Source organism: Streptomyces sp. Ag109_O5-1 (genome assembly GCF_003814875.1).
GTDB lineage: Bacteria > Actinomycetota > Actinomycetes > Streptomycetales > Streptomycetaceae > Streptomyces > Streptomyces sasae.
Genome location: NZ_RKQF01000001.1, coordinates 7,066,392 through 7,124,062 on the forward strand (window position 1 = coordinate 7,066,392; position 57,671 = coordinate 7,124,062).

Here is a 57,671-nt window from a genome sequence, read left to right on the forward strand (position 1 = left end):
CGACCATCATCGCCACCGCCAGACACAGGAACGGCACGAAGACGACGGCGTAGAAGAGGAAGATCGTGCGCTCCTGGTACATGAACCAGGGCAGGTAACCGGCCGCGATGCCGCAGGCGATGGCGCCCGCCCGCCAGTCACGGCGGAAGGCCCACCGCCACAGGACGTAGACGATCGCGAAGCAGGCCGCCCACCACAGCAGCGGTGTGCCGATCGCCAGCACCTCACGCGCGCACTTCTCGCCGGCGTTCGCCGGGCAGCCGTCCGTACCGGGGGAGGGCGACTCGTAGAAGTACGACACCGGGCGGCCCAGGACGATCCAGGACCAGGGGTTCGACATGTACGTGTGCGGCGACGACAGGCCGACGTGGAACAGGTAGACCTCGTGCTCGTAGTGCCACAGGCTGCGCAGCCAGTCCGGCAGGAACGTCCAGTTGCCGCCCTTGCCGTCGGTGGCCGCCCAGTTGCGGAAGTAGCCGCCGGTGCCGTCGGTCGGGGACAGGATCCACGCGGTCCAGGAGGCCAGGTAGACGGCGATCGCCACCGGCACCGTCGCCAGGAACGTGATCCCCGTGTCGTACTTCAGGACCGCCTTGTACGGGTGCAGGGCGCCCGCCACCTTGCGGGCGCCGACGTCCCACAACAGCGCCATCAGGCAGAACGCGGCCAGGATGTAGAGGCCGTTCCACTTGGTGCCGATCGCGAGGCCCAGCAGCAGGCCCGCGGCCCACCGCCAGGGGCGCCAGCCGAAACGGAAACTGTCGGCCACGCGCGCGTCGGGGCGGATCCGGCCGTCCGCGTCCGGCTGGAGCGCGGCGGCGAGTTTCTCCCGTGACCGGTCCCGGTCGATGATCAGACACCCGAACGCCGCCAGTACGAAGAACATCAGCACACCGTCGAGCAGCGAGGTGCGGCTCATCACGAAGTGCAGGCCGTCCACCGCCATCAGCGCGCCGGCCAGGCAGCCAAGGAAGGTGGAACGGAACATCCGGCGCCCGATCCGGCACAGCAGCAGCACGCTCAGCGTGCCCAGCAGCGCCGTCATGAAGCGCCAGCCGAACGGGTCGAAGCCGAAGATCAGCTCCCCGAGCCCGATGACGTACTTGCCGACGGGCGGGTGCACGACATACGCCGCGTCCGCCGGGATCGTCAGATGGCCGTTCGACTGCAGGACCAGATCGTTGGCGTTCTTGTCCCAGTTGACCTCGAAGCCGCGGTGGACCAGCGCCCACGCGTCCTTCGCGTAGTACGTCTCGTCGAATATCACCGCCCTCGGGCTGCCCAGGTTCCAGAACCGCAGCAGACCCGCCATCAGCGTCACGAGCAGCGGACCGCCCCAGCCCGACCAGCGCGTGATCCGCTCGGCGAGCACCGGGGGCACACCCAGCCCGAGCCACAGCCGGGGGTTGGGCTCGGCGTACGGCGGCACCAGACGGTCGACGACGTCGGCGTGCGCGCCGGCGTCCGCGGCGCTTCTGCCGCCGGTGGTGTGCGCCGCCTGCGCCGGACTCGCCGTGTAGCCGAATCGGCGCAGCCGCTGCTGCCACGTCGGCCGCTCGTCGAGCACTGCCTGGCCCTGCCGGGTGTCCGTGGAGGACGCGGTACTGGTCACCGCGCCATCGTAGGGAACCGTTCTGTGTGAGTCCCGTGCAATGGGGCTTAGAGATGGGTTCCTTTGCGATCGCCGCCCGGTTCCGGGGAGGGGCTGTCGGTGGCTGCTGCGAGGATGGGGAGGTGACTGGAACCCTTGTCCTCGCAGGCACCCCCATCGGCGACGTCGCGGACGCACCGCCCCGGCTCGCGGCCGAGCTGACCGGCGCCGACGTGATCGCGGCCGAGGACACCCGGCGGCTGCGGTGGCTCACGCAGGCGCTGGGTGTGACGCCCAAGGGCCGTGTGGTGTCGTACTTCGAGGGCAACGAGGCCGCCCGCACCCCCGAACTCGTCGAGGAGCTCCTCGGCGGCGCGCGCGTGCTGCTCGTCACCGACGCCGGAATGCCCTCCGTCTCCGACCCCGGCTACCGGCTGGTCGCGGCCGCCGTGGAGAAGGAGATCCACGTCACAGCCGTCCCGGGGCCGTCCGCCGTCCTCACCGCGCTCGCGCTGTCCGGGCTGCCCGTCGACCGGTTCTGCTTCGAGGGCTTCCTGCCGCGCAAGGCGGGCGAACGGCTCGGCCGACTCCGCGAGGTCGCCGAGGAACGCCGAACCCTCGTCTACTTCGAGGCCCCGCACCGCCTCGACGACACCCTTGCCGCGATGGCCGAGGTCTTCGGCGGAGAGCGGCGGGCCGCCGTATGCCGTGAGCTGACCAAGACGTACGAGGAGGTACGGCGCGGTCCGCTGGCCGAGCTGGCCGTGTGGGCCGCCGAGGGAGTGCGCGGTGAGATCACCGTCGTCGTCGAGGGCGCGCCCGAGCGCGGACCCGAGGAACTCGGTGCGGAGGAGTTGGTGCGGAGGGTGCGGGTGCGGGAGGAGGCCGGGGAGCGGCGCAAGGAGGCGATCGCGGCGGTGGCCGTGGAGGCGGGGATTCCTAAGCGGGTCGTGTTCGACGCGGTGGTTGCCGCGAAGCGTGTTGATGGGTGAGGTCGGTTCGGCCGCGCTGTCGTGGTTGCTTTTGTGCAGTCGGCTGCGGGGCGGCGGGGGCTGGTCGCGCAGTTCCCCGCGCCCCTTTCGGGGCGCCCCGGCGACTGGCCTTCCAAGGGGGCGCTCCCTGATCTTTGAGCGCGCTGCTTCTCCCTTGAGCATGCGCCCCTGACCTGCGGAGATGCTTCCTCTGAGCGAGGAGCTTCTCGCCTGAGCGCGCGCCCCACGGGACGGTAAAGCGAGGGCGGGAAAGGCAAAGCCAACCCCCCTGTCGCAAGGCCTGTTCGGCAAGTGAAGTCCAAATCGCCTCCAACAGTCGACAGGCCTGATGCATTCGCGCCGGTGAAGGCGTCCACTGGTCAGCAGGGACAGCACCCGTCCCTCACCCCCAACGGGATTCCGGGGGGAATCCCCGCGCCGGGGGTGCTTGTCCAGCGGACAAGAGGAGCTGGCATGAGTGAGATCGCAGGGCAGACCGGCCTCCGCGGTACGGCCACAGCCGTCGTCCACGAGTCGTATTCCTTCGCCTGCATGCGTTGCGGGCACGGCTGGGAGCAGTCGTACCAGATAGAGCACCACACGGACGCCGACAACCACGAGTTCGTCATGTATGTGGCGAACGGTCAGGTCGTCCCGTCCCCGCTGAGCCGGCCCGCGTGCCTGAACTGCGACGGCCATGTCGTCCGGATCATGCGTGCGGGGCAGGTCTCGTCGGTGCGGAACGCGGCGCAGCGTTCGCATCAGCGGCCGGTGCAGGGCCTTCCGGACGGAGGGGCCGGAGAGGAGGCGACCGAGGCGGCGGCGGCCGAGGCGGCGGCGACGGAGGCCACCGCACAGGTCAGGGAGCCACACCACTGGCATCTGTCCGATCTCCTGCATCCGTTCCAGCGCAAGGCGAGCTGACCCGGGCGCGAGGCCGGCACGGCATGCCCCTTTCGTAGGATCGGGGCATGCCTTCGAACGCCTCCGGTACCGGCACCTCCGGTACGGCCGACAAGAACGCGGCACCGCCGCTCCCGGAACCCCTCCGGGTGCCGGTCGCCGACTCCCACACCCACCTCGACATGCAGTCCGGCACCGTCGAGCAGGGCCTCAGGAAGGCCGCGTCGGTGGGGGTGACGACCGTCGTCCAGGTCGGCTGCGACATCAAGGGCTCCCGGTGGGCGGCCGAGACCGCCGCCGCGCACGAGAACGTCCACGCGACCGTCGCCCTGCACCCCAACGAAGCCCCGCGCATCGTCCACGGCGACCCCGACGGCTGGTCCCGGCAGGGCGCCCGCACGGCGGGCGGCGACACCGCGCTGGACGACGCCCTCGCCGAGATAGACCGGCTGGCGGGGCTGCCCCAGGTCAGGGGTGTCGGTGAGACCGGTCTCGACTACTTCCGCACCGGGCCCGAGGGCAAGGCCGCCCAGGAGCGCTCCTTCCGTGCCCATATCGAGATCGCCAAGCGGCACGGCAAGGCCCTCGTCATCCACGACCGGGACGCCCACGCCGACGTGCTGCGCGTCCTCAAGGAGGAGGGCGCCCCCGAGCGGACCGTGTTCCACTGCTACTCCGGGGACGCCGAGATGGCCGAGGAGTGCGCCCGCGAGGGTTACTTCATGTCCTTCGCCGGCAACGTCACCTTCAAGAACGCCCAGAACCTGCGGGACGCCCTCGCCGTCGCCCCGCTCGAACTGGTCCTCGTGGAGACCGACGCACCCTTCCTGACCCCGGCGCCGTACCGCGGACGGCCCAACGCGCCGTATCTCATTCCGATCACGGTGCGCGCGATGGCCGCCGTGCGCGGTATCGACGAGGACGCGCTGGCGACGGCCCTGGGCGCGAACACGGCCCGTGCCTTCGATTACTGAGAGTGCACATAACGTAACCGGTTTATAACGCTCGCGAGGGCTCCCTCGGAGCTGGGTCGCGACTGTGAGTAGTCGTGCCGCTTTGGAGAGTGACTGGCACTCCGCTAGGTTCTGGGGCCCGATCCGGACCCCTCTGGCCCCCTGGAGCGTGTCGGCGTGAGCACATCGCAGTACGAGACGTTTGGCGCGTACGACCCCTATGGTGCGCCCGGCGTGCGCGGGCAGTACGGCGCGCATGGGCATGGCGTGCCGGGCATGCCTGGAGTTCATGGTGTGCCCGGTGCTCACGGTGCGCCGGGCGCGAGGGGTGCGTACGGGGAGCAAGGCGGGTATCACGCACCCGGAGCGAACGGCGCACCTGTCGTGAACGGCATGAACGGCATGAACGGCGTGAACGGCGTGAACGGCGTGCACGACTCCGCGACGCTGGGATATGGCGCGGTCTACGGGAGCGGCGATACGTACCGTCCGGCGTACGAGGTCTCGGCGGGAGCGGGAGGTGCGTCGGCGGCGGCGCGCGCTCACGTGAGTGAGCCGGTGCTTCCACGGCAGGGCGAGCGCGTGCCGGAAGGCAGGGCGCGTGCGGCGGAGGCGCGCGCTGTCGTGGGACGGCGGGCCGCGCGCCGGCGGAAGGCGCGGTACACCCAGCGCCCGGAGTCCGCCGTACGCCGGCTGCTGCCGCAGGCCCTGGTCGTCGCGTTCCTCGCCGGCGGCACCACCGCGTTCCTCGCCAAGGACAAGGCGATCGAGCTGACCGTCGACGGCAGGCCGCGCACCCTGCACACGTTCGCCGACGACGTGACCGGCCTGCTGGCCGAGGAGGGTGTGCGGGTGGGGGCGCACGACGCGGTGGTGCCCGCCCGCGGCGCGGCCCTGGCCAGCGGGGACGAGGTCGCGGTGCGCTACGGCCGCCCGGTCCGGCTCACCCTGGACGGCCGGCGGCGCGAGGTGTGGACGACGGCGAGCACGGTGGAGGGGGCGCTCCGACAGCTGGGGGTGCGTGCCGAGGGCGCATACCTGTCGACCTCGCGCTCCCAGAACATCGGTCGCGCCGGGCTGGCGCTCGACGTGCGCACCGAGCGCACCGTCACGATCCTGGCGGACGGCCGGACCCGCACCATCCGCACCAACGCGGCGACCGTCGGCGAGGCCGTCGAGGAGGCCGGGATCACCCTGCACGGTCAGGACACCACCTCCGTCCCGCCGGGCGACTTCCCGCGCGACGGGCAGACGGTGACCGTGCTGCGCGTCAAGGGCAGCAGGGAGGTCCGCGAGGAGGTGATCCCCTTCGAGGTGCGGCGGACGCAGGACCCCACGCTGTTCAAGGGGACCGAGGTGGTCGAGCAGCTCGGCCGGCCCGGGCTGCGCCGGGTCACGTACTACCTGCGGTCCGTCAACGGCGTCCGGCAGAAGCCGCACCGCGAGACGTCCGAGCTGGTGCGCGAGCCGCGCGCGCAGCTGGTGAAGGTCGGCACCAAGCCGCACCCGGACTCCGTGAAGGGAGCCGACGGCCTGAACTGGCACGGTCTCGCCGTCTGCGAGTCCGGCGGCCGCCCGCACGCGGTGGACTCCTCCGGGACGTACGGCGGGCTCTACCAGTTCGACACGCGCACCTGGCACAGCCTCGGCGGCAGCGGGCGCCCGCAGGACGCGCCGGCCGGGGAGCAGACGTTCCGTGCGAAGAAGCTCTACGTGAGCCGCGGGGCCACCCCCTGGCCGCACTGCGGGGCGCGACTGCACGGGTGACCGGCGGAGGGGTCCGCCACGGCCCGTACCCTTGTCCCGTGAGCAGCCCCACCCCCGACGCCCTCCTCGGCCCCGCCGACATCCGCGAGCTCGCGGCAGCGCTCGGTGTACGCCCCACCAAACAGCGCGGCCAGAACTTCGTGATCGACGCCAACACGGTCCGCCGTATCGTCCGCACCGCCGGGGTCCGCCCGGACGACGTCGTCGTCGAGGTCGGCCCGGGACTCGGGTCCCTCACCCTCGCGCTGCTGGAGGTCGCCGACCGGGTCACCGCCGTCGAGATCGACGACGTCCTCGCGGGCGCCCTGCCCGCGACGATCACGGCGCGCATGCCGGCGCGCGCGGACCGGTTCGCGCTGGTCCACTCCGACGCGATGCACGTCACCGAGCTGCCCGGCCCGGCGCCGACCGCGCTCGTCGCGAACCTGCCGTACAACGTCGCCGTCCCCGTCCTCCTCCACATGCTCGACACCTTCCCGAGCATCGAGCGGACGCTGGTGATGGTGCAGTCCGAGGTCGCCGACCGGCTCGCCGCCGCACCCGGCAACAAGGTGTACGGCGTGCCCTCCGTCAAGGCCAACTGGTACGCCGAGGTGAAGCGCGCCGGTGCCATCGGCCGCAACGTCTTCTGGCCCGCCCCGAACGTCGACAGCGGACTGGTCTCCCTCGTCCGGCGCACCGAACCGGTCAAGACGACGGCCTCCAAGCGGGAGGTCTTCACGGTCGTCGACGCGGCGTTCGCCCAGCGGCGCAAGACCCTGCGGGCCGCGCTCGCCGGATGGGCCGGGTCCGCGGCGGCCGCGGAGGCGGCGCTGGTGGCGGCCGGTGTCTCGCCGCAGGCGCGCGGGGAGTCGCTGACCGTGGAGGAGTTCGCGAGGATCGCCGAGCACAAGGAGTCCGGTAAGTGAGCGTCACGGTACGCGTCCCCGCCAAGGTCAACGTCCAGCTCGCGGTGGGCGCCGCCCGCCCCGACGGCTTCCACGACCTCGCCAACGTCTTCCTCGCCGTCGGCCTCTACGACGAGGTCACGGTCACGCCCGCCGACGAGCTGCGCATCACCTGCGAGGGTCCGGACGCCGACCAGGTCCCCCTGGACCGCACCAACCTCGCCGCACGCGCCGCCATCGCGCTCGCCGGGCGCCGGGGCATCGAACCGGCCGTGCACATCCACATCGCCAAGGACATTCCGGTGGCCGGCGGCATGGCCGGGGGGAGCGCGGACGGGGCGGGCGCGCTGCTCGCCTGCAACGAGCTCTGGCGCGCGGGCGCCTCCCGCGCCGAACTCCTCGCCATCTGCGCCGACCTGGGCAGCGATGTGCCCTTCAGCCTGGTCGGCGGCGCCGCCCTCGGCACCGGGCGCGGCGAACGGCTCAGCGTCCTCGACGTCGGCGGCACCTTCCACTGGGTCTTCGCGATGGCGGAGCGCGGGCTGTCCACCCCGGCCGTCTTCCGTGAGTTCGACCGGCTCGCCGAGGGCCTCGACATCCCCGAGCCCGTCGCCTCCCCCGACCTCCTCGACGCGCTCGCCAAGGGCGACGCCGACGCGCTCGCCGCGGCCGTCTCCAACGACCTCCAGCCCGCCGCGCTCTCCCTCTTCCCGGAACTCGCGGACACGCTCGCCGCGGGCCGCGCGGCCGGCGCCCTCACCGCCCTGGTCTCCGGCTCCGGCCCCACGACCGCGTTCCTGGTCCGCGACCCGGAATCGGCGACCAAGGTCTCCGAGGCGCTCCTGGCCTCCGGCACCTGCCGCACGGCCCGTACGGCAACGGCCCCCGCACCGGGCGCGCAGGTCCTGCCGCCGACGCCGGACACCGCCGCCCGCGCTGACGTGTGACAGCGGGGCCCATGCCGGTGTGTGACAGCGGGACTCACGGCGATACGGACACCGGCGCCCATGCCGACGCGTGACACCAGCGTCCCCGCCGACGCGTGAGCGGCGAGCTAACGCCGTTGTGTGAGTGAGCGCATACGCCGGGCGGGATGGAGGGCGTGTGCGCCGGGTGGACGGAGAGACCGCGCGCCAGGCTGCGACCGAGCTCGCGCAGGGCGCCCGATGCCTCGCGCCTGCCTACCACGCCCGGCCTCCCCGCTCCGGCGTGCATCCGCCGCCGCACGCCCCGCGTAAACCACCTGCCCTGCGCCCCTTCCCGCCACTAAGCTCCCCCGGCCGGCCCCGGACCAGGGACGGCGACACGGCGGCCGACGGCTCGGCAGGGCCGGCCGGTCCGGCCACGGGAGCGGGGGGCGCTCACGCATGACCATCCATGAGCTCGTCGTCGCCGTACGGAACGGGGACGCGGACGGTGTCCGGCGGTTGCTGGACGACGACGTCGACGCGGACATGCTCGACCCGGACGCCGGGGTGCCGCTGCTCTGTGTGGCCGTGGCGGCGTACGACGAGGACGTCGTCGACGCGCTGATCGACGCGGGGGCCGACTCGCTGGCCGTGCTGCCCGACGGGAGTACGCCGGTACGGCGCGCGGTGGACGGCGGGTCGATCGAGATGGTGTCGGCGCTCACCCGGGACCCGGTGCGGTTCCCGGAGGGCGTGCGGCACGAACTGCTGGAGCTGGCTCGGCGGTGGGCCGGGGCGGGCGTGGCGGCAGAGCTCCGGCGCCGGAGCGGTGACCGCGGGCCGGTGGCGCGGGTGGTGGTCGGGGACCGCGACGGGGACGAGGTGTACGAGCAGTTCAGCGTGGGTGGGCTCACCGCGCGGGACGGGCACGACGGGATTCTCACGGCGCTGGAGGCGAGTTTCGGGGTGCGGGCGCCGTTCGAGGAGGTGCTGACGAGGGCGCTGGTGCGCCGGAACCGGGACCATGCCGTGTGGTTCCAGGCCGCCCACACCCTCAGCAGACGGCTGGACGAGGAGACCTGGGCGGCGGCCGTGGCACTCGGCCGCAGTGAGGACCGCCTCCGGCGGCTGTTCGCGGCGGAGTTGCTGCTGTTCCTCGGGCTGGGCTCCTGCATCTCGTCGTACGCGCCCTTCGAAGAGCGCGGCACGGAGGTCCTGCTGCCCTGGGCGCGTGAGGAGCGGGACCCGGAGGTGCTGCGCGCCGTCCTCAACGCGCTGACCGAGAACTGGAGCCCGGAGATCGAGGAGCTGGGGCGGTCGTATCTGACGCATCCCGATGCCGGGGTGCGCTGCATGCTGCCGCACACGCTGGAGCTGGGGGAGAGCCGGCTGGTGGTGCGCCCCGAGAGCCTGAAGACGGTGTTCGCGCTGGCGCGGGATCCCGAGCCCCGCGTGCGGTCGGCGGCGTGCACCTGGCTGGCGGAGTATCCGGGGCACGACCCCGGCATCGCGGACGCGCTGGCCCGACTGGTGCACGAGGAGGACCAGGTCACCCGGATCTACGCCGTGTTCGGACTCGCTCATCAGGACGACCCGCGCTGTGTGGACGCCGAACGGCACATCGGTCCGGTGGATCCGGAGACGTGGTCGGACACCTGGATGCTGTGTGCGGTGGACAGATACCGACAGCGTGTGGCGAAGCAGGCGGCCGGCTCCGGGTGACGCGGTCACCCCGGAGGATGACCAAGGACGTCACCAAGGACGTCACCAGGACGTCACCAAGGTCTCCGGCCGCCGCGACCGGCCGCGGGGCGACCGCCCGGGCCGGACGGCGTACGACCGCCTCGACGAGGCACGCGCGCGGGCGGGCCGAAAGCGGCTCGCGGCCGGACGGCCTCCCCGTGCGCATTACGCTGGGAGGCTGACCGTCCCCGTGCGCAGGAGTGAAATGGCCGTCAACCTGGTCAATGTCGAGAACGTCAGCAAGGTCTACGGCACCCGTGCCCTGCTGGACGGCGTCTCGCTCGGCGTGTCGGAGGGCGACCGCATCGGCGTGGTGGGCCGCAACGGCGACGGCAAGACCACCCTCATCAGGATGCTCGCCAGGCTGGAGGAAGCCGACACCGGCCGCGTCACGCACTCGGGCGGACTGCGCAGCGGAGTCCTCACCCAGCACGACTCCCTCGACCCGGCCGCCACCGTCCGGCACGAGGTCATCGGCGACATGGCCGACCACGAGTGGGCCGGCAACGCCAAGGTCAGGGACGTTCTCACGGGCCTCTTCGGCGGCCTGGACCTGCCGGGCTTCCCCAAGGGCCTGGACACCGTCATCGGCCCGCTCTCGGGTGGTGAGCGGCGGCGCATCGCGCTCGCCAAGCTGCTCATCGAGGAGCAGGACCTGCTGGTCCTGGACGAGCCCACCAACCACCTCGACGTCGAGGGCATCGCCTGGCTGGCCCGGCACCTGCGCGAGCGCCGCTCGGCCCTCGTCTGCGTCACCCACGACCGGTGGTTCCTGGACCAGGTCTGCACCCGTATGTGGGACGTCCAGCGCGGCGCCGTCTACGAGTACGAGGGCGGCTACTCCGACTACGTCTTCGCCCGCGCGGAGCGCGAGCGGATCGCGGCCACCGAGGAGACCAAGCGGCAGAACCTGGTCCGCAAGGAGCTGGCCTGGCTGCGCCGCGGCGCCCCCGCCCGTACCTCCAAGCCGCGCTTCCGGGTCGAGGCCGCCAACGAGCTGATCAAGGACGTGCCGCCGCCGCGCGACACCTCCGAGCTGATGAAGTTCGCCTCCTCCCGGCTCGGCAAGACCGTCTTCGACCTGGAGGACGTGACCGTCCAGGCCGGGCCCAAGGTGCTGCTCAAGCACGTCACCTGGCAGCTCGGCCCCGGCGACCGCATCGGCCTGGTCGGCGTCAACGGCGCCGGCAAGACCTCGCTGCTGCGGGCCATGGCCGAGGCCGCCCGGACCGAGGGCGAGGCCCAGCCGGCGGCCGGCCGGGTCGTCGTCGGCAAGACCGTCAAGCTCGCCTACCTCTCCCAGGAGGTCGCCGAGCTGAACCCTGCCACCCGGGTCCTGGAAGCCGTCCAGCAGGTCCGCGAGCGCGTCGACCTCGGCAAGGGGCGCGAGATGACCGCCGGGCAGCTGTGCGAGACGTTCGGCTTCAGCAAGGAGAAGCAGTGGACGCCGGTCGGCGACCTGTCCGGCGGTGAGCGCCGCCGCCTCCAGCTGCTGCGCCTCCTCATGGACGAGCCGAACGTCCTCTTCCTCGACGAGCCCACCAACGACCTCGACATCGAGACCCTCACCCAGCTGGAGGACGTCCTCGACGGCTGGCCCGGCTCGATGATCGTCATCTCCCACGACCGGTTCTTCGTCGAGCGGACCACGGACCGGGTCTTCGCCCTCCTCGGCGACGCCACCCTGCGGATGCTGCCGCGCGGCATCGACGAGTACCTGGAGCGACGGCAGCGCATGGAGGAGACGGTCGCCGCCACCGCCGTCGCCCCCAAGGCCCCCACGGCCGAGCGCAGCGCCGCCGACCAGCGCGCCGCCAAGAAGGAGCTCCAGAAGATCGAGCGTCAGCTGGACCGCGTCTCCGAGAAGGAGACCAAGCTGCACGACCAGATCGCCGCCAACGCCACGGACTTCGCCAAGGTCGCCGAACTCGACGCGCAGCTGCGTGACCTGGCGGGGGAGCGCGAGGAACTGGAGATGCGCTGGCTGGAGCTGGCGGAGGACGCGTAGCGCTCCGCTGGGGGCGCCGTGACGGGGCGTCGGTCGGGTGCGGGTGAGTTGTGGCTGGTCGCGCAGTTCCCCGCGCCCCTTTGGGGCGCTGCCCTGACGGGGCTCGCATGCGCCGGTCAGGCGACCTGGCCGCCGACGCCCGAGCGTCCCTCGGGGACGGACAGCAGGCCGACGATCGTCTGGTCGCGGACCTCTTCGCCGAGTACGGCGGCCACCGCGTCGGTGATCGCCGCGATCAGGCGTGCGGGGGCGTCCGGGACCTGCGGATGCTGGTAGGCCGCCTCGCGCAGGCTGAGTGTGATGTTCGGGGCGGCCTGGCCGGTCACGGCCCCGCCCGTACCGCGCCGGTGCGGCGGAATGCCGACCGACCGGCGGCGCCGGATAGTGGCCATCGCGCCGACCGGCACGCGGCGATCGCCGGCTGGCTCGCCCCCGGCGCGGCCGCCTGGCGCCGCGTGCTCACCCCGCTGACCCCGGCGCAGCGCGACCTGTTCGTCGAGACCCTGCGCGCGTACGAGGCCGCGGTGGCGGAGGAACGCGGGCGCTGACCGCCGAGGGCGGTACGCACCGGCGTGAATCAGCCGTGCGCAATCCCCTTGCGCACACCCGGTGATGGGGCCGTGAAGACGCGTAACGGCGGTATCACGGGGCGGTTCTCCCTCGGGAACAGCGGCAGATGTGGGCCCGTGGCCTGTCGGTGCCGGGTGGTAGAAAGGTCCGTCTGAGAACTGTCTGAGAACGGCCTCGGGGCCGTCACGAGCCTCAGGCGTGGCTAAAAATCAGTGAACGAGGGGGAAGAACGCTGATGACTCAGCCGCCCGACCAGCCGCCGCAGGGCGGTTTCGGAGCACCGCAGGACCAGCCGCCGCCGGCCGGTGGCTTCGGTGCCCCGCAACAGCCGCCCGCGCAGGGAGGTTTCGGCGCGCCTCCGCCTCTTCCTCCCCAGCCGCCCTACGGATCCCCGGTCCCGCCCCAGCAGCCGCACCCCGGATACGGCTACCCGCAGCAGCCCGGACCCTACGCGCAACCGGGCCCGTACGGGCCGCAGCCGGGGTACGGGTACCCCCAGCAACCGCCGTACCCCGGTGGGCCGGTGACGACCCCGCCGCCCGGCAGCGGCGCGGGCGGCGGCGGGCCCTTCAGGGGCAGGCCCGCACTGGTCGTCGCGGCGGCGGTGGCGGGGCTGCTGGTCGTCGGCGGCACGGTGTACGCCGTGACCGGCGGCGGGGGCGGTGGCAAGAAGCCGGTCGCCCGGCAGTCGGACGACCCCAAGGCCTCCGGCACCCCGGTCAACCCCGGTGACGGCAGCGGAAACGGCGGCAAGGACCCGGAGAACCTCAACACGGGCCGCAAGCCCGGCGAGGCCAAGGTGCTCTGGTACAAGTCGGCGCCCGACGCGCCCGCGAACGGCGCCGACGCCCCCGGCATGTGGATCACCGGGAAGACGGCGGTGAAGGCGGCGTACAAGCAGGTCTTCGCCTACAACGTGGGCAACGGCAACCCGACCTGGGCCCCGATCACGTTCCCGCAGAAGATCTGCGCGGTCACCGCACACAAGTCGGCGGACGACAAGGTCGTCGTGGCCTACATGAACGGCACCAGCGACCAGGCCAAGTGCAACCAGTTGCAGGAGATCGATCTCAACACGGGCAACAAGGGCTGGACCGCGACCGTCGCGGACGGCGGGCTGTTCGACAGCGCGCTCAGCATCGCTCTGACGATCAGTGGAAAGACACTGATGGTCGGCCGTTCCGAGTCGGGCACGGCCTACGACCTCGGCAGCGGCGACAAGTTGTACGACAAGAAGAAGTACGGCACGGCCTGTTTCCCGACGGCGTTCGCGGGCGGCACGGACCGGCTGATCGAGGTGGCATCCTGCGATGCCGGCGGCAGCGACGAACACGACGAGATCTCGCAGCTCGACCCGGCCACCGGCAGGGTCGAGTGGACCCAGCCGGTCAAGAAGGGCTGGCAGGTCCAGCGGACCTACTCCGTCGACCCGCTCGTGGTCTACATGACCAACGAGGACAAGAAGGCCTGGAACATCTCGACGCTGGACGGCAAGGGCACGTTCCGTTCCGAGGTCAAGGTCGACGAGAAGTTCGCGCCCCAGTGCGGCTGGGCGCTCCTCACCCGTGACCTGCAGGGCTGCCAGGGCGTGGCCGCCGACGCCGACACCCTCTACCTGCCGACCGATGTGAGCGGCGGCGCCAACGAGATCGTCGCGATCAGCCTCGCCGACGGCAGGGCGAAGTGGCGTGTGAAGTCCCCGACGGACGAGTCGATGTACCCGGTCAAGGCCGAGGGCGGCAAGCTCGTCGCGTACGTACGGCCGTCGTACGACGCGGGCGGCCAGGTCGTGTCGGTCCCGACCGCCGGCGCGAGCCACGAGACCACCAGGCTGCTGCAGAACCCGCAGCACACCGCCGACATCGAGGACAGCTTCTACGACGGCGCCGTCGACTGGGTCGACGGTCGCTTCTACGTCTCCTCCACGCGGCTGACCGGCAGCGACCAAGCGAAGGAGAAGCTGATGATGGCCTTCGGCAACTGAGCGCGGCCCGTCCCGCGCCGTCCGCAGTCCGTCACCCCGTGCCGTCCGCAACCGTCTCGCGCGCCGTCCTCCGAGGTACCCCGTCATGACCCAGCCGCCCCCTCCGCCGCCCAACCAGCCCCCACAGCAGCCCGGGTTCGGGCCTGCGCAGCAGCCCCGGCCCCCGGCCCCCCAGCCGGGCTACGGCTACCCCCAGCAGCCGCCCCAGCCCGCGCAGCCCGGCTACGGCTACCCGGCCCAGCCCCCCACGGGCCCCAACCCCTATGCCCAGCAGTCCGGTTACGGCTACCCGGGGTACCCGGGCGGCCCCACCGCGCCCACCATGCCGATCCCGTCCAAGCCGAAGAACAACGCCGCGCTGTTCATCGTCATCGCGGCGGTCGTCGCGATCGCGCTGATCGTCGGCGGCGGTATCTGGTACGCCCACTCCTCCGGCGGCGACGGGAAGAAGGACGACACCGCGAGTTCCGGCGGCGGCACCGGTGGAAAGGACACCGGCAAGGACGGTGAGGGCGGCAAGGGCACCGAGAAGGTGCCCGCGAACACCACCTCCAAGGTCCTCTTCCAGGTCCCGCTGCCCACGACGAAGGACACGACGGTCACCGCCGGTTCCTGGCTCACCGACAAGGTGTACGCGAAGAGCGGCGTCGGCGAGATCGTCGGCTACGACCCCGACTCGGGCGCCAAGCTGTGGACGGTCCCGCTGCCCGGCCCGGTCTGCTACGCCAGCGGGCGCGTCAGCGCGGACGGCAGGACGGCGGTCGTCTTCCAGCCGAGGACACCCCCCAAGGGCTCCTCGGCGGGCTGCAGCCAGGTCGCCGCGATCGACCTGAACGCCGGCAAACGGCTGTGGACCAAGTCGATCAAGTCCGGTGACATAGCGGTCGACTTCAACAATGTGACGGTGGCCCAGCAGACGGTCGCGGTCGGCGGCACCAGCGGCGGCGCCGCCTTCGACCTCTCCTCCGGCACGGTCCGGTGGCAGCCGAAGCCGGGCGACGGCTGCTACGACGCCGGTTACGGCGGCGGCACCAAGCTGGTTGCGGTCCGCAGGTGCGGCAGCGGCGACACCGGACAGCTGCACATCCAGACCCTCGACCCGGCCTCCGGCAAGGTGATCTCCGAGTACACGATGACGTCGGGCATCGACTACGCCAGCGTCGTGTCGACCGACCCGCTGGTGGTGGCCGCCGACGTCAACGACAGCGCGGGCGACGGCAGCGGCTTCTCGGACGTCTTCTCCATCGACAACAGGACCGGCAAGCTGCGCACCCGTATCTCCACCCCGGGCAGCTCGTACGCGGTCCGCTGCGACGGCATCTACGAGGTGGAGAAGTGCAAGGGCGTGACGGTCGGCAACGACCGGCTGTACCTGGCCACCGAGGAGCACGACGGCAGCGGGGACGGCACGAGGACCAACGAGATCGTCGCCTTCGACCTGGCCACCGGAGAGCAGACCGGCCAGCGCGCCGACGCCGGGAACGGCTACACGATCACGCCCCTGCGCATGGACGGTCCGAACGTGATCGCGTACAAGAACGCGCCGTACGACAAGGGCGGTCAGATCGTCAGTATCGACGGCGGTTCGTTCAAGGAGACCAAACTGCTGGAGAACCCGGTGACCGTGGCGGTCAAGGCGATCGAGACCAGCCTGTCGCCCGAGTACGCTGAGGTCCTCTACTCCCAGGGGCACCTGTACATGTCGGCCGTGTACGCCCGTACCGCGAGTTCGTCGTCGGCGGGCAAGGAGTACCTGGTCGCCGCGTTCGGTACGGGTGGCTGACACCTCGTCAGACGGCCGCACCCGGCATCACCCGGTACGCGCTCTTCACCCGCGAATACCAGAAAAGCAAGAGATTCCTCCGATCCGGGGCACTTCTCATCGGTAGGGGCAGCGCAACGTCGAACAAGCGTGTAGCTTCCGGGGGCATGAAGGACGAGGTGCCGGGGGGCCCTCTGTCCATGCGGACCAGTGGGCATCCATAGTGGGGCATCCATTGGGGGGACTGGGGGGTTGCTCTATGGGAGTGCGGCTCATGGTGGTCGACGACCACCGTCTGCTCGCCGAGGCGCTGGCCTCGGCGCTGAAACTGCGTGGCCACCGGGTGCTCGCGGCGGCCGCCCCGGCGGCGGGCGCGGCGGAGCTGGTGATCACACGGGCGCCCGAGGTGTGCCTGCTCGGTACGGCGACACCGGCCGAGCCGGGGATCTTCGACCCGGTGGTGCGGATCAAGAAGGAACGCCCGCAGGTCGCGGTACTGGTACTGGGCCCGGTGCCGTCCCCGCGGGGCATCGCGGCGGCGTTCGCCGCGGGTGCGTCCGGCTATGTACGGCACGACGAGCGGATAGAGGGCGTCGAGCGGGCGATCATGAAGGCGCGGGCGGGTGAGGCGGCCGTCGCGCCCGCCCTCCTCCAGAGCGCGTTCAGCGAACTCCTCAACCCCGCCGCCCAGCCGGACGACGAGGGCCAGCGGCTCCTCCAGATACTCACCCCGAGGGAGGTCGAGGTCCTGGTGCGCGTCGCCGACGGCGAGGACACGAGGCTGATCGCCGCCGGCATGGGCATCGCCCCGAGCACGGCCCGCACCCATGTGCAGAGGGTCCTGATGAAACTGGGCGTGGGATCGAGACTGGAGGCAGCGGCACTGGCGGCACGAACAGGGCTGCTGGACCGGGCGGGACCTCTGAACGGCGGGAGCGAGATTCCCTAGGGGCGCGAGGCTGTATCAATGTGCGGCTCCGCCGCGCGGGCGCGACCAGCCCCCACACACCCGCAGCCGAACAACCACCGGCAGCTAGTTCTCGGCCTCCTCCACCGGAGGCACCGGTGGAGGGGTCGGCCGAAGCCACAGCCACACCAGGAAGAACACCCCGAGCAGCAGCATCCCGATGCCCGTCCACAGGTTGATGTTGATCCCCTGCGCCTTGTCGATCTCGGCCTGCGAGTCCGTGATCCCGGCGATCGTGACGATGATCCCGTACAGCACGAACAGCCCACCGATGATCCGCCGCAGGTCGAAGATCCGCGCGGCGGTCGTGGACCTGCTCTCCAGCTCGGTGACCTCGCGCTGGACGTCCTGCTCGGAGTAGTGGAACCCGGAGTGCTCCGGGCGCCCGGAGTCGTCGTTCATGGTGCTTCCATTCTTCAGCGGCGGCGATCAGATCGAGAACGGGATGTAGCAGAGGGCCGCGAGGACCACCGCCCCCCAGCCCAGCAGCGCCGGCCTGCGATACCACGCCTCGTCGCCGGGCGCGGGCGCCTCGGTCATGCCGGGGGAGCGCGTGCCGTAGACCAGGCCCGCGAGCTCGGCCTCCGGCTTGGGCGCGGTGAACAGGGACACGATCACCATCACCACCGCGCCGGCGACGAAGCCGGCGATCGCGGAGACGAAGTTGGCGCCCTGGTCGGTGGGGATGTCGATGATGTGCCGCTTGTAGAGGACGAAGTAGTTGACCATCGCGGTCACCGTCCCCGCGAGCAGCCCCCAGAAGCCGGATTTCGCCGAGGCCCGCTTCCAGAACATGCCGACGATGAAGACGACGAACATCGGCACGTTGAAGAAGGAGAACAGTGTCTGGAGGTAGCTCATGATGTTCGAGAACGACGACGCGAGGAACGCCGTACCGACGGACGCGCAGACGCCGATCACGGTGATGAGGCGTCCGAAGCGCACGTAGTACGCGTCCTCCTCGCCCCTGACCACGTACTTCGCCCAGATGTCCGTCGTGAAGACGGTGTTGAAGGACGACACGTTGGCCGCCATGCCGGCCATGAAGGCCGCCAGCAGACCGGTGACCGCGATGCCGAGGACGCCGTTGGGGAGCAGCTGCGACATCAGGTACGGGATCGCGTCGTTGTACTGGAGGCCGGACCCGGACCTGCCGATGTTCGGCACCAGCGCGGCGGCGACCAGGCCCGGGATCATCACCAGGAAGACGATGAAGATCTTCGGGTACGCGGCGATCAGCGGGGTGCGCTGGGCGGCGGAGAGGTTCTTCGCCGACAGGGCGCGCTGGACCTCGGCGAAGTTCGTCGTCCAGTAGCCGAAGGAGAGCACGAAGCCGAGGCCGAGGACGATCGTCAGCCAGTTCGCGCCGAGCGGGTTGACGGAGCCGATGCCGGTGCCGCCCCAGGCGGTCGTGAAGTTGTGGCCGTGGGTGGCGGTGAGCTTGTCGACCAGGCCGTCCCAGCCGCCGGCCTTCTTCAGGCCGAGCACGGACAGCGGGATCAGGGCGGCCAGGATCACGAAGAACTGCAGCACCTCGTTGTAGATGGCCGAGGAGAGACCGCCGAGGGTGATGTACGCCAGCACGAACGCGCCCGCCACCACGATCGCCACCCACTGCGGCCAGCCCAGCAGCGCCTCGACGACGATCGCGAGGGCGTACAGGTTGACGCCCGCGATGAGGATGGCGGCGAAGGCGAACAGGATCGAACTGAGCAGGTGTGCGGCTCTGTCGAAGCGGAGCAGCAGCATCTCGGGGACCGAGCGGACCTTGCTGCCGTAGTAGAAGGGCATCATCACCAGGCCGAGGAAGACCATGGCCGGAATCGCGCCGATCCAGTACCAGTGCACGGTGTACGCGCCGTACTGCGCGCTGTTCGCGGCCATGCCGAGGATCTCGGTGGCGGCCAGGTTCGCCGAGATGAAGGCGAGGCCGGTGATCCAGGCGGGCAGCGACCGCCCGGAGAGGAAGAAGTCGAGGCTCGTCTTCACCGAGCGGCGGGCGGCGAAGCCGATGCCCAGGACGACCACGAAGTAGATCGCGAGGATCGCGTAGTCCAGGCCGTTGGTGGGGAGCCGCAGCTCCGCCGCGAGGTCCGCCGCGAGGCGTGTGGGGTTTTCATGGGCATTTGTGGGGTTCTGCACCCAGTAATTCAACACTTTCGTTGTCTCACCTTGATTGATTGCGATGTTGACTGTCGTGGTGAGTTGTGTTTTGGTGTGTTCGGTTCTGTTTGATGGTTGGCCGACTCGAACAACGCTCGATATTCGGGAGTCCGCAGTGAAGAAGACCTCGACCCGGTTGGCCGACGGTCGCGAGCTCATCTACTACGACCTGCGCGACGACACCGTGCGGGACGCGGTGGACCGGCGTCCCCTGGAGCGGACGCACACCACCTCCGAGATCCGCCGCGATGTGCTGCTCGGCGACCAGGTCGCCATCGCCTCGCACCGGCAGGGCCGCACCTACCACCCGCCGGCCGACCAGTGCCCGCTGTGCCCGACCAAGGGTGACCGGCTGAGCGAGATCCCGGACTCGTCGTACGACGTGGTGGTCTTCGAGAACCGGTTCCCCTCGCTGGCCGGCGATTCCGGGCGGTGCGAGGTGGTCTGCTTCACCTCGGACCACGACGCGTCCTTCGCGAGCCTCACCGAGGAGCAGGCGCGCCTGGTCCTGGACGCGTGGACCGACCGGACGTCGGAGCTGTCGCATCTCCCCTCCGTCGAGCAGGTGTTCTGCTTCGAGAACCGCGGCGAGGAGATCGGCGTGACGCTCGGTCACCCGCACGGCCAGATCTACGCCTACCCGTTCACCACCCCGCGCACCGCCCTGATGCTGCGTTCACTCGCGGCCCACAAGGAGGCCACCGGCGGCGAGAACCTCTTCGACGCCGTCCTGGAGCGGGAACTGGGCGACGAGCGGGTCGTCCTTGAGGGTGAACACTGGGTCGCGTTCGTGCCGTACGCGGCACACTGGCCCTACGAGGTCCACCTGTACCCCAAGCGCCGGGTCCCGGACCTGCTCGCACTCGACGAGGCGGCACGCTCAGAGTTCCCCCAGGTTTATCTGGAACTCTTGAGGCGCTTCGACCGTATCTTCGGTGAGGGTGAACCTCCCACGCCCTACATCGCCGCCTGGCACCAGGCGCCGTTCGGGACGCTGGAGGAGTTCGAGGGTGTCACGCGCGACGACTTCGCGCTCCACCTCGAGCTTTTCACCATCCGCCGAACGTCCGGCAAGCTGAAGTTTCTCGCGGGTTCCGAATCCGGCATGAGTGTGTTCATCAACGACGTGCCGCCGGAGCGCGCGGCCGAGCGACTGCGAGAGGTAGCGAGTTGATGAAGTACCTGGTGACGGGCGGGGCGGGATACGTCGGCAGCGTGGTCGCCCAGCACCTGCTGGAGGCGGGCCACGAGGTCACCGTCCTGGACAACCTCTCCACCGGCTTCCGCGAGGGCGTCCCGGCGGGCGCCGCCTTCGTCGAGGGCGACATCCGCGACGCCGCCAAGTGGCTCGACTCCTCCTACGAGGCGGTGCTGCACTTCGCCGCGTTCTCCCAGGTCGGCGAGTCGGTCGTGAAGCCCGAGAAGTACTGGGACAACAACGTCGGCGGCACCATGGCGCTGCTCGGCGCGATGCGCGAGGCCGGCGTCCGCAAGCTCGTCTTCTCCTCCACGGCGGCCACCTACGGCGAGCCCGAGCAGGTCCCGATCGTCGAGACCGCGCCGACGCAGCCCACCAACCCGTACGGCGCCACCAAGCTCGCCGTCGACCACATGATCACCGGCGAGGCCGCCGCCCACGGCCTGGGCGCGGTCTCCCTGCGCTACTTCAACGTGGCCGGCGCCTACGGCGCGCAGGGCGAGCGGCACAACCCCGAGTCGCACCTGATCCCCCTGGTCCTCCAGGTCGCCCAGGGCCGCCGCGAGGCCATCTCGGTCTTCGGCGACGACTACCCGACGCCCGACGGCACCTGCATCCGCGACTACATCCACGTCGCCGACCTCGCCGACGCCCACCTGCTGGCCCTCACGGCCGCACAGCCCGGCGAGCACCTGATCTGCAACCTCGGCAACGGCGAGGGCTTCTCGGTCCGCGAGGTCATCGAGACGGTCCGGCAGGTCACCGGCCACCCGATCCCCGAGGTCGTGGCCCCCCGCCGGGGCGGCGACCCGGCGGTCCTGGTCGCCTCGGCGGCCACCGCCCGCGAGAAGCTGGGCTGGAACCCGACCCGCGCGGACCTCGCGGGGATCGTCGCGGACGCCTGGGAGTTCGCGCAGCACATCAGCGCAGCAAGGGAGCAGTAAGTGGGGGCACAGCAGGTGCACGACGGTTTCGTGGAGCTCTACGGAACCGCGCCCGACGGCGTCTGGTCGGCGCCCGGCCGGGTCAACCTGATCGGCGAGCACACCGACTACAACGACGGCTTCGTGATGCCGTTCGCGCTGCCGCACGTGACAACGGCCGCGGTCGCCCGCCGCACCGACGGCGTGCTGCGCCTGCACTCCTCGGACATCGAGGGCGGGGTCGTCGAACTCGCCCTGCACGCCCTGGAGCCCGGCACCGACCAGGAGTGGACGGCGTACCCGGCGGGCGTGGTCTGGGCGCTGCGCGAGGCCGGCCACCCGGTCACCGGCGCCGACGTCCACCTCGCCTCCACGGTCCCGACCGGTGCGGGCCTGTCCTCCTCCGCGGCCCTGGAGGTGGTGATCGCCCTCGCGCTGAACGACCTGTACGAACTGGGCCTGCAGCGCTGGCAGCTGGCGCGTCTGTGCCAGCGCGCGGAGAACGTCTACGTCGGGGCGCCGACCGGCATCATGGACCAGACCGCGTCCGCCTGCTGCGAGGCCGGCCACGCCCTGTTCCTGGACACCCGCGACCTCTCGCAGAAGCAGATCCCCTTCGACCTCGCGGCCGAGGGCATGCGGCTGCTGGTCGTCGACACCCAGGTCAAGCACGCCCACAGCGGCGGCGAGTACGGCAAGCGCCGCGCGGGCTGCGAGAAGGGCGCCGCCCTGCTCGGGGTGGACGCGCTGCGGGACATCCCCTACGACGAGCTGGACTCCGCCCTCGACCGCCTCGGTGACGAGGAGGAGGTACGGCGCCTGGTCCGCCACGTCGTCACCGAGGACCAGCGGGTGGAGCAGGTGGTGGCCCTCCTGGAGGCGGGCGACACCCGCGCCATCGGCCCGGTCCTCACCGCGGGCCACGCCTCGCTGCGCGACGACTTCCGGATCTCCTGCCCGGAGCTGGACCTGGTCGTCGACACCGCCCTCGCCTCCGGCGCCCTGGGCGCCCGGATGACCGGCGGCGGCTTCGGCGGCTCGGCGATCGTCCTCGCGGAGGCGGCCGACGTCGACACCATCACCAAGGCGGTCGAGGAGGCCTTCGCGGCGGGCGGCTTCAAGGCACCGCGGACGTTCGAGGCGGTGCCTTCGGCGGGGGCGCGGCGGGAGGTCTGAGCGTCAGCCCAGCCGCTTCACGAGGGTGTACTCGGTGATCCCGGGCGGATAGTCCGGGATCACGCACACCACGTCGTAGCCCTGCTTCTTGTAGAACTCCGGGGCCTGGAAGTCCCAGGTCTCCAGTCGGGCGCCGGTGCAGCCGCGGTCCCTCCCCGCGATGCGTTCCGCCTCGGCCAGCAGCCGGCCGCCCAGGCCCGCGCCGCGGTGCCGGCCGTCCACCCACAGGTAGGTGACATGCAGCCAGGTCGTCCAGGTGTGGCCGACCAGACCGCCGGCCAGTTCGCCCGAGCGTTCGTCCATCGCCCACACGTGCAAAGGCGCTTCGCGTTCGCCGGGGGTGCCGCGCAGGGCGGCGAGGACCGGGGACGCCGCCGTATTGGTGTCCCGCAGCCTGGTGCGGAGCAGATCCCGCCGTTCCCTGTCGACTTCCGCCTCAATACGAAACATGCGGCACACCATAAACGCGTCGGCCGGGCAGTTCTGCAAATTGCCTTCCGCTCCCGGCCCCCGGCCGTACTCTGAGGAGCGGTACCGGTGGGGGCCGGTGCTGATCAGGGGGCGAGACAAGTCGGGTACGACGCCCGCGCTGGGGGTAGCAGTTCAGGCACGGCGGCGGCCGTGCGGTTACACCCTCCCGCGGGTGTCGTGTCCGCATGGTTCGTCGTTCTCCGGACCTTGAGGTATCCCCTGCTCGTGAAGAGCCTGGGGAAGGGGGTTTCGTGGTTCGCATCCGAGTTCTGGTCGTCGACGACCACCGCATCTTCGCCGAGTCGCTGGCCGCCGCACTGGCCGCCGAGCCCGACGTCGACGTGTCCGCGGCCGGCAGCGGTCCGGCGGCACTGCGCTGCCTGGAGCGCGCGGTCGCCGAGGGCCGCCGCTACGACGTGCTGCTCGTCGACGCCGATCTGGGCGGTCAACTGCCCGGCGGCCGCCCGGCCGTGCCGGTGCAGGTGGGCAACGAGGAGGGGCTGGTCGACGGGATATCGCTGGTCACGGGCGTCCGCTCGGCCCAGCCCGCCGTCCGCGTCGTCGTCCTCGCCGAGAAGGACGACCCCAGACGGGCGGCCCTGGCCCTGCAGGCCGGCGCCTCCGGCTGGGTCGCCAAGGACTGCTCGCTGTCCCGGCTGCTGAACGTCATCCGGGGCGTGCTGCGCGACGAGACGCATCTGCCGCCCGCCCTGCTCACGGGCGTCCTGCGGGAGCTGACGGCCGCGCGCAAGCACCGCACCGAGAGCGAACGGCTGGTGGAGTCCCTCACGCCGAGGGAGCGGGAAGTGCTCCGGTGCATGGTGGCGGGCCTGGGGCGCAAGGCGGTCGCGGAGCGCCTGTTCCTGTCCCCGCACACCGTCCGCACCCATATGCAGAACGTCCTCGGCAAACTGGGCGTCCACAGCACACTGGCCGCGGTCGCACTCGCCCGCCGGGCCGGGGTGGGGCCGGTGGACCTGGGGCCTGCCGGGCGGATCATGTCGGAGGAAAGCAGCAGCGCCTGACCGGCGCCCCGAAGGGGCGCCGTGGGTACCCCCGGCCGAAAGCCGGGGGAGGAACTGCGTGACCAGCCACGACGGCACCGCGGCCGACCGACGGCCTGCCGCGGCACGTCCAGCGGAGCGTCTAGCCGGGGATGTTGTCGAACGGGGCGGTCAACTGGCGTAGCAGACCGGCGAGTTCGGATCGCTGTGTGCGGGAGAGCTCGGCCAGGATCGCGCGTTCCTGGGCGAGGAGGCCGGCCAGGGCCTGGTCCGCGCGGTCCTGGCCCTCCTCGGTCAGCCGCACCAGCACGCCCCGCCGGTCGCTCGGGTCCGGCAGTCGCTCCACCAGGCCTTTCTTGGCCAGCCGGTCGATCCGGTTGGTCATCGTGCCCGAGGTGACCAGGGTCTGCGTCAGCAGCTGCCCGGGTGAGAGCTGGTACGGATTCCCCGCGCGCCTCAGCGCGGTCAGCACGTCGAACTCCCAGGGCTCCAGGCTGTGCTCCGCGAAGGCCAGCCGACGTGCCCGGTCCAGGTGCCGGGCCAGTCGGCTCACCCGGCTGAGCACCTCAAGCGGCTCCACGTCGAGGTCCGGGCGCTCCCGGCGCCACGCAGCCACCAGCCGATCGACCTCGTCCTCCATGGCGATCAGTGTAGTGGTTGTGTCGATGTGAAGTCTCTTGATGTCGAGTCTCTTGACATCAAGAGACCGAAGGCGGGAACGTGTCGTACATGACCTCTCCCACCTGGGACCCCGCCCAGTACCTCCGGCACGCCGACCACCGCGCCCGCCCCTTCGTCGACCTCCTCGCCCGCGTTCCCGGCCTGCCCGGAAAGCCCCCGGTCGTCGCCGACCTCGGCTGCGGCCCCGGCAACATGACCGCCCTGCTCGCCGAACGCTGGCCCACCGCGCACATCACCGGCTACGACAACTCGCCGGAGATGCTCGACAAGGCGCTCGTGGAGTACGCGGGGCCCACCGCGGGCGGCGGCCGCCTCGACTTCGCCCACGCCGACGTCCGCAGCTGGGCGCCCGACACCTCGTACGACCTGATCGTCAGCAACGCCACGCTCCAGTGGGTCCCCGGGCACGCCGACCGCTTCGCCGACTGGATCGCCGCCCTCGCCCCCGGCGGCACCTTCGCCTTCCAGGTCCCCGGCAACTTCGCCGCCCCCAGCCACCGGCTGATGCGCACCCTCGCCCACTCCGCCCGCTGGCACGACCGGCTCGCCGAGATCCTCCGCCACGACGACGCCGTCCTCGAACCCGGGACCTACCTGGAGCACCTGACCGCGCTCGGCTGTACCGCAGACGTCTGGGAGACGACGTACGTCCACCTCCTCACCGGCGAGGACCCGGTCCTGGACTGGGTGAAGGGCACCGGTCTGCGGCCCGTCCTCACCGCCCTCGCCGACGACCCCGGGGCCCGGGACGCGTTCCTCGCCGAGTACCGGGCCGCCCTGCGCGAGGCCTACCCGGCCGGCCCGCACGGCACCCCGTTCCCGTTCCGCCGCATCTTCGCCGTCGCCCGCAAGGCGGAGGGCTGATGCTCACCGCCGTCGACCACGTCCAGCTGGCCGCGCCCCCGGGCCGCGAGCACCTCCTGCGCGCCTTCTACACCGACGTGCTCGGTATGACGGAGATCCCCAAGCCGCCCGCGCTCGCGGCCCGCGGCGGCTGCTGGTTCCGGGCGGGGGCCGTGCACCTGCACCTGGGCATCGAGGACGGCTTCCGCCCGGCGCGGAAGGCCCACCCCGGGCTGCGCGTGACGGACATCCAGGCATACGCCGACCGGCTCGCCGCCGGCGGTGCCACCGTCACCTGGGACGACGACCTCCCCGGCCACCGCCGCTTCTACTCGCAGGACCCGGTCGGCAACCGCCTGGAGTTCCTGGAGCCGATGCCCCAAGCCGCCGTTTGCCCCGGCCCGATCACGGTTACCCGGCGTTCTGACCAGGAAGTCCGACCCGGTCAGGAGGTATCGACGGTGTCAGGACACCAGAAGGCAAAGGCCAAGAAGGAACAGATCAAGGGCAAGGCCAAGGAGATCGGCGGACGCGCGACGCACGACCTGCCCGCGGAGGCCGAAGGACGCCTCGAACAGTCGAAGGGCGACGCCCGCCAGGCCAAGGAGAAGACCAAGGACATCTTCAAGCACTGACCAGCACTGACGCCCGCGAAGGCGCTCACGCCTTCCGGTGCCCTATCAGCCGCGGCTTCTGCTCCAGCCCGTCCAGGCCGTGCCAGGACAGGTTCACCAGATGGGCGGCGACCTCCGCCTTCTTCGGGCGGCGCACGTCCAGCCACCACTGGCCGGTCAGCGCGACCATCCCCACCAGCGCCTGCGCGTACAGCGGGGCCAGCTTGGGGTCGAAGCCGCGGGACTTGAACTCGCGGCCCAGGATGTCCTCCACCTGGGTGGCGATGTCCGAGATCAGGGAGGCGAAGGAACCGGTCGACTGGGGAATGGGGGAGTCCCGGACCAGGATCCGGAAGCCGTCCGTGTACTCCTCGATGTAGTCCAGGAGCGCGAACGCGGCCTGCTCCAGCAGCTCCCGCGGATGCCCGGCCGTGAGGGAACTGGTCACCATGTCCAGCAGCCGGCGCATCTCACGGTCCACCACGACCGCGTACAGCCCCTCCTTGCCGCCGAAGTGCTCGTACACCACCGGCTTGGAGACCCCGGCCTTCGCCGCGATCTCCTCCACCGACGTGCCCTCGAAGCCCTTCGCCGCGAAAAGCGTGCGACCGATCTCCAACAGCTGCTGGCGGCGCTCCGCACCCGTCATACGGGTACGACGCGCCCGCCGCTGCTTTTCGGGACTGGGGGTGCTGGAGTCGGTCGCCACGCCGTCAATCATGCCGCCTCGACGGCCTCCGCCCCCTGTCGAGAGCCGCCTTCCCCGGTGTTACGGCGCGAATCGATACGCGAGCGTGACGGCCAGCGCACGTCGTACGCCCACCCGAGCTGCTCGCACCAGCGGATGATCCGCGCCGACGAGTCCAGCTGGCCCCGCTCCACCCCGTGCCGTGCCGAGGTCGGGTCGGCATGGTGCAGGTTGTGCCAGGACTCGCCGCAGGACAGCACCGCCAGCCACCACACGTTCCCGGAGCGGTCGCGCGACTTGAACGGCCGCTTGCCCACCGCGTGGCAGATCGAGTTGATCGACCACGTCACATGGTGGAGCAACGCCACCCGTACGAGGGAACCCCAGAAGAACGCGGTGAACGCGCCCCACCAGGACATCGTCACCAGCCCGCCGATCAGCGGCGGCAGTCCCAGCGACAGCATCGTCCAGTAGATGAACTGCCGGGAGATCGTCCGGATCGCCGGGTCCTTGACCAGGTCGGGCGCGTACTTGTCCTGCGGGGTCCGCTCCTCGTCGAACATCCAGGCGATGTGTGCCCACCACAGGCCCTTGATCAGCGCCGGCACGGTCTCCCCGTACCGCCACGGAGAGTGCGGGTCGCCCTCGGCGTCGGAGAACTTGTGGTGCTTGCGATGGTCGGCCACCCAGCGCACCAGCGGCCCCTCCACCGCCATCGAGCCCGCGATGGCCAGCGCGATCCTGAGCGGCCGCTTCGCCTTGAACGAACCATGCGTGAAATAACGGTGGAAACCGATCGTCACACCATGACAGCCCAGGTAGTAGAAGAACACCAGCAGGCCCAGATCGAGCCAGCTCACGCCTCCCCAGCCCCAGGCCAGCGGCACCGCCGCCAGCAGCGCGAGGAACGGCACGACGATGAACAGCAACAGGGTGATCTGCTCGATCGAACCCTTCCGCTCGCCGCCCAGAGTGGCGGAGGAAAGCGAGGTGCCGGCGGGCTTCTGGGCGTCTTCGATCACATCGGAACCAGACGAGGTCATGCGCGTCCCCTGTGGGGTCGAGGGTTGAGACAGGTGCCGATCCGCGGCCACCGCACGGGACTCTAGAACTCATTCCCTACGGTTCCGTAACCTACGGCGACGTAAGTATGGCAGCGAGGCGTCTCGCAGCAAGAGCCCGAGAGCCTGCGCGTCCTCATGGACACCTATCCTTGGAGTCGGTCGGACAGCGCGGTCCGCTCTGTTTCCTTCCCGGATGTCCGGCCCGTATGCGACCAATGCGCCGCGCGGCTGACGGACGGGTCCCCTCCAGACGAGCTTCAACACTGCAAGGAGCCGCACCTGTGAGCAGTGCCGACGACCAGACCACCACGACCAATAGTGAGCTGCGCGCCGACATCCGGCGACTGGGTGACCTCCTCGGCGAGACCCTCGTCCGGCAGGAGGGCCCCGAGCTGCTGGAGCTCGTCGAGAGGGTCCGCCGTCTCACCCGCGAGGACGGCGAGGCCGCCGCCGAACTGCTGCGTGGCACGGAACTGGAGACCGCCGCCAAGCTGGTCCGCGCCTTCTCCACCTACTTCCACCTCGCCAACGTCACCGAGCAGGTCCACCGCGGCCGCGAGCTGCGCACCCGCCGCGCCGCCGAGGGCGGTCTCCTCGCCCGCACCGCCGACCGGCTCAAGGACGCCGACGCCGACCACCTGCGCCAGACCGTCCAGAACCTCAACGTCCGCCCGGTCTTCACGGCACACCCCACCGAGGCCGCACGCCGTTCAGTCCTCAACAAGCTCCGGCGCATCGCCGCGCTCCTGGACACCCCGGTCATCGAGTCCGACCGCCGCCGCACCGACATCCGCCTCGCCGAGAACATCGACCTGGTGTGGCAGACGGACGAACTGCGCGTCGTACGCCCCGAACCGGCCGACGAGGCCCGCAACGCCGTCTACTACCTCGACGAGCTGCACGCAGACGCGGTCGGAGACGTCCTGGAGGACCTCACCGCCGAGCTGGAGCGGGTCGGCGTCAAGCTCCCCGACGACACCCGCCCGCTCACCTTCGGCACCTGGATCGGCGGCGACCGCGACGGCAACCCCAACGTCACCCCCCAGGTCACCTGGGACGTCCTGATCCTCCAGCACGAGCACGGCATCAACGACGCCCTGGAGATGATCGACGAACTCCGCGGCTTCCTCTCCAACTCCATCCGCTACACCGGCGCCACCGAGGAACTCCTGGAGTCCCTGAGGGCCGACCTCGACCGGCTCCCGGAGATCAGCCCCCGCTACAAGCGCCTCAACGCCGAGGAGCCCTACCGGCTCAAGGCCACCTGCATCCGGCAGAAGCTGGAGAACACCAAGCGACGCCTGGCCACCGGCACCCCGCACGAGCCCGGCGCGGACTACCTCGGCACCGCCGAACTCCTCGCCGACCTGCGCATCATCCAGACCTCCCTGCGCGCCCACCGCGGCGGCCTGTTCGCCGACGGCCGGCTGGCCCGGACGATCCGCACGCTCGCCGCGTTCGGCCTCCAGCTCGCCACCATGGACGTCCGCGAGCACGCCGACGCCCACCACCACGCCCTCGGCCAGCTCTTCGACCGCCTCGGCGAGGAGTCCTGGCGCTACTCCGACATGCCCCGCGAGTACCGCGGCAAGCTCCTCGCCAAGGAACTCCGCTCCCGCAGGCCGCTCGCCCCGACCCCGGCGCCCGTCGACGCGGCCGGCGAGAAGACCCTCGGCGTCTTCCAGACCGTGAAGAAGGCCCTGGAGGTCTTCGGACCCGAGGTCATCGAGTCGTACATCATCTCCATGTGCCAGGGCGCCGACGACGTCTTCGCGGCAGCGGTCCTCGCCCGCGAGGCCGGACTCATCGACCTGCACGGCGGCTGGGCGAAGGTCGGCATCGTCCCCCTCCTGGAGACCACCGACGAACTCAAGGCCGCCGACACCATCCTGGAGGACATGCTCTCCGACCCCTCCTACCGCCGTCTGGTGGCACTGCGCGGGGACGTCCAGGAGGTCATGCTCGGCTACTCCGACTCCTCCAAGTTCGGCGGCATCACCACCTCCCAGTGGGAGATCCACCGCGCCCAGCGCCGGCTGCGCGACGTCGCCCACCGCTACGGCGTCCGGCTGCGCCTCTTCCACGGCCGCGGCGGCACCGTCGGGCGCGGCGGCGGCCCCTCGCACGACGCGATCCTCGCCCAGCCCTGGGGCACCCTGGAGGGCGAGATCAAGGTCACCGAACAGGGCGAGGTCATCTCCGACAAGTACCTGATCCCGTCCCTGGCCAGGGAGAACCTGGAACTGACGGTCGCCGCCACCCTCCAGGCCTCGGCCCTGCACACCTCCCCCCGCCAGTCGGTGGAGGCCCTGGCCCGCTGGGACGCGGCCATGGACGTGGTCTCGGACGCGGCCCACGGCGCCTACCGCCGCCTGGTGGAGGACCCGGACCTGCCGACATACTTCCTCGCGTCGACGCCGGTGGACCAGCTCGCCGACCTGCACCTGGGCTCCCGGCCCTCCCGCCGCCCCGGCTCCGGCGTCTCGCTCGACGGACTGCGGGCCATCCCCTGGGTGTTCGGCTGGACCCAGTCCCGGCAGATCGTCCCCGGCTGGTTCGGCGTCGGCTCCGGCCTGAAGGCGCTGCGCGAGGCGGGCCTGGACACCGTCCTGGACGAGATGCACGAACAGTGGCACTTCTTCCGCAACTTCATCTCCAACGTCGAGATGACCCTCGCCAAGACCGACCTGCGGATCGCCCAGCACTACGTCGACACCCTCGTCCCCGACGAGCTCAAGCACGTCTTCGACACCATCAGGGCCGAGCACGAGCTGACCGTCGCCGAGGTCCTGAAGATCACCGGCGAGGCCGACCTGCTGGACGCCACCCCGGTCCTCAAGCAGACCTTCACCATCCGCGACGCCTACCTGGACCCGATCTCCTACCTCCAGGTGGCCCTGCTCAAGCGCCAGCGCGACGCGGCCGCGGCGGGCGAGCCGGCCGACCCGCTGCTCTCCCGCGCCCTGCTCCTCACGGTCAACGGCGTGGCGGCGGGCCTGCGCAACACCGGCTGACCGCCACCTTCGGACATGACTGTGCCCCCGGGGTCGTACACCCGGGGGCACAGCCGTATGTGTCGACTGCACCGCTGTGTCTACTGCACCGCGAAGAACGCCGCCGTCAGCAGCGCGATCCCCGAACCGCCCAGCACCCACCCCACCCGCGTCAGCCGCAGCCCCCCGGCCACCACCACCGACGCCAGCAGCAGCGCACCGCCCAGCGGCACCCACGAGTACAGGACCCCGGCGGGACCCGACCGGACCACGTCATCGGTGCCGGGCTTCACGATCACGTCGTACGTCTGCCCCTTGCGCACCGCCACCGACTTGTCGATCACCACACCGGAGCGTGCCGACGCCCCCGCCGAGACGGGCGTGAACGGCCCCGAGCAGGTGTCCGCACCGCACGCGGCCACCTTGATCGTGCCCCGCTCCTTGCCCTTCGTCAGCATCACGTGCTGCGCGGTGCCCCAGGAGCCCCACACACCGGCGATCAGGATCAGCACGGCGACCGCCCCCATCGACACGACACGCAGCGCGTCGACCGGAGCCGTACGGGAGGAGGCGGCTGAGGCAGCAGGCATGGCCGGGATCATTGGCCATTTCCCTACGGTCGGTCAACTTCCGTAGGGGGCAAGCGGGGAACAAACAGGGGACAAGTCAGGAGTTGTACGTGCTTTGCGCCCGCTCCAGCCCCTCGGTCACCAGCGCCTCCACCGCGTCGGCCGCCCGGTCCACGAAGTAGTCCAGTTCCTTGCGCTCGGCCGAGGAGAAGTCCTTCAGCACGAAGTCGGCGACCTGCATACGACCCGGAGGGCGCCCGATCCCGAACCGCACCCGGTGGTAGTCCGCCCCCATCGCCTTCGTCATCGACTTCAGCCCGTTGTGGCCGTTGTCCCCGCCGCCCAGCTTCAGACGGAGCACGCCGTAGTCGATGTCCAGCTCGTCGTGGACCGCGACGACATTGGCGAGCGGCACCTTGTAGAAGTCCCGCAACGCGTTCACCGGCCCGCCGGACAGGTTCATGAACGACATCGGCTTGGCCAGGATCACCCGCCGGTTCGCCGGCCCCGGCGCCCCGATCCGCCCCTCCACGACCTGCGCCTGCGCCTTCCCGGCCCGCTTGAACTTCCCCCCGATCCGCCCGGCGAGCAGATCCGCCACCATGAAACCGACGTTGTGCCGGTTCGCCGCGTACTCGGGACCCGGGTTCCCGAGCCCGACGATCAGCCAGGGGGCGTTGGCGGGCGAGGCGCCTGCGGGGGTGGTCACGTGCATGTCTCCTTGATACGCGCCAGCCGCCGCTCCCGGAAGGAAGCAGCGGCTGACGAACGATGGAACGAAGGTGAGGATCAGGCCTCGGCGGCCTCTTCGCCCGCGGCCTCTTCGCCCGCGGGGGCCTCCTCCGCCTGCGCGGCCAGAACCTGGAGGACGACCGCGTCCTCCTCGACGGCCAGCGTCACGCCGGACGGCAGGACGATGTCCTTGGCGAGGACGGAGGCACCGGCCTCCAGGCCCTCGACGGAGACGGTGACGGCCTCGGGGATGTGGGTGGCCTCGGCCTCGACCGGCAGCGCGTTCAGGACGTGCTCCAGCAGGTTGCCGCCGGCGGCCAGCTCACCCTCGGTGTGGACCGGGATCTCGACCGTGACCTTCTCGCCACGCTTGACCAGCAGCAGGTCGACGTGCTCCAGGAAGCCCTTGATCGGGTCGCGCTGCACGGACTTCGGGATCGCCAGCTCGTTGGTCTTGCCGTCGATGTCCAGGGAGATCAGGACGTTCGGCGTACGCAGCGCGAGCAGCAGGTCGTGGCCCGGAAGGGTCAGGTGGATCGGGTCCGAACCGTGGCCGTACAGCACACCGGGAACCTTGGCGTCACGACGGATACGACGCGCGGCACCCTTGCCGAACTCGGTGCGCGTCTGGGCGGCGAGCTTCACCTCGGACATGTGGATCACTCCTCGTAGAGGTAGATACGGACGTGGTCACCCGGCCACGAACGGCCTGCTACGAAGAGCGCGTCGATAACGGAGGCGTGGCCTCCCTCGCCGAGCAACTTCAGAAGTCTACTCGGCGCGAGAGGCCACAGGAAAATCGATCATCAGCGCCCTCCGGGCGCGGGCGATCATGCAGAAGCGTTTTTACAGCTCACTGCTCGCTGTTCACTGCTCGTCGAACAGGCTCGTCACCGAACCGTCCTCGAACACCTCACGCACCGCACTCGCGATCGTCGGCGCGATCGACAGCACCGTGATCTTGTCCAGATCCCGGCTCAGCTCACCCGGCGTCGGCAGCGTGTTCGTCAGCACGAACTCGCTCACCCGCGAGTTCTTCAACCGGTCCGCCGCAGGACCGGAGAGAACGCCGTGCGTGGCGGTCACGATGACATCCTCCGCACCGTGCGCGAACAGCGCGTCCGCGGCCGCACAGATGGTCCCACCCGTGTCGATCATGTCGTCGACCAGGACACACACCCGGCCCTCGACCTCACCCACGACCTCGTGGACGGTCACCTGGTTCGCCACGTCCTTGTCACGCCGCTTGTGCACGATGGCGAGCGGCGCACCCAGCCGGTCGCACCAGCGGTCCGCCACCCGCACCCGGCCGGCGTCCGGGGACACGATCGTCAGCTTGTCCTTCTCCACCTTCGAGCCCACGTAGTCCGCCAGCAGCGGAAGCGCGAACAGGTGGTCCACCGGACCGTCGAAGAACCCCTGGATCTGGTCCGTGTGCAGGTCCACCGTCAGAATCCGGTCCGCACCCGCCGTCTTCATCAGATCGGCGATGAGCCGCGCCGAGATCGGTTCACGGCCCCGGTGCTTCTTGTCCTGCCGCGCGTAACCGTAGAACGGCACAATCACCGTGATGGAACGCGCCGACGCACGCTTCAACGCGTCGATCATGATCAACTGCTCCATGATCCACTGGTTGATCGGAGCCGTGTGGCTCTGGATCACGAAGCAGTCGGCACCACGCGCCGACTCCTGATAGCGGACGTAGATCTCACCGTTCGCGAAGTCGAAGGCCTTCGTCGGGACGACCCCGACACCCAGCTGGTGGGCGACCTCCTCGGCAAGCTCGGGGTGGGCGCGGCCGGAGAAGAACATCATCTTCTTCTCGCCGGTCGTCTTGATCCCGGTCACAGCACTGTCTCCTCAGAGGTGTCTCAGCCGTACAGCTGGATCTCCAGCGCCCTGTGTGCCGGGCGCGGGAGGCCGAATCAGCTGGTTAGGTGCGGGTGTGCACTTATCACGGTACGACGTCTTCGGCGCACCTGTTTCCGGTCAGTCCTCGCTCGCGCCCTGCCGGGAAGCCGCCTCGGCAGCCTTCGCCGCCGCGCTGCCCGGCCGCTTCCGGGCCACCCAACCCTCGATATTCCGCTGCTGACCGCGGGCCACGGCCAGCGAACCGGGCGGCACATCCTTCGTGATCACAGAGCCGGCAGCGGTGTACGCACCGTCCCCGACCGTGACAGGAGCCACAAACATGTTGTCCGAACCCGTCTTGCAGTGCGACCCGACCGTCGTGTGGTGCTTGCTCTCCCCGTCGTAGTTCACGAACACGCTCGCCGCACCGATGTTCGAGTACTCGCCGATCGTCGCGTCACCCACATACGAGAGATGCGGAACCTTCGTCCCCTCCCCGATCGACGCGTTCTTCGTCTCCACGTACGTACCGATCTTGCCCTTCGCCCCCAGCCGGGTCCCCGGCCGCAGGTAGGCATACGGTCCCACGGACGCGTCCGCACCGATATGAGCGGAATCGGACACCGTGTTGTCCACCCGCGCCCCCGCACCGACCCTGGTGTCCTTCAGCCGGCTGTTCGGCCCGACCTCCGCACCCTGCCCCACATGCGTGTCACCCTGCAGCAGGGTGTTGGGGTTGACCACCGCATCCTGCTCGAACGTCACCGTCACATCCACCCACGTCGTGGCCGGATCCACCACCGTCACACCCGCGAGCATCGCCCGCTCCAGCAACCGGTCGTTGAGAATCCGCCGCGCCTCCGCCAGCTGCACCCGGTTGTTGATCCCGGCGATCTCCCGGTGATCCCCGGCCACCGAGGCCCCCACCCGATGCCCGGCCTCCCGCAGGATCCCCAGCACATCGGTCAGGTACTCCTCACCCTGACTGTTGTCCGTCCGCACCTTCCCCAGCGCGTCCGCCAGCAACTGCCCGTCGAACGCGAACACACCCGAGTTGATCTCCCGGATCGCCCGCTGCGCGTCGGAGGCGTCCTTGTGCTCCACGATGGCCGTCACGGCCCCGGAGACCTCGTCGCGCACGATACGGCCGTAACCGGTCGCGTCCGGAACCTCCGCCGTCAGCACGGTCACGGCGTTGCCGTCGGCGTGGTGGGTCCCGGCGAGCGCCGTCAGCGTCTCCCCGGTCAGCAACGGGGTGTCCCCGCAGACCACGACCACGGTCCCGTCGACCGCTCCGCCCAGCTCCTCCAGCGCCATCCGCACGGCGTGCCCGGTGCCGTTCTGCTGCTCCTGCACGGCGGTGCGGACGGCGGCGTCGACCTCGCCGAGATGCGCGGCGACCTGCTCACGCGCGTGCCCCACGACGACGACCAGGTTCTCGGGGTCCAACTCACGGGAGGCGGCGAGCACATGACCCACCAGGGAACGGCCACAGAGCTGATGCAGGACCTTGGGTGTGGCCGACTTCATACGGGTGCCCTCACCCGCTGCGAGAACGACGACGGCTGCCGGGCGAATGGCGCTCACGGATGTGCCCTTCGGCTTTTGGACGGGTGGGGACATCCGCAGGATACCGGGGCGTTTCACGGGGGACATGGGAGCGGGCCCTGACGGTGCTGTCAGGGCCCGAACCGAGCATGGCTCCCCCGCCAGGACTCGAACCCGGACAGATGGCACCAAAAGCCACAGTGCTGCCAATTACACCACGGGGGAATATTCTCGACCAAACCGGACATTCAGTCAGGTCGCCGAGTGGCGCCTCCTACTATGCCGTACCAGGCGCCTTCCATGCGACGGTACAAGTCGGCGCTCTGGCGGACGTAGATCACGAGGCATCCGTGATAGGAGTCGCCGGTGTTCTTCCGGACCGTCCTGGGGTTGTGCTTCTTCAGAGTTGCCTTGCTGAACGCGGATACCTCGACGTCCGCGACGTCTGCCCAGAACTCCTCGGCGGCCCGCACGTCCGCCGTCTCGTGAATGCTGACCCGGAGGGTCAGGCGGTCCCGCGTCACCTCGAGTAGGTCGAGCCACCGGAGGAAGAGCTTGATCACGTTGGGGTCGCTGTTGATGAACTGCAAGACCTCGGTGCGCCGGTACGGCTTGTCCTTGGAGCCTTCGGCCCAGTAGAGGGTGACCCCTGCGACGAATAGCTCCCGGTCCGACAGCTCTCCGATGGACGCTGCGGCTTCCCGCTTCGTTGCTGCGCGTTCGAGGTCTCGCGAGGCGTGGAGTCGCGCCAGTCCCGCGTTCATGCGCGCTCGCTGCTCCTCGGGTGTGCATGTGGGTTCTGGATGCGGCAGATCTCGCACCCAGAGCGAGACCGAGCTCTTTGAGCACCCCAACTCGGCTTGGATCTGGTTGTACGTCCAACCCTGGAGCCGTAGCTCCCGCGCCCTGGCCCTCAGGTCGTCCTTCGCGTTCGGTCGCTTCGTCCAGTCCGGCGGTGGCTCGCCCTCCAGGAGGCGGTTGAGGATGTCGTTGTTGTCGACGTGGAGGCGGTCGCGGATCTGGCGTCGGCTGAGTCCTGCGCGCCGCAGCGCGACCGCCTGCTCCCGCAGTCCCTCGAAGTTCTGGTACTTGCCTTGTGGATGTGCCATGGGCATACCGTCCGGGCGGAATGCGTCATTCCGGGTTCGAACGGGTGTGGTTCAGCAGTTCGAGGGATTCCGGAGGGTTTCGGTGCTGTTCGGTTACGGAGTGTGGTGTAGGGCAGTAGACGAAACTCACCGGAAAAGCCCACCCTCGCGCCCGTAGGCTGGACGCATGACCACGACGGGGGCAGACCACGCGACGGCCTTGACCGGGCCGTGGTGGTGGTCGCGGTGGCGTAGTGCGGTTCTGGACGGGGCGCTCGCCCTGGTGTCGGCGCTGGAGTGCGGCGCCGAGGGGATTCCGTTCGCGCGGGACGCGGGCGTCCCGCTGTCGGCGGGGATCGTGTTCGGTTTACTGGCCGGTTCCGTGCTGCTGCTGCGCCGGAAGTGGCCGATAGCCGTCGTGCTGGTGTCGATCGCGATCACGCCGGCCCAGATGGGCTTCCTGATGGGGATCGTCGGCCTGTACACCCTGGCCGCGGCGGAGCTGCCGCGGCGGATCATCGTGGCGCTGGCGGGGATGTCGCTGGTGGGCACGATGATCGTGACGTTCGTGCGGGTGAAGCAGGACATGGCGCGGGGCGATCTGACGCTGGGGGACTGGTTCGTGCCGTTCGCGGCGGTCACGACGTCGCTCGGGCTGACCGCTCCGCCGTTGCTGCTGGGGTTGTACGTGGGTGCGCGGCGGCGGCTGATGGAGAGTCTGCGGGAGCGGGCGGACAGTCTGGAGCGGGAGCTGCAGTTGCTCGCGGAGCGGGCGGAGGAGCGTGCGGAGTGGGCGCGGGGTGAGGAGCGGACGCGGATTGCGCGGGAGATGCATGACGTGGTCGCGCATCGGGTGAGCCTGATGGTGGTGCATGCGGCGGCGTTGCAGGCGGTGGCGCGGAAGGATCCGGAGAAGGCGGTGCGTAACGCTGCGCTGGTGGGGGACATGGGGCGGCAGGCGTTGACGGAGTTGCGGGAGATGTTGGGGGTGTTGCGTTCGGGGGAGAGTGTGCGGCGTCGTGCGGCGTCGTCGGCGTCTTCCGCGGCGGTGCCGTTGGCCGCGGTGGGGGTGGCGGCGGCGGTGGCGGCTTCGCGGGTGGCGGAGGAGGAGGGGCCGTGGCTGTCGGAGCTGGAGGAGTTGATCGGGCAGTCGGCGGCGGCCGGGATGGCGGTGGATCTGTCGGTGGAGGGGGAGGTGCGGTCGTATGCGGTGCAGATCGAGCAGACGGCGTACCGGGTGGTGCAGGAGGCGTTGACGAACGTCCACAAGCATGCGGCGGGTGCGAAGACGCATGTGCGGCTCGCGCATCGGGGGGTGGAGATCGCGATGCAGGTGGAGAACGAGCCGCCGCCGGAGCCGGCGTCGGCGGCGTCGGTGGGGCTGCCGTCGGGTGGGAACGGTCTGGTGGGGATGCGTGAGCGGGTGCTGGGGCTGGGCGGGGTGTTTGTGTCGGGGCCGACGGATGCCGGGGGTTTTCGGGTGTCGGCGGTGATTCCGGCGGTCTGAGCGTTCGTCCGGTCAGGTGTGGGTGGTGAGCCGGACGGGTTCGACGCCTGCGATGAGTGTGGTGAGGGCGTGGTCGATGTCGGGGCCGACGTACCAGTCGCCGGTGTGGTCGAGGGTGTAGATGCGGCCGTCGGCGTCGATGGCGAGGAGGGAGTGGGTGTCGGTTTCGGCGCCGAGGGGGCAGACCTCGGTGTCGAGGGCGCGGCCGAGGTCGCCGAGGGTGCGGGCGAGGTGGAGGCCGTGGAGGGGGTCGAGGTGGAGGGTGGCGGGGGCGATCTGGCGGCCGGGGCCGGTGGGGGTGATGTGCAGGCCGCCGAATTCGGCCCAGGCTTCGACGGCGGCGGGGAAGACGGTGTGCCGGTGTCCGGCGGGTGAGGTGTGCTCGCGGAGGGTGTCGGCCCAGAACTCGGCTTGTTTTATGTCCCAGCGTCCGGGTTGCCAGCCGGCGGTGCGCAGGGCGGTGTCGACGGGCGCGGAGAAGCGGGTGGGGTGCATCTGCCCTTCGTTCGTGTGTGGTGCGGGTGCGGGTGCGGGTGCGTTCGCGGGTGTGTGCTGTGGGGGCGTGGGTGCGGGCGTCAGTCGCCGGTGGCGGGGTCGACGACGTGGACGCCGAAGTGGGCGGTGAGGGCGGTGCAGGCCCGGCAGGGGGCGGCGAAGCTGCCGTGCAGGGGGTCGCCGTCCTCGCGTATCCGGCGGGCGGTGAGTTTGGCCTGCTTGAGGGCTCTGCGGGCTTCGCCGTTGGTCATGGGTTTGCGGAGGGCGCGTTTGCTGCGGGCTGCGTCGGCGGAGCTGATGTGCCGTGAGATGAGGATGGCTTCGGCGCAGCGGCCGGTGAAGCGGTCGCGTTGTCCGCTGGGGAGGGTGTCGAGGAATTCCTGGACCAGCGGGTGGAGCGGGGGCGGCTGGTCGCCGCGGGCGGCGGTGCCGGTGAGGGTGGCGCCGCGGACGGAGAGGGCGGCGGCGACGGTGGGCAGGATGCCGTCGCGGCGGTGCTGGAGGATGGGGGTGGGGGGTGTTTCGGTGCTGCTCCAGCCGATGCGGGGGTCGCCGTGGGCGGCGCTGTGGCCGGCGCCGGACATGGCGGTGTGTGGTCCCGTCTGTGTTGCGTTCATGATCGTCTTCCCCTCCCGGGGATCCCCCCGAAAATCACAGACTGCCAAATCCCGTGGCGGGTGCGGTAGCTGGGGCGGTGCGACACGCCCGGGTTTGGGCAGGCTGTCACGGCGGGGTGACGGCTGGTCACGGAAGTGGAGGGCCGGTGACCGGGGTTCGTGTACCGCATAGGCTGTCGCCACCGCGATGGGCGCGGTCGACGCGTCTGGGACGTGGGAGAGACAGCCGGATACGGGCCGTGGCGCGCCTTGGGGTGCGGTTTCGGTTCGTACGAGTGCCGCAGGGGGCATCCGTCATGACGACAGGTCGGCTCGGGCTGGGGGCACCGCTCAGCGGCCAGGCCGGGGGACAGGCCGCGCCGCCTAACGCGGCCTATGCCGGGCAGGTCGTGCACTTCCCGGATCCGGTCCGGGCGGCACGTCACCCGAGAGGGGTACGTGTTGACGAGCGTGGCTACCCCGATTTCTCGCCCTACGCGCGTGCGGCCGCGGAGATCGCGGATCCGCCGGAGGGTTTCGGTGTCGACGAGTTGCGGCTGACGGACTTCGTGTCCGCGAACGCGGTGTTGTCGGCTTCCGGGCACGAGTTGTGGGACACGGTGCCGGCGGTGGCGACGCCGCACGGGTGGACCTGGCATCACGTGGTGGGTTCGCGGCGGCTGGAGTTGGTGCCGGTCGAGGTGAAGGCGTTGCTGCGGCATCACGGTGGGCTGGTGACGACGCGGGTGGACCAGGGCAAGCGCGGTACCCGTCCGTTGCAGGAGACACGGCCGGCGCACTTCGGGTTGCCGAAGTCGGGTGTGGCGGTGTCGGAGCAGCAGGTGCAGGGGGTCGAGGAGGACCTGGGGTACCGGCTGCCGGGTGCGTACCGGTCCTTCCTGAAGGCGGCGGGCGGGTGTGCGCCGGTGGGTACGGCGCTGAGCGCGGAGCTCGGACTGCTGCTGGACCAGCCGTTCTTCACGGTTCGCGACGAGGCCGCGGTCAACGACCTCGTGTACGTCAACAAGTGCCTGCGTGACCATCTGACCAAGGACTACCTGGGCGTCGGTTTCGTGCAGGGCGGTCTGCTGGCGGTGAAGGTGAAGGGCGACCGGCTGGGTTCGGTGTGGTTCTGCGCGTACGACGATGTGCGCGACGTGGATCCGTCGTGGTCGTCGGCGGAGCGCGTGGAGCGGCTGTTGCTGCCGTGCGGTGAGGACTTCGACGTGTTTCTGTCGCGACTGGCGGGTTCTCCGCCGGAGTTGGAGACGGTGGCGAACCTGATGGTCGACGGTGGTTTCGCGCGTGCCGTCCCGGTCTCTTCTGTTGGCTCGGGGGAGTGAGTCTCGGCATGGTGACGTTCGCGCAGGCGCAGGAGCGCGCGGAGGAGTGGATCAACGGGGACGTGCCGGCGTACCAGCATCGTGAGGTGCGGGTCCGGGAGTTCGGCCTCGGGTTCGTGGTGTGGGGCGAGGACCGTGCGGAGGGTCCGCGTTCGGACGCGGGTGGGCAGCGGTTGGTCATCGCCCGGGACAGCGGTGAGGCCACGCTGTGGCCGGCGTTGCCGGTGGGCGAGGTGATCCGCCGGTACGAGGAGGAGTACGGCCGTGAGGCGGAGGTCGCCGACGCGGTGCCGGCGGCGGCCCGGGTGGACCTGAACCAGACGTCGTTCCTGTTGAGCCCGCCGGAGTGGCTCCAGGAGGCGGCGGACAAGCTGGGGATCCCGGATCGCCGGTCCGGGGGCGACGGGGCGTCGGCCGGTGCCGGTTCCGGCACCGGTGGGCTTGCGGAGACGCAGGCCGGGGTGCCTGCGGCCGGTTCGGCGGGGAGCGGTGGTGCTTCCTGGCCGGCGGCCGGTGCGGGTGCGGGTTCGGGTGGTGTCGGAGCGCGTGGGGGCGCGGGCGCGCCCGCCGGGGCGCAGGGGGCGTCGAGTGCGCCGGGTGCGCCCGAGGTGCCCGCCGGCGCGACTCCTTGGGCCGGTACGGACACGAACGCCGATGCTGGTGAGGACCGTTCCGTCCCGCTGCCCGCGACCGTGTTCGCGCCGCCGCTGAGCGACGCCGACGACGGTGCCCTGGGCGATGCGGAGACGGCGCTGATGGCGGGGGGCAGCCAGCTGCCGCGCACGACGGAGGCTCCGGCGCTCGACCGCCCGGGTGTGCCCGGAGCGCACGGTAGGGCTGGCGTGCCCGGTGCGCCGCAGGACAGCACGCCTCCGCCGCCTCCGCCGGGTGTCCCGTCGTACGGCTACCCGCAGGGACCGGCGGCTCCGGCCGCACCTCCGCAGGCTCCCGCGGCTCCGCCCGCGCCGTCTTCCTACGGCTATCCGCAGGCTCCTGCCGCCCCGGGCTACGGCTACCCGCAGGCGCCGGCCGGTGTGTCCGACGCGCCCCGGCCTCCGGCGGGTCCGGCCGCTTCGGGCCGGTCGCTCGCACCGAACGCCAGTGACATAGCCGACGCCGCGACGAGCAAGGCCGCGCCTCCTCCGCGCAGGGCGCGCGGTGCGGCGGGCGCGCCTCCTCCACCGCCGGGCGTTCCGGGAACGCCGGGTGCCCGCCCTGGGGGCACGCCTCAGCCGTCGGCGCCGGGTGCGCCTGGCGCGCCGGGCGCACCGGTCAGCGGGTATGCGCCGACGCAGCTGGTGTCATCGTTGGGTCCCGGGGGACCCGCGGGGCCGACGGGTTGGGGTGCGGGGCAGGCGCCGGGCGCGCAGACTCCGCCGGGTGCCCCCGACTCGCCCCGTGCGCCGGGTGCTCCGGGCGGTCCGCCCCCCGGCGTTGATCACGCGGCCACGATGCTGGCCGGCCCGGGCGGGGGCGCGCAGCAGCCTCCAGGCGCCCCTGGCGTACCCCCCGCGCCGGGCGTACCCCCCGCGCCGGGCGCACCGCAGCCCCCGAGCGCCCCAGGCGCACCTTTCGCCTCCGGTGCACCGCAAGCCCCTGGCGCCCCGGGCGCACCGCGGCCGTCCGGCGCCCCTGGTGCCCCTGGCATGCCTCCCGTGCCCGGCGCGCAGGGCCCTGCCGGTGGCGCGGGTGGCGCGGGTGGCGCGGTTCACCACGCGCAGACCGTGCTGGCCGGGCCTCCGGTGGGTCCCCCGGGCGCCGCCCCCGGTATGCCGCCGGGCGCTCCGCAGATGCCGCCGCCGATGCCGGCCGGTGCGATGCCGCCGCCCCCTGCCCCCGGCCAGCAGCAGCCGGCGTACGGCTACCCGCAGCAGGGGCAGCCGACCGTGGGCCCGGGCTATCAGGCGGTGCTGCGCTACCGCGCGCAGGACGGTTCGGAGCAGCAGCTGATCCGGCGTTCGGCGCCGGGGACGCCGCATCCGGAGTGGCAGATCTTCCATGAGCTGCGGGCGATGAACGTGCCGCCGGACCAGGTGCTGGAGCTCCACACGGAGCTGGAGTCGTGCGAGCTGCCGGGTGCCTACTGTGCCCGGATGATCCGGGAGCAGTGGCCCCAGGCGCGGCTCGCGAGCATCGCGCCGTACGGGACGGACCACGCGAGCCGGCAGCAGGGGATGCGGCAGTTGCTGGCGCACCAGGGGGAGTTGCACCAGGTGGCGGCGGGTCCCGCGCGGCCCGCGCCGGTGCGGGCGCCGTTGCCGCAGGTGCAGGCCGCGCCGCCGATCCCGCCGGAGGCGATCGCGCAGGAGCTGGCGGCGGCGTTCGGGCCGGGCGTGTTCCGGTTCGAGCAGGTGGCGGTGGAGCGGCAGGGTGTGCCGCCGATCGTGGCGCACACGCTGGTCGTGGCGGGGCTGCCGCTGGACATGGGACCGTTCTTCTGGGCGCAGGCCCAGCCGGGCCGTCCGGTGCCGACGCTGGCGGAACTGGCGCAGGAGCGCGGGGTGCAGCCGGCGCCGGACGCGGGGTCGTACCTCGTCATGGGCACCGACTTCGGCAAGGCGGTCTGTGTGCAGTACGGGACCGCGAACATCGTGGCCGTGCCGGTGGAGGCGGGGCCGGGCGGGGCGTCCGTGCCGCCGCAGTTCGTCAACACCGGGCTGCCGGAGTTCGTGCGCTGTCTGGCGCTGCTGGGCCGGATGTGGCGGCTCAGGTTCGGCCTGAATCAGGAGCAGGCGGGCCGCTGGACCGTCGACTTCCAGGCCCAGTTGGCCTCCCTGGACCCGGCGGCGCTCGGTTCGCCGGAGAGCTGGTGGTCGGTGCTGCTGGAGCAGATGTGGGACGGGCTGCTGTAGCGCGGCGGTAGGACGACCGGTGGGGCCGGTCCGGGCGGGTGTCCGGGCCGGCCCCACGCGCGCGTGCACGTTTTCGCCACCCGTTGTGCGTGGTGCGCGGGCATGATGGGCGGGTGGACTTCGAGCCGTACCGGGGCGAGTTGGTGGCGTACTGCTATCGGATGCTGGGCTCGTTCCACGAGGCCGAGGATCTGGTGCAGGAGACCATGCTGCGCGCCTGGAAGGCCCGTGACCGCTACGACCCGGCGCGGGCGTCGGTGCGGACGTGGCTGTACCGGATCGCGACGAACGTGTGCCTGACGGCCCTTCAGGGGCGTGCGCGAAGGCCGTTGCCGTCGGGGCTCGGGGCGCCCGGCACGGATCCGGAGGCGCCGCTGACGCCCGCGCTCGACGTGCCGTGGCTGGAGCCGTTCCCCGACGCGCGCCTCGATGTGGAGGTGCGCACGGATCTGCGGCTCGCACTGGTGACGGCGCTGCAGGTACTGCCCGCGCGGCAGCGCGCCGTGCTGGTGCTGCGCGAGGTGCTGGAGTTCAGTGCCGCCGAGGTCGCCGCCCAGTTGGAGACGTCGGTGCCGGCCGTGAACAGCGCGCTGCAGCGGGCGCGTGCCGCTCTCGCGGGCATGGGTGCGGCGGACGAGGTGACCGAGCCGGACGATCCCGGGGTGCGGGAGGCCGTCCGGCGGTATGCGCGGGCGTTCGAGGCGGCCGATGTGCCCGCGCTCGTACGGCTGCTCACCGACGACGCGGTCCTGGAGATGCCGCCGCTGGCGCTGTGGTACCGGGGCCGCGACGACTACGGCCGGTTCATGGAGCGCGTGTTCCGGATGCGCGGCACCGGCTGGCGTACGCGCCTGCTGACCGCCAACGCACAGCCCGCGCTCGCCGCGTACGCCCCGGAGCCCGGCGGCGGCCACCGCCTGCACAGCGTGCAGGTCCTCGAGGTCACCGGCGACGGCCGGATCGCGCGCAACACGGTGTTCACGGACCCACGCGCGCTGACGACGCTGGCACCGCAAGAAGCTCCCTGAAGAAGTTCGCGAAGAAGCCCCGCGAAGAAGTTCCGTCCACGCCGATGGGTCCGCGCCGTGCCGCCGGTATGTACCGGTGACCATCGAGCGAAGGGACAACCGTCATGAGCGTTGTCGTCATCCAATTCACCACCCTGGACGGGATCGTGTCCGACCCGGACGGTTCCGAGGGCACCCCGTACGGCGGCTGGCTGTTCCGGTTCGGCCGGGAGGAGATCGCCGGGGACAGGTTCCGTCTGGGCGGCGTCCTGGACGAGGGGGTCGTACTGCTGGGGCGGTCCACCTGGGAGGCGTTCTCGCGGCTGTGGCCGGGCCGCGACGACCCGTTCTCCGCGCGCCTGAACGCCGCGCCCAAGCTGGTCGCCTCCCGCACGTTGTCCGACGTGTCCGCGTGGGCCAACTCCCGTCTCGTCGAAGCTGATCTCCTGGAGGCCGTCAAGGCCGAGCAGCGGGACGTGGTCGTCATGGGCAGCATCGGTGTCGTCCACGCGCTGGCGGCCGCCGACCTGGTCGACGAGTACCGGCTGGTGACCTTCCCGACGGTGCTGGGCACCGGCCGGCCGCTCTTCCCCGCCGGCAGTCCGTCGGTCGAACTGGAGTGCGTGTCGGCGGAGCGGTCGGGCGCGACGGTGCTGACCCGCTATCTGAGGGCGCGCGACTGAGCGTTCGCGCCCCCTGGTGCGCCCACATCCCCAGGAACAACGTGCAGTGCTTCGACCGTGACGTATCTGCGGAGTGTCGCGTTATGAACAGTTAAGCCCGATCCATCAAGATGTGCGCGAAATAATCATTTCGTGCGGGTCCGGTGGAGAGGGGTTCCCAGGGTGAGCAGCACATCGATGTCGCCGTACTGCTTCGTGACCGTCCGGGGGCGTGGCTACCGCCCCGAGCAGGTCGACACGTTCATGGCGGCTCTGTCGGAGGACCGGGACGCCGCGTGGGAACGTGCCGCGCGGCTCACCGTCCTCGCCAAGGACATGGAGAAGGAGGTCGAGCGGCTGCAGGCCGTCGTCGCGGAACTCCCGCCGCAGACGTACGAGTCGCTCGGAGACCGTGCGCAACGTGTGTACCGGCTCGTGCTGGAGGAAGCAGCGGCCCTGCGCGACAAGGCCCGGCGCGCGCTGACGGACGACGTCGCGGAGGCCTCGGAGCGTGCCGAGAACACCCGCAGTACGGCGCAGGAACAGGCCGATGCGCTCCGCGCGGACACCGAGGAGCGCACCCGCCAGCTGCTTCTCGCCGCACGCGCCGAGGCCGACGACATCCGCATCGGCGCCCGGCTGGAGGTGAAGGAGCAGCGCGGTGAGGCCCTCGGGGCGGTGCGCGAGGTACGGCAGCGCACCACGGCGATGCTGGCCGAACAGGCCAAGGAGCACGCCGAACGCTGGGCCGAGGCGGAGCGCGAGGAGGTCGCGAGCGCCGCCGCCGTCGACGCGCACAACGCCGAACGCATCGCCCGTGCCGAGGCGGCCCTGTCCGAGGCGAAGTGCGCCCTCGGTGAGGCGGAGGAGTCCTCGCGCCGTGCCGAGGAGGCGGCGCAGACGCGTGCCGCGGAGATCCTGGCGGAGGCGCGGGCCCGGGAGGACCGCATCGCCCGGGACACCGAGCGGGTGCTGCGCGAGCACGGGGAGACCTGGGACGGCGTGCAGGCGCACATGGACCACATGCGCAACAGCCTCATGTCCCTGACGGGGCGCGCGACGGCGGAATAGCGCCCCCGGCCATGGGCCGCGCTCCTGCGTACGCCAGGTTCGACTCCCTTTCCGTACGCGTCGGCTCAGTGCCCCCGCCGTTCCGCCCCCGCCAGGATCCACCCTTCCACCGCTTCGTACTGCCGCCGCTGTTCGGCGGCCCCGCGCCGGCCGGAGACCACCGTCCCCAGCCACCCCAGGAAGAAACCGGCGGGGATGGAGACGATGCCGGTGGTGGTGAAGGGGAACCAGTTGAAGTCGGCGTGCGGGAAGACGGCACCCGGCGATCCGGAGACCAGGTTCGTGCCCGGCATCAGGAGCAGCACGGTGAGGGTGCCGCCGAGGAGCGTGCACATCAGGCCGGTGCGGGTGTAGCGGCGCCAGAAGAGGCCGTAGACCAGGGCGGGAGCGAGGGCGGAGGCGCCGAGGCAGAAGGAGAGGGTGACCAGGGGCTGCAGGTTATGGTGCTGGACGAGGACCGCCAGGAGGATCGTGGGCACTCCGGTGGCGAGCGCGCAGACGCGGGCCAGGTTCATCTCGCGGCGGGCCGGCATCTCCTGGACGCGGGTCGCGAAGACGTCGTGGGCGAGGGAGTTGGCGCAGGCGAGGATCATGCCGGCGACGGAGGCGAGCAGGGTCAGGAAGATCGCCGTGGTGACGGTGGTGAAGAGCAGGGTCTCCGCCGTCGACACGTCGGTCCCGAACGCCGCGCGGGAGCCCAGCAGATACGCGGTGTTGCCCTGCGGGTCGGCGGCGCTGATGGCGGCACGGCCGATCAGGGCGGTGGCGCCGAACCCGATGATGCCGATGATCAGCACGAACAGGGCCACCCCCGACACCGCCCAGGACATCGAGCGCCGGACCTGGCGGGCGCTGGAGGCCGTGTACATGCGCATGGTGATGTGCGGGAGGCAGGCGCCGCCGAGGACGATGGTCAGCTCCGAACTGATCATGTCCAGCCGGGGGGCGGGTCCGCCGCGGAATTCGAGGCCGGAGTGCAGGTAGGCGGTGCCGGCACCGCTGCCCTTGGCGGCCGCGGCGAGCAGGGCACCGGGGTCCCAGTCGAAGCGGTGCAGGATCAGCAGGGCGACGACGATGCCGGAGCCGAGCAGCGTCACGATCTTCAGGATCTGGATGAGCGCGGTGCCCTTCATACCGCCGATGGCCGCGTAGCTGATCATCAGGGCGCCGAGGCCGATGACACAGCCGGTCTGCACGGACTCGTCGGAGAAACCGAGGATGAAGGCCATCAGCTGGCCGGCGCCGGCCAGCTGGACGAGCATCAGGGGCAGCAGGGCGGCGATGGTGACCGCGCAGGCCGCGATCCGTACGCTCCGGCCGGGCATCCGGCGGGCCAGCGCGTCGCCCATGGTGAACCGGCCCGCGTTGCGCAGCGGTTCGGCCAGCAGGAACATCAGCAGCATCAGCGACAGGGCGGTGCTGAGGGCGAGGACGACGCCGTCGTAGCCGCACAGGGCGATCACCCCGCCGGTGCCGAGGACGGTGGCCGCGGAGATGTAGTCGCCGGCGATGGCCAGGCCGTTGCGCAGCGGCGAGAGGGAGCCGTAACCGGTGTAGAACTCGTCGAGGTCGTCGCGGTCCGGGCCGGTCATCACGCACAGCAGGAGGGTGAGCGTGGCGACGACGGTGAAGGCGACCAGGGACATGTACTGGGCCGAACCGCTGAAGCCGGTCACCGTACGGCCCCTCGCCTGGCGTCCAGTTCGGCGGTTCTGCGGATGCGGTCCGCGAGCGGGTCGACATGGCGGCGCGCGGTGTGCTCGTACAGCGCGATCGCCAGCCAGGTGACGGGGAGTTGGAGGAGCGCGAGGAGCAGGCCGGCGGGGATGCCGTCGGCGACCGTGCTGGTCATCATGTGCGGGGCGAACGCCGACAGCACCAGGAACAGCGTGAAGTAGCCGAGCGCGGTGAGTGCCGCGGTGCGCCGCTGCAGCCGGTAGGCGCCGCGCAGTACCCGGAGGTCGCTGTGGTGCCCGACCGGCTCCCGGTGCGGCACATGCCGGGGCCGCGGCGGCTCCGGGGGCAACGGCTGCCAGGGATAGGTCAGTTGCGAAGGCTCGCGTGGGGAAGGGTCGTAGGACATCCCGGTGCTCCTTGCATGGCTCGGGTCCGTGGCGGCGGACCGCAGGGAGAGGAGGGAACGGGGGACGCACGTTACTCGCAGGTATACGGGGCGCGCGGCTTTTTCCTTCAACTGGCCGGTCGGTATGCGCTTACTGTGCGGCGGCGGTCTGACCTCGGGTGTTACCCGCGTTAACCCGGATTTTTTCGTGTGCGTACTCCGCGCCGGCCCCGGTGGAACTCCCGCCCGGCGTCGGCCCCTACAACTGTTCGGCGGCGGGCGGAGTCTGATGAGCGGGGCGCGTCTTGCCCCGCAGTTCGTCCATCCGTCACCGAGACTTCATATGGGGACACATGTTCCAGACCTCTCCCGGACCTCGCTTCCTCGGGCGAACCGCCGGCATGATCGGTGCCCTCGCCCTGGTCGCGCTGGGTGCCACGCCCGCCGCGGCCGACGGACCGGCCCCCGGGGTGGTCCTGGGCAGGCTCGCCCCGGTCGACGGGGCCGAGCCGGGGAGTTCCTTCCAGGTGCCGGCCCAATTCACCAACACGGGCGCGGAGGCGCTCGGCAAGGTCTGGCTGTCGTACACCCTCACCCGCGGACTGAGCCTCACGGAACTGCCCTCCAACTGCTCCTCCCTCGAGATCCCGACAATGGACGAGATCCCCAACAAGACCGAGGCGGTCTGTGAGTTCGACCAGACCGTGAAGCCGGGCGTCGTCTACGCGCCCGAGAAGCAGCTGACCTTCGACGTGCTCGACTACGCGTTGTACGACGACGTCACGGTGGGGATCGACACCTCGGGGTTCCCCTATCCCGGGGACAACTTCTCGCATCCGGAGCCGGGATCCGGGCCCGCGATCAGACTCGTCGAGCAGCCCGACGCCACGCCGGCGGCCCCCGGCAGCGCGAAGCGCCCGTCCGTGGACGTGGCCGATGTGCCGGTCACCGCCGCGAACACGGCCGACTTCCAGGTGACGGGAGCGCGGCTGGAGGGCGCAGTCGGGGACACCGTCCCCCTGAAAGTGAAGATCACCAACGCCGGGCCGGCCTGGGTGTACCGGAGGGACCGTGCGACGGCGGCACGGGTACTGATCAAAATGCCCGCCGGTACGACGGTGGCCAAGAGCGACAACTACTGCATCAAGGCGGGCTCCGGGACCTACACCTGCTCCAGCGGGTACGCCTGGGTCCCCGAAACCTACAAGCAGACCTTCACCTTCGAGCTGAAGATCGACAAGGCCGTGTCCGGGGCCGAGGGATCGATCGAACTCACCGGCCGCTCCCGGCCGTTCGACACCCACGCGGAGAACGACAAGGCCGGCATCCGGCTCGACGTCACCGGCGGCGACGGGGCGTCCGGCGGCGGCGCGAGCCCGACGCCGTCCACCGGGGCCTCCGGCACGTCCGGCGGCGACGGTCTGGCGAACACCGGTTCCGGTACGGCCCTCCCGCTCGCGGGCGCCGCCGCGGCCGCCGTCGCCCTCGGCGCGGGCGCACTCCTGGCGGCCCGCCGACGTGCGAACGGGCGGTAGGCACGCGAACAACGGTCAGTCGGGCGGGCCTTCTGGACGGCGACGATCACCCGCGGGGAGGCGCCCGCTTCTCACCGCTCCGTCAGGACCGGAAAGCGCCGGGGCGCCAGCACCAGCAGCACCACGAAGGCCAGCGCCGCCGCGCCCGCCGCTCCCAGGTACACCGCGTGCACCGCGTCCGCGATGGCCCGCCGGGTCGCCTCGGGCGCGGTCCCGGCGGCCAGGGCGCGGGTGACGGAGTCCAGGTCGCCGGCTCCGCCCAGGCGCGCGGACAGCACGCCGTTGGCCACCGCCCCGAAGGCTGCTGCGCCGATCGTCTGCCCGGTCTGCCGGCAGAAGAGGACGGACGCCGTCGTGGTGCCGCGCTCCGCCCAGCCGACGGTGGACTGGACGCCCACGATCAGCGGGAGCTGGAAGAGCCCCAGGGCGGCGCCCAGCAGGGTCATCAGCAGCGTCGGCTGCCAGGCCGATCCGGGATACGGCAGGAACGGGAAGGCGAGCAGGATCAGCGCCGCCGCCCCGATCCCCAGCATCGCCGTGTTGCGGAAGCCGATCCGCCGGTACACGTGCTGGCTCAGCGCCGCCGCCACCGGCCAGGTCAACGTCCAGACGGACAGCACGAATCCGGCGGCCACCGGGGCGAGGCCCAGGACCGACTGGGCGTAGGTGGGCAGGAAGACCGTGGGGGCGACCATGAGGAGTCCGAGCGCGCCCGACGCCAGATTCACCGCGGCGATGGTCCTGCGCCGCCACACCCACCCCGGGATGATCGGCTCCGCCGCCCGGCGCTCGATCCACACCACGAGCGCCACCAGCGCCAGCCCGGCGGCGAACAGAGCGCAAGACGGCGCGGACCACCAGGCCCACGCCACCCCGCCCTGCACGAGCGCCGTCAGCAGTGCACCCCCGCACGCGAAGACCGCCAGTGCGCCCATCCAGTCCACCCGCGGAGGCGTGCGCGGCGCGCGCTCCGGCTCGTGAAGGTGGCGCACTATCAGCCAGAGCGCCGCCGTGCCGATCGGCAGGTTGACGAGGAAGATCCACCGCCAGTCCGCGTACGCGGCCAGCACCCCGCCGATCCCCGGCCCGGCCACCGCCGACACCGCCCACACCGTCGACAGCTTGGACTGGATCTTCGGGCGTTCCTCAAGGGGGTACAGGTCGGCCGCGAGGGTCTGCACGGTGCCCTGCAGCGCGCCCCCGCCGAGGCCCTGCACGATCCGGAACGCGATCAGCGCGCCCATGTTCCAGGCCAGCGCGCACAGCAGCGAGCCCAGCAGGAACAGCGCGGCACCCACGACCAGCACCGGCTTGCGGCCGAAGGTGTCGGAGAGCTTGCCGTACACCGGGAGGGTCACGGTGACGGCCAGCAGATAGCCGGAGAAGAGCCAGGAGAAGACGGAGAAGCCATCGAGGTCGCCGACGATCTGGGGGACGGCGGTGGAGACGATGGTGGAGTCGAGCGCGGCCAGCGCCATCGAGAGCATCAGGGCGGCCACCACGGCTCCCCGCCGGCCCGTCCCGGTGTCCCGCCCGGCCGCGCGTATCGCGGGTGTCGTACTCCCCACGCCGGATCCCCTCCCCATGCGTTCCCCATGCATCTATGTCGCGTACGACAGCTTCCCATCCGCCCCCACCTGGCGGGAGTACGCGTCCGCTTGCGTCTCACGCCACGGGAGGGTGGAGGCTGACCGGGCCGGCGGGTGGAGTCCGACCCCTAGACGGTCTCCACCCGCCGGTGGACTTCCCCTAGGGGGTTCTCCGTATCAGGGCCCGGGGAGGGTTCGTACCGCCGGAGGAGGAGACGGCACCCCGGTCGTCCTTAACCTGGTTTTACGCCGCCGGGGGGCGGTTGACCGAACCGGCGGGGGTGGGGTTTTCCCCCGGGCAAGACGGGGCTTCGCACCAGCGCGGGACACCCCCGCCCACCGCCAGACTCATCGTCGTACCGAACGCTGCACAGCACGACGCAGCACAGCGCTGCTCGTTCGCTGACCGACTTAGGAGACATACCGTGACATCGGCTGTGACCATTCCCAGGCACGGGGGTACTGGAGGGCGTACGGCCGTTGCCGCGCGGGCGCGGCAGGTCGTCAAGGCGTACGGGGCCGGAGAGACCCGTGTCGTCGCCCTCGACCACGTCGACGTGGACATCGCGCGGGGCCAGTTCACCGCGATCATGGGCCCCTCGGGGTCCGGCAAGTCCACCCTGATGCACTGCCTCGCCGGGCTCGACACCGTGACGAGCGGTCAGATCTACCTGGACGAGACCGAGATCACCGGCCTGAAGGACAAGAAGCTCACCAAGCTGCGCCGGGACCGGATCGGGTTCATCTTCCAGGCGTTCAACCTGCTGCCGACGCTGAACGCGCTGGAGAACATCACGCTCCCCATGGACATCGCCGGGCGCAAGCCCGACAAGGAGTGGCTGGAGCGCGTGGTCACCACCGTGGGGCTCGCGGACCGGCTCAAGCACCGTCCCACGCAGCTCTCGGGCGGTCAGCAGCAGCGCGTGGCCGTGGCGCGCGCCCTCGCCGCGCGCCCCGAGATCATCTTCGGTGACGAGCCGACCGGAAACCTCGACTCCCGCGCGGGCGCGGAGGTCCTCGGCTTCCTGCGCCGCTCCGTCGACGAGCTGGGCCAGACCATCGTGATGGTCACCCACGACCCGGTGGCCGCCTCGTACGCGGACCGGGTGCTGTACCTCGCCGACGGCCGGATCGTCGACGAGATGTTCAAGCCGACCGCGGACGCCGTCCTGGACCGCATGAAGGACTTCGACGCGCGGGGGCGTACGTCATGACCGTCATGAGGACCTCCCTGCGCAACTTCTTCGCGCACAAGGGACGCATGGCCCTGTCAGCGGTCGCCGTGCTGCTGTCGGTGGCGTTCGTCTGCGGCACGCTGGTGTTCACCGACACGATGAACACGACGTTCGACAAGCTGTTCGCGGCGACCTCGTCCGATGTACAGGTCAGCGCCAAGGGCGCCTCCGACACGGGTGAGACGACCTCCGACACCGGCAAGCCGCCGGTGATGCCCGCCTCGGTGCTGGGCAAGATCCGGCACGCCCAGGGTGTCAAGGCGGCGGAGGGGACGGTGTTCTCCACCAAGGCCACCGTCGTCGACGCCGCCAAGGACGACCTCTCGCCCAGCAGCGGCGCGCCGACCATCGTCGGCGGCTGGAACGGCAACGACGCCCGCACCATGAAGATCACCTCCGGTACGGCGCCCAGGGCCCCCGGCCAGATCATGGTCGACGCCGACACCGCCGACAAGCACCACCTGAAGCTCGGTGACGAGATCGGTGTGATCACCACGGTCGGCACGCACACCGCGCGCATCTCCGGCATCGCCACCTTCACCGTCACCAACCCCGGCGCGGCGATCTTCTACCTCGACACCCGCACCGCGCAGCGGACGCTCGTCGGCCGGACCGGCGTCTACACCAACGTCAACGTCACGGCGGCCAAGGGCGTGACCGACGACGGGCTGAAGAAGAACGTCATGGCCGAACTCGGCGGCGGCTACAAGGTGCAGACCGCCAAGGAGGTCGCCGATGCCAACCAGAAGCAGGTCGAGAGCTTCCTGAACGTCATGAAGTACGCGATGCTCGGCTTCGCCGGGATCGCGTTCCTCGTCGGCATCTTCCTGATCATCAATACCTTCTCCATGCTGGTCGCCCAGCGCACCCGGGAGATCGGCCTGATGCGGGCCATCGGCTCCTCCCGCAAGCAGGTCAACCGCTCGGTGCTGGCCGAGGCGCTGCTGCTGGGCGTGGTCGGGTCCGTGCTCGGCGTCGGCGCGGGCGTCGGTATCGCGGTCGGCCTGATGAAGCTCATGGGCAACATGGGCATGCATCTGTCGACGGACGATCTGACGGTCGCCTGGACGACTCCGGTGATCGGTCTGCTCCTCGGTGTCGTGGTCACCGTCCTGGCCGCCTACCTGCCCGCCCGGCGTGCCGGCAAGGTCTCCCCGATGGCCGCGCTGCGCGACGCGGGCGCCCCGTCCGACGCCAGGTCCGGGTGGATACGGGCCCTGGTCGGCGCCGTCCTCACCGCCGCCGGTGGCATGGGCCTGTACGCCGCCGCCACCGCCGACAAGGCCAAGGACGGCTCCTCGTGGCTGGGCCTGGGCATCGTGCTCACCCTGATCGGTTTCGTCGTCATCGGCCCCCTGCTGGCCGGCGGCCTGGTGCGGGTGCTCAGTGCCGTACTGCTGCGGGTCTTCGGCCCCGTCGGACGGATGGCCGAACGCAACGCCCTGCGCAACCCGCGCCGCACCGGCGCCACCGGCGCGGCCCTGATGATCGGCCTCGCGCTGGTCGCCTGTCTGTCGGTGGTCGGCTCCTCCATGGTGGCGTCCGCCACCGACCAACTCGACAAGACCGTGGGTACGGACTTCATCATCCAGAGCGACAAGGACCAAGTGCTCATCACCCCGCAGGCGGTGCAGGTCATCAAGGCCACGCCCGGTCTGGCGCGGATCACCGAGTACAAGACGACCGTCGCCGACTACACGACCCCCGACGGCCAGACGCTCAAGGACACCGACATCACCGCGGCCGACCCCTCCTACGCGAGCGATCTGCGCAAGAAGACCGTGGCCGGCGACCTCAAGGACGCCTACCTGCCCGACTCGATGTCCGTCCACGAGAAGTTCGCGAAGGCCCACGGCATCCATCTCGGCTCGAAGGTCACGGTCGCCTTCAAGAACGGCTCCACCGCCCACCTGACGGTCCGCGCGATCACCAGCAGCGACGACGTGATCGACCAGGGTGCCAAGTACACCTCCATCGCCACGCTCGACAAGTACGTGCCGGCCGACAAGAGGCCGCTCGACCGGCTGGTCTTCGCCACCGCCGAGGACGGGCAGCAGGCCGCCGCGTACAAGGCGCTGAAGTCGGCCCTGCACGAGTACCCGCAGTACAAGGTCCGCGACCAGACCGACTACAAGAAGGCGCTCAAGGACCAGATCGGCCAGCTGCTGAACATGATCTACGGCCTGCTGGCACTGGCGATCATCGTGGCGGTCCTGGGCGTGGTGAACACCCTGGCCCTGTCGGTGGTGGAGCGGACCCGGGAGATCGGCCTGATGCGGGCCATCGGTCTCTCCCGCCGCCAGCTGCGCCGTATGATCCGCCTGGAGTCGGTGGTCATCGCTCTCTTCGGTGCCCTGCTCGGCCTCGGCCTCGGCATGGGCTGGGGAGCCACCGCCCAGAAGCTGCTCGCCCTGGAGGGACTGAAGGTCCTGGACATCCCCTGGCCGACCATCGTCACGGTCTTCGTCGGCTCGGCCTTCGTGGGACTGTTCGCGGCGCTCATCCCGGCGTTCCGGGCGGGCAGGATGAACGTTCTGAACGCGATCGCGACGGACTAGGCAAGCACGCCGAGACGATCGGACGGCGGGGCGCTGAGATCGACTGCGCGCCCCGCCGTCCGTGTGCCTGCCCCTGGTCAAAGCGGTGTTCCGGGCTCCGGACACGCCCTCGGTGACGGGCAGAGCCCGGCGGTCAGCCGGCGGCGCGCACCGCGTTGTAGTACTTCTTGGCGGCCTTGTAGCAGGCGTCCTTCAGCTTCTTGCGCTGCGCGGCCGGGTACGGGTCGTCCCAGAAACGCTGGCCGCAGACCCGGTTCAGGTCGCCAAGGAGGGCCTTGTCGACGCGCAGCTTGTGATCCCGTTTGAACGCGGCGTTGCCTACGAGGTTCTTGTAGTTGCGATAGCCGAAGTCGTGTCGGTAGCAGCCCCATTTAAAGACGTAGCCGCCGGGAAGTGAATCCGGAGAGTAGGTGCAGTAATCGGTGTGCCAGTTGAACTTGTACTTTTCGATCGGCTGCCGGCCGGCAGTGTGGTCATCGAGCGCCGTGCCCCACTTGAGCTCCGAGTCCTCCGAATTGCTCGTCAGGGTCTTCAGCTTGCTGAGTTTCTGCGCCTTGGTCACAGAGGCGGTTACCGTCTGCGAAACGGCTCCGTGGGATGCCGCGGAGTCGGCAAGGGCCGGCGACGCCCCCGCGATGAGGACGAGGCCCGAAAGGGCGATGGCAGGAATTCTGGCGCGTAACTTGATCAAGGCTGAGTTCCCTTTCCGGTTGAGGTGGCGGGCAACGATGGCATGTCCGCGCCAGGGGGCAAGCGACTTTCTGACGCGTGGCGGTTCGAGAAATTCGGAATACGTCATTCCATGCTGCTTCACCTTGGCTTCCGTGTGAGCCGTGGGCCGTTATGCCGGTCCTGCTATATGTCAGAAATGTCATAGCGCGGTGCGAGGGCCCGGGTGGCGGCAGCCGACGGCGTGGTATCAAGCTCAGATCTTGCTCAAGTGACGGCCGGGCGGACCGGACGTCGGCTAGCCTCGCGGGCGTATTTTGTTCCGCGATTCGTCGGCGAATGAAGAGCGATTCGGGAGTGAAGGTGCAGCGTCATCAACGGGGGATGGCCTGGGAGTGTGTCGGACGGAGAGAAAACGTCGAGGAAATCCTCGGACGGCCGTCCGAGAACGGCGAGGGAAAGTCGGGATGACTCAGGTGCGGCTCGCCGAACTCTCCGGTATGACACAAGCGGCGATCTCCCGGCTGGAGCGCGGGAAATGCATGCCCACGTTCCCTTTACTGGAACGCATCGCCAAGGCCTTCGGATCGGACCTGTTGGTGACGGTCGAGCCGGGCCGCGGCGTGACAGTCGCCTTCGCCAGGAACGACGCCGCCTGATGGCCGAGCCGGAGTCACGCGCAGTCGTGACGTCGGCCCGGCAGGGCCCCGTTCCGGTCAGGTGGGGCGGTTGGGGCAGCGGGCGCCGTAGGCTGGGGAGCCCCGGCCCGTGTGACGTGTCGGGCTGTTTGCGTGCCCCTCCCCGGATGGAACTCCCATGAGCCTGCACGGTCTGCTCGACGCCGTAGTCAAGGACCCCGCCCTCGCGGAAGCGATCAAGGCGTCCGCCGACGGCAACCGCATGCACGTCGACCTGGTCGGTCCCCCGGCGGCCCGCCCCTTCGCGGTCGCCGCCCTGGCCCGCGACGCCGGCCGCCCGGTGCTGGCGGTCACGGCGACGGGACGGGAGGCCGAGGACCTGGCCGCCGCACTGCGCACACTGCTGCCGCCCGAGGGCGTCGTGGAGTACCCCTCGTGGGAGACGCTGCCCCATGAGCGGCTCAGCCCGCGCAGCGACACCGTCGGCCGCCGCCTCGCCGTGCTGCGCCGTCTGGCCCACCCCCGCCCCGACGACCCCGAGACCGGCCCGGTCTCCGTCGTCGTCGCCCCCGTACGGTCCGTGCTCCAGCCGCAGGTCAAGGGCCTCGGCGACCTGGAACCGGTGGCGCTGCGCACCGGCCAGAACGCCGACCTGAACGACGTCGTCGAAGCCCTCGCGGCCGCCGCCTACGCGCGCGTGGAGCTCGTCGAGAAGCGCGGCGAGTTCGCCGTCCGCGGCGGCATCCTGGACGTCTTCCCGCCCACCGAGGAACACCCCCTGCGCGTCGAGTTCTGGGGCGACGACGTCGAGGAGATCCGTTACTTCAAGGTCGCCGACCAGCGCTCCCTGGAGGTCGCCGAGCACGGCCTGTGGGCACCGCCCTGCCGAGAGCTGCTGCTCACCGACGACGTCCGCGCACGCGCGCGTGCCCTCGCCGAGGAACACCCCGAGCTGGGCGAACTGCTGAACAAGATCGCCGAGGGGATCGCGGTCGAGGGCATGGAGTCCCTTGCCCCGGTCCTCGTCGACGACATGGAACTGCTGCTCGACGTGCTGCCCAAGGGCGCGATGGCCGTCGTGTGCGACCCGGAGCGGGTCCGCACGCGCGCCGCCGACCTGGTGGCGACCAGCCAGGAGTTCCTGCAGGCCTCCTGGGCGGCCACGGCCGGCGGCGGCGAGGCGCCCATCGACGTCGGCGCGGCCTCGCTGTGGTCCATCGCGGACGTCCGCG

General features: G+C 70.8%; 49 protein-coding genes, 1 tRNA gene and 1 pseudogene (2 of these 51 cut by a window edge). 30 read left to right on the top strand and 21 right to left on the bottom strand.

From position 1 onward, the window contains the following. Positions 1-1,612: the 5' portion of a dolichyl-phosphate-mannose--protein mannosyltransferase gene (locus EDD90_RS32110; RefSeq protein ID WP_123976386.1), read on the bottom strand. Its footprint begins 179 nt before the window's first position; only the first 1,612 of its 1,791 coding nucleotides appear in the window; its start codon is at positions 1,610-1,612; its stop codon lies off the left edge, out of view. A gap of 122 nt (positions 1,613-1,734) precedes the next feature. On the opposite strand from EDD90_RS32110, the gene rsmI reads away from it, so the two are divergent. The 8 genes from rsmI (at position 1,735) to EDD90_RS32150 (ending at position 11,731) form a co-directional block, all read left to right on the top strand. Beyond that, entirely contained in the window at positions 1,735-2,583 is an 849-nt protein-coding gene (gene rsmI / locus EDD90_RS32115; RefSeq protein WP_123976387.1) for a 16S rRNA (cytidine(1402)-2'-O)-methyltransferase, read from the top strand. A gap of 453 nt (positions 2,584-3,036) precedes the next feature. After that, positions 3,037-3,486 carry a hypothetical protein gene (locus tag EDD90_RS32120; protein WP_123976388.1) on the top strand — a complete coding sequence of 150 codons (450 nt, stop codon included), beginning with the start codon at positions 3,037-3,039 and terminating at the stop codon, positions 3,484-3,486. A 47-nt stretch (positions 3,487-3,533) separates the two neighbouring features. After that, entirely contained in the window at positions 3,534-4,439 is a 906-nt protein-coding gene (locus EDD90_RS32125) for a TatD family hydrolase (RefSeq protein ID WP_123976389.1), read from the top strand. A 372-nt stretch (positions 4,440-4,811) separates the two neighbouring features. Next, positions 4,812-6,185: a resuscitation-promoting factor gene (locus tag EDD90_RS32130; RefSeq protein WP_260328232.1), complete on the top strand. Its 1,374-nt coding sequence runs from the start codon at positions 4,812-4,814 to the stop codon at positions 6,183-6,185. Positions 6,186-6,223: 38 nt separating this feature from the next. Beyond that, positions 6,224-7,093, top strand: a complete 870-nt coding sequence (gene rsmA / locus EDD90_RS32135) for a 16S rRNA (adenine(1518)-N(6)/adenine(1519)-N(6))-dimethyltransferase RsmA (RefSeq protein WP_123976390.1) — start codon at positions 6,224-6,226, stop codon at positions 7,091-7,093. After that, positions 7,090-8,019 (top strand): 4-(cytidine 5'-diphospho)-2-C-methyl-D-erythritol kinase, encoded by a 930-nt coding sequence (locus tag EDD90_RS32140; protein WP_123976391.1) that lies wholly within the window; start codon positions 7,090-7,092, stop codon positions 8,017-8,019. Before rsmA ends, EDD90_RS32140 begins: the two co-directional genes overlap by 4 nt. Before the next feature lie 420 nt (positions 8,020-8,439). Then, positions 8,440-9,702: an ankyrin repeat domain-containing protein gene (locus EDD90_RS32145; protein ID WP_123976392.1), complete on the top strand. Its 1,263-nt coding sequence runs from the start codon at positions 8,440-8,442 to the stop codon at positions 9,700-9,702. A 226-nt stretch (positions 9,703-9,928) separates the two neighbouring features. Then, positions 9,929-11,731 carry an ABC-F family ATP-binding cassette domain-containing protein gene (locus EDD90_RS32150; RefSeq protein ID WP_123976393.1) on the top strand — a complete coding sequence of 601 codons (1,803 nt, stop codon included), beginning with the start codon at positions 9,929-9,931 and terminating at the stop codon, positions 11,729-11,731. A 116-nt stretch (positions 11,732-11,847) separates the two neighbouring features. On the opposite strand, the gene EDD90_RS32155 is transcribed toward EDD90_RS32150, so the two are convergent. Next, positions 11,848-12,057 (bottom strand): hypothetical protein, encoded by a 210-nt coding sequence (locus EDD90_RS32155; RefSeq protein ID WP_123976394.1) that lies wholly within the window; start codon positions 12,055-12,057, stop codon positions 11,848-11,850. A 21-nt stretch (positions 12,058-12,078) separates the two neighbouring features. Here EDD90_RS32155 and EDD90_RS32160 point away from each other — a divergent pair, with 21 nt between their 5' ends. The 4 genes from EDD90_RS32160 (at position 12,079) to EDD90_RS32175 (ending at position 16,996) form a co-directional block, all read left to right on the top strand. Further along, complete coding sequence (locus tag EDD90_RS32160; RefSeq protein ID WP_221305140.1) at positions 12,079-12,279, top strand: hypothetical protein; 201 nt, start codon at positions 12,079-12,081, stop codon at positions 12,277-12,279. 257 nt (positions 12,280-12,536) lie between these two features. Further along, positions 12,537-14,285, top strand: coding sequence for a PQQ-binding-like beta-propeller repeat protein (locus tag EDD90_RS32165; protein ID WP_123976395.1), 1,749 nt, complete (start codon positions 12,537-12,539; stop codon positions 14,283-14,285). Between the two features lie 85 nt (positions 14,286-14,370). Continuing rightward, the gene (locus EDD90_RS32170; protein WP_123976396.1) at positions 14,371-16,068 is read left to right on the top strand and encodes a PQQ-binding-like beta-propeller repeat protein; all 1,698 of its coding nucleotides are present in this window, start codon (positions 14,371-14,373) and stop codon (positions 16,066-16,068) included. Positions 16,069-16,306: 238 nt separating this feature from the next. Beyond that, positions 16,307-16,996 carry a response regulator transcription factor gene (locus tag EDD90_RS32175; RefSeq protein ID WP_123976397.1) on the top strand — a complete coding sequence of 230 codons (690 nt, stop codon included), beginning with the start codon at positions 16,307-16,309 and terminating at the stop codon, positions 16,994-16,996. 84 nt (positions 16,997-17,080) lie between these two features. On the opposite strand, the gene EDD90_RS32180 is transcribed toward EDD90_RS32175, so the two are convergent. Further along, positions 17,081-17,416 (bottom strand): hypothetical protein, encoded by a 336-nt coding sequence (locus EDD90_RS32180; protein WP_123976398.1) that lies wholly within the window; start codon positions 17,414-17,416, stop codon positions 17,081-17,083. 27 nt (positions 17,417-17,443) lie between these two features. Then, positions 17,444-19,156 (bottom strand): sodium:solute symporter family protein, encoded by a 1,713-nt coding sequence (locus EDD90_RS32185; RefSeq protein ID WP_123976399.1) that lies wholly within the window; start codon positions 19,154-19,156, stop codon positions 17,444-17,446. A gap of 136 nt (positions 19,157-19,292) precedes the next feature. Between EDD90_RS32185 and galT the strand changes: the two genes are divergently transcribed. From galT to galK, 3 genes are read left to right on the top strand one after another with little or no spacing between them, the layout of a single operon-like run. After that, positions 19,293-20,351, top strand: coding sequence for a galactose-1-phosphate uridylyltransferase (gene galT / locus EDD90_RS32190; RefSeq protein ID WP_123976400.1), 1,059 nt, complete (start codon positions 19,293-19,295; stop codon positions 20,349-20,351). After that, positions 20,351-21,319: a UDP-glucose 4-epimerase GalE gene (galE, locus tag EDD90_RS32195; RefSeq protein ID WP_123976401.1), complete on the top strand. Its 969-nt coding sequence runs from the start codon at positions 20,351-20,353 to the stop codon at positions 21,317-21,319. Before galT ends, galE begins: the two co-directional genes overlap by 1 nt. After that, a complete protein-coding gene (gene galK / locus EDD90_RS32200; protein ID WP_123976402.1) occupies positions 21,320-22,474 on the top strand; it encodes a galactokinase in 1,155 nt (384 codons plus the stop codon). Positions 22,475-22,477: 3 nt separating this feature from the next. On the opposite strand, the gene EDD90_RS32205 is transcribed toward galK, so the two are convergent. After that, positions 22,478-22,936, bottom strand: coding sequence for an N-acetyltransferase (locus EDD90_RS32205; RefSeq protein ID WP_185149291.1), 459 nt, complete (start codon positions 22,934-22,936; stop codon positions 22,478-22,480). Between the two features lie 260 nt (positions 22,937-23,196). Between EDD90_RS32205 and EDD90_RS32210 the strand changes: the two genes are divergently transcribed. Beyond that, positions 23,197-23,970, top strand: coding sequence for a response regulator transcription factor (locus EDD90_RS32210; RefSeq protein WP_123976404.1), 774 nt, complete (start codon positions 23,197-23,199; stop codon positions 23,968-23,970). A gap of 121 nt (positions 23,971-24,091) precedes the next feature. Here the strand turns inward: EDD90_RS32210 and EDD90_RS32215 are convergent, their stop codons facing one another. Further along, a complete protein-coding gene (locus EDD90_RS32215) occupies positions 24,092-24,589 on the bottom strand; it encodes a MarR family winged helix-turn-helix transcriptional regulator (protein WP_123976405.1) in 498 nt (165 codons plus the stop codon). Positions 24,590-24,678: 89 nt separating this feature from the next. Here EDD90_RS32215 and EDD90_RS32220 point away from each other — a divergent pair, with 89 nt between their 5' ends. Both EDD90_RS32220 and EDD90_RS32225 read left to right on the top strand, forming a co-directional pair. Next, the gene (locus EDD90_RS32220) at positions 24,679-25,494 is read left to right on the top strand and encodes a trans-aconitate 2-methyltransferase (RefSeq protein WP_123976406.1); all 816 of its coding nucleotides are present in this window, start codon (positions 24,679-24,681) and stop codon (positions 25,492-25,494) included. Beyond that, positions 25,494-25,850 (top strand): annotated as a pseudogene (locus EDD90_RS32225) (VOC family protein); the annotation flags it as partial. The gene EDD90_RS32220 and the pseudogene EDD90_RS32225, both read left to right, overlap by 1 nt. 283 nt (positions 25,851-26,133) lie before the next feature. On the opposite strand, the gene EDD90_RS32230 reads toward EDD90_RS32225, so the two are convergent. Beyond that, complete coding sequence (locus EDD90_RS32230) at positions 26,134-26,808, bottom strand: TetR/AcrR family transcriptional regulator (RefSeq protein WP_123976407.1); 675 nt, start codon at positions 26,806-26,808, stop codon at positions 26,134-26,136. Further along, positions 26,805-27,818 carry an acyl-CoA desaturase gene (locus tag EDD90_RS32235; RefSeq protein WP_123976408.1) on the bottom strand — a complete coding sequence of 338 codons (1,014 nt, stop codon included), beginning with the start codon at positions 27,816-27,818 and terminating at the stop codon, positions 26,805-26,807. Before EDD90_RS32235 ends, EDD90_RS32230 begins: the two co-directional genes overlap by 4 nt. 302 nt (positions 27,819-28,120) lie before the next feature. On the opposite strand from EDD90_RS32235, the gene ppc reads away from it, so the two are divergent. Beyond that, positions 28,121-30,853, top strand: coding sequence for a phosphoenolpyruvate carboxylase (ppc, locus tag EDD90_RS32240; protein ID WP_123976409.1), 2,733 nt, complete (start codon positions 28,121-28,123; stop codon positions 30,851-30,853). Positions 30,854-30,933: 80 nt separating this feature from the next. Here ppc and EDD90_RS32245 read toward each other — a convergent pair whose 3' ends face one another. The 7 genes from EDD90_RS32245 to EDD90_RS32275 form a co-directional block, all read right to left on the bottom strand. Beyond that, positions 30,934-31,422, bottom strand: a complete 489-nt coding sequence (locus EDD90_RS32245; protein WP_398926136.1) for a hypothetical protein — start codon at positions 31,420-31,422, stop codon at positions 30,934-30,936. A gap of 76 nt (positions 31,423-31,498) precedes the next feature. Further along, complete coding sequence (gene pth / locus EDD90_RS32250) at positions 31,499-32,116, bottom strand: aminoacyl-tRNA hydrolase (RefSeq protein ID WP_123976411.1); 618 nt, start codon at positions 32,114-32,116, stop codon at positions 31,499-31,501. A gap of 74 nt (positions 32,117-32,190) precedes the next feature. Then, positions 32,191-32,787: a 50S ribosomal protein L25/general stress protein Ctc gene (locus EDD90_RS32255; RefSeq protein WP_123976412.1), complete on the bottom strand. Its 597-nt coding sequence runs from the start codon at positions 32,785-32,787 to the stop codon at positions 32,191-32,193. A gap of 213 nt (positions 32,788-33,000) precedes the next feature. Continuing rightward, on the bottom strand, positions 33,001-33,981 hold the full coding sequence (locus EDD90_RS32260) for a ribose-phosphate diphosphokinase (protein WP_123976413.1): 981 nt from the start codon (positions 33,979-33,981) through the stop codon (positions 33,001-33,003). A 141-nt stretch (positions 33,982-34,122) separates the two neighbouring features. Beyond that, positions 34,123-35,571: a bifunctional UDP-N-acetylglucosamine diphosphorylase/glucosamine-1-phosphate N-acetyltransferase GlmU gene (gene glmU, locus EDD90_RS32265; RefSeq protein ID WP_123976414.1), complete on the bottom strand. Its 1,449-nt coding sequence runs from the start codon at positions 35,569-35,571 to the stop codon at positions 34,123-34,125. Positions 35,572-35,682: 111 nt separating this feature from the next. Beyond that, positions 35,683-35,757: transfer RNA gene (locus EDD90_RS32270), tRNA-Gln, on the bottom strand. A 23-nt stretch (positions 35,758-35,780) separates the two neighbouring features. After that, a complete protein-coding gene (locus EDD90_RS32275) occupies positions 35,781-36,641 on the bottom strand; it encodes a helix-turn-helix domain-containing protein (RefSeq protein WP_123976415.1) in 861 nt (286 codons plus the stop codon). A 166-nt stretch (positions 36,642-36,807) separates the two neighbouring features. On the opposite strand from EDD90_RS32275, the gene EDD90_RS32280 reads away from it, so the two are divergent. Beyond that, positions 36,808-38,127 (top strand): sensor histidine kinase, encoded by a 1,320-nt coding sequence (locus tag EDD90_RS32280; protein ID WP_123976416.1) that lies wholly within the window; start codon positions 36,808-36,810, stop codon positions 38,125-38,127. Between the two features lie 12 nt (positions 38,128-38,139). Here the strand turns inward: EDD90_RS32280 and EDD90_RS32285 are convergent, their stop codons facing one another. Together EDD90_RS32285 and EDD90_RS32290 are read right to left on the bottom strand one after the other, a co-directional pair. Continuing rightward, positions 38,140-38,622 (bottom strand): SUKH-3 domain-containing protein, encoded by a 483-nt coding sequence (locus tag EDD90_RS32285; RefSeq protein WP_123976417.1) that lies wholly within the window; start codon positions 38,620-38,622, stop codon positions 38,140-38,142. 80 nt (positions 38,623-38,702) lie between these two features. Further along, complete coding sequence (locus tag EDD90_RS32290; protein ID WP_185149292.1) at positions 38,703-39,239, bottom strand: YwqJ-related putative deaminase; 537 nt, start codon at positions 39,237-39,239, stop codon at positions 38,703-38,705. A gap of 296 nt (positions 39,240-39,535) precedes the next feature. Here EDD90_RS32290 and EDD90_RS32295 point away from each other — a divergent pair, with 296 nt between their 5' ends. From EDD90_RS32295 to EDD90_RS32315, 5 genes are all read left to right on the top strand, one after another. Next, positions 39,536-40,561: an SMI1/KNR4 family protein gene (locus tag EDD90_RS32295; protein WP_123976418.1), complete on the top strand. Its 1,026-nt coding sequence runs from the start codon at positions 39,536-39,538 to the stop codon at positions 40,559-40,561. 8 nt (positions 40,562-40,569) lie between these two features. Continuing rightward, positions 40,570-43,413, top strand: coding sequence for an SUKH-4 family immunity protein (locus EDD90_RS32300; protein WP_123976419.1), 2,844 nt, complete (start codon positions 40,570-40,572; stop codon positions 43,411-43,413). 113 nt (positions 43,414-43,526) lie between these two features. Continuing rightward, positions 43,527-44,441, top strand: a complete 915-nt coding sequence (locus EDD90_RS32305; protein WP_123976420.1) for an RNA polymerase subunit sigma-70 — start codon at positions 43,527-43,529, stop codon at positions 44,439-44,441. 104 nt (positions 44,442-44,545) lie between these two features. Continuing rightward, the gene (locus tag EDD90_RS32310) at positions 44,546-45,103 is read left to right on the top strand and encodes a dihydrofolate reductase family protein (RefSeq protein ID WP_123976421.1); all 558 of its coding nucleotides are present in this window, start codon (positions 44,546-44,548) and stop codon (positions 45,101-45,103) included. 162 nt (positions 45,104-45,265) lie between these two features. Continuing rightward, the gene (locus EDD90_RS32315) at positions 45,266-46,153 is read left to right on the top strand and encodes a cellulose-binding protein (protein WP_260328237.1); all 888 of its coding nucleotides are present in this window, start codon (positions 45,266-45,268) and stop codon (positions 46,151-46,153) included. Positions 46,154-46,218: 65 nt separating this feature from the next. Here the strand turns inward: EDD90_RS32315 and EDD90_RS32320 are convergent, their stop codons facing one another. Both EDD90_RS32320 and EDD90_RS32325 read right to left on the bottom strand, forming a co-directional pair. After that, positions 46,219-47,829 (bottom strand): cation acetate symporter, encoded by a 1,611-nt coding sequence (locus EDD90_RS32320; protein ID WP_260328238.1) that lies wholly within the window; start codon positions 47,827-47,829, stop codon positions 46,219-46,221. Then, positions 47,826-48,236, bottom strand: a complete 411-nt coding sequence (locus EDD90_RS32325; RefSeq protein WP_123976422.1) for a DUF485 domain-containing protein — start codon at positions 48,234-48,236, stop codon at positions 47,826-47,828. The genes EDD90_RS32320 and EDD90_RS32325 overlap by 4 nt, the downstream gene beginning before the upstream one ends. Before the next feature lie 332 nt (positions 48,237-48,568). Between EDD90_RS32325 and EDD90_RS32330 the strand changes: the two genes are divergently transcribed. Beyond that, on the top strand, positions 48,569-49,750 hold the full coding sequence (locus tag EDD90_RS32330; RefSeq protein ID WP_123976423.1) for a hypothetical protein: 1,182 nt from the start codon (positions 48,569-48,571) through the stop codon (positions 49,748-49,750). 71 nt (positions 49,751-49,821) lie between these two features. Here EDD90_RS32330 and EDD90_RS32335 read toward each other — a convergent pair whose 3' ends face one another. Next, positions 49,822-51,318 carry an MFS transporter gene (locus tag EDD90_RS32335; RefSeq protein WP_123976424.1) on the bottom strand — a complete coding sequence of 499 codons (1,497 nt, stop codon included), beginning with the start codon at positions 51,316-51,318 and terminating at the stop codon, positions 49,822-49,824. Positions 51,319-51,764: 446 nt separating this feature from the next. On the opposite strand from EDD90_RS32335, the gene EDD90_RS32340 reads away from it, so the two are divergent. Next, positions 51,765-52,553 carry an ABC transporter ATP-binding protein gene (locus tag EDD90_RS32340; protein WP_123976425.1) on the top strand — a complete coding sequence of 263 codons (789 nt, stop codon included), beginning with the start codon at positions 51,765-51,767 and terminating at the stop codon, positions 52,551-52,553. After that, on the top strand, positions 52,550-55,132 hold the full coding sequence (locus EDD90_RS32345) for an ABC transporter permease (protein WP_123976426.1): 2,583 nt from the start codon (positions 52,550-52,552) through the stop codon (positions 55,130-55,132). The genes EDD90_RS32340 and EDD90_RS32345 overlap by 4 nt, the downstream gene beginning before the upstream one ends. A 133-nt stretch (positions 55,133-55,265) precedes the next feature. Here EDD90_RS32345 and EDD90_RS32350 read toward each other — a convergent pair whose 3' ends face one another. Continuing rightward, positions 55,266-55,931: a phospholipase A2 gene (locus EDD90_RS32350; protein WP_123976427.1), complete on the bottom strand. Its 666-nt coding sequence runs from the start codon at positions 55,929-55,931 to the stop codon at positions 55,266-55,268. A gap of 265 nt (positions 55,932-56,196) precedes the next feature. Between EDD90_RS32350 and EDD90_RS32355 the strand changes: the two genes are divergently transcribed. Then, positions 56,197-56,460: a helix-turn-helix transcriptional regulator gene (locus EDD90_RS32355; RefSeq protein WP_260328239.1), complete on the top strand. Its 264-nt coding sequence runs from the start codon at positions 56,197-56,199 to the stop codon at positions 56,458-56,460. A 157-nt stretch (positions 56,461-56,617) separates the two neighbouring features. Continuing rightward, positions 56,618-57,671, top strand: partial view of a transcription-repair coupling factor gene (mfd, locus tag EDD90_RS32360; protein WP_123976429.1) — the start only. It continues 2,480 nt past the right edge of the window; the window shows 1,054 of its 3,534 coding nt (coding positions 1-1,054); its start codon is at positions 56,618-56,620; its stop codon lies beyond the right edge, outside the window.

Bases quoted from the DNA above. Each gene is read 5' to 3' on its own strand.
- EDD90_RS32120 (WP_123976388.1), top strand. From the start codon at position 3,037: ATGAGTGAGATCGCAGGGCAGACCGGCCTCCGCGGTACGGCCACAGCC.
- EDD90_RS32125 (WP_123976389.1), top strand. From the start codon at position 3,534: ATGCCTTCGAACGCCTCCGGTACCGGCACCTCCGGTACGGCCGACAAG.
- EDD90_RS32130 (WP_260328232.1), top strand. From the start codon at position 4,812: ATGAACGGCATGAACGGCGTGAACGGCGTGAACGGCGTGCACGACTCC.
- EDD90_RS32145 (WP_123976392.1), top strand. From the start codon at position 8,440: ATGACCATCCATGAGCTCGTCGTCGCCGTACGGAACGGGGACGCGGAC.
- EDD90_RS32150 (WP_123976393.1), top strand. From the start codon at position 9,929: ATGGCCGTCAACCTGGTCAATGTCGAGAACGTCAGCAAGGTCTACGGC.
- EDD90_RS32165 (WP_123976395.1), top strand. From the start codon at position 12,537: ATGACTCAGCCGCCCGACCAGCCGCCGCAGGGCGGTTTCGGAGCACCG.
- EDD90_RS32170 (WP_123976396.1), top strand. From the start codon at position 14,371: ATGACCCAGCCGCCCCCTCCGCCGCCCAACCAGCCCCCACAGCAGCCC.
- EDD90_RS32175 (WP_123976397.1), top strand. From the start codon at position 16,307: ATGGGAGTGCGGCTCATGGTGGTCGACGACCACCGTCTGCTCGCCGAG.
- EDD90_RS32180 (WP_123976398.1), bottom strand. From the start codon at position 17,416: ATGAACGACGACTCCGGGCGCCCGGAGCACTCCGGGTTCCACTACTCC.
- galE (WP_123976401.1), top strand. From the start codon at position 20,351: ATGAAGTACCTGGTGACGGGCGGGGCGGGATACGTCGGCAGCGTGGTC.
- EDD90_RS32205 (WP_185149291.1), bottom strand. From the start codon at position 22,936: ATGGTGTGCCGCATGTTTCGTATTGAGGCGGAAGTCGACAGGGAACGG.
- EDD90_RS32215 (WP_123976405.1), bottom strand. From the start codon at position 24,589: ATGGAGGACGAGGTCGATCGGCTGGTGGCTGCGTGGCGCCGGGAGCGC.
- EDD90_RS32220 (WP_123976406.1), top strand. From the start codon at position 24,679: ATGACCTCTCCCACCTGGGACCCCGCCCAGTACCTCCGGCACGCCGAC.
- EDD90_RS32230 (WP_123976407.1), bottom strand. From the start codon at position 26,808: ATGATTGACGGCGTGGCGACCGACTCCAGCACCCCCAGTCCCGAAAAG.
- EDD90_RS32235 (WP_123976408.1), bottom strand. From the start codon at position 27,818: ATGACCTCGTCTGGTTCCGATGTGATCGAAGACGCCCAGAAGCCCGCC.
- EDD90_RS32245 (WP_398926136.1), bottom strand. From the start codon at position 31,422: ATGCCTGCTGCCTCAGCCGCCTCCTCCCGTACGGCTCCGGTCGACGCG.
- pth (WP_123976411.1), bottom strand. From the start codon at position 32,116: ATGCACGTGACCACCCCCGCAGGCGCCTCGCCCGCCAACGCCCCCTGG.
- EDD90_RS32255 (WP_123976412.1), bottom strand. From the start codon at position 32,787: ATGTCCGAGGTGAAGCTCGCCGCCCAGACGCGCACCGAGTTCGGCAAG.
- EDD90_RS32275 (WP_123976415.1), bottom strand. From the start codon at position 36,641: ATGGCACATCCACAAGGCAAGTACCAGAACTTCGAGGGACTGCGGGAG.
- EDD90_RS32280 (WP_123976416.1), top strand. From the start codon at position 36,808: ATGACCACGACGGGGGCAGACCACGCGACGGCCTTGACCGGGCCGTGG.
- EDD90_RS32285 (WP_123976417.1), bottom strand. From the start codon at position 38,622: ATGCACCCCACCCGCTTCTCCGCGCCCGTCGACACCGCCCTGCGCACC.
- EDD90_RS32290 (WP_185149292.1), bottom strand. From the start codon at position 39,239: ATGAACGCAACACAGACGGGACCACACACCGCCATGTCCGGCGCCGGC.
- EDD90_RS32295 (WP_123976418.1), top strand. From the start codon at position 39,536: ATGACGACAGGTCGGCTCGGGCTGGGGGCACCGCTCAGCGGCCAGGCC.
- EDD90_RS32300 (WP_123976419.1), top strand. From the start codon at position 40,570: ATGGTGACGTTCGCGCAGGCGCAGGAGCGCGCGGAGGAGTGGATCAAC.
- EDD90_RS32310 (WP_123976421.1), top strand. From the start codon at position 44,546: ATGAGCGTTGTCGTCATCCAATTCACCACCCTGGACGGGATCGTGTCC.
- EDD90_RS32325 (WP_123976422.1), bottom strand. From the start codon at position 48,236: ATGTCCTACGACCCTTCCCCACGCGAGCCTTCGCAACTGACCTATCCC.
- EDD90_RS32330 (WP_123976423.1), top strand. From the start codon at position 48,569: ATGTTCCAGACCTCTCCCGGACCTCGCTTCCTCGGGCGAACCGCCGGC.
- EDD90_RS32345 (WP_123976426.1), top strand. From the start codon at position 52,550: ATGACCGTCATGAGGACCTCCCTGCGCAACTTCTTCGCGCACAAGGGA.
- EDD90_RS32350 (WP_123976427.1), bottom strand. From the start codon at position 55,931: ATGACGTATTCCGAATTTCTCGAACCGCCACGCGTCAGAAAGTCGCTT.